55 protein-coding genes, 2 rRNA genes, 2 pseudogenes and 1 riboswitch are annotated in these 57,671 nt (G+C 42.2%); of the genes and pseudogenes, 38 read left to right on the forward strand and 21 right to left on the reverse strand.

The annotated features are described in order from the left end of the window. Together PQ511_RS15175 and rrf are read left to right on the forward strand one after the other, a co-directional pair. Positions 1 to 129 (forward strand): 23S ribosomal RNA (locus tag PQ511_RS15175); the annotation flags it as partial. Positions 130 to 304: 175 nt separating this feature from the next. Then, positions 305 to 421: ribosomal RNA gene (rrf, locus tag PQ511_RS15180) — 5S ribosomal RNA — on the forward strand. A gap of 507 nt (positions 422 to 928) precedes the next feature. On the opposite strand, the gene PQ511_RS15185 is transcribed toward rrf, so the two are convergent. Next, the gene (locus PQ511_RS15185; RefSeq protein ID WP_273852752.1) at positions 929 to 1,264 is read right to left on the reverse strand and encodes a winged helix-turn-helix transcriptional regulator; all 336 of its coding nucleotides are present in this window, start codon (positions 1,262 to 1,264) and stop codon (positions 929 to 931) included. A gap of 158 nt (positions 1,265 to 1,422) precedes the next feature. Between PQ511_RS15185 and PQ511_RS15190 the strand changes: the two genes are divergently transcribed. Both PQ511_RS15190 and PQ511_RS15195 read left to right on the forward strand, forming a co-directional pair. Next, entirely contained in the window at positions 1,423 to 2,268 is an 846-nt protein-coding gene (locus PQ511_RS15190; protein WP_273852753.1) for a VOC family protein, read from the forward strand. A 20-nt stretch (positions 2,269 to 2,288) separates the two neighbouring features. Further along, positions 2,289 to 2,942 (forward strand): nitroreductase family protein, encoded by a 654-nt coding sequence (locus PQ511_RS15195; protein WP_273852754.1) that lies wholly within the window; start codon positions 2,289 to 2,291, stop codon positions 2,940 to 2,942. 109 nt (positions 2,943 to 3,051) lie between these two features. Here the strand turns inward: PQ511_RS15195 and PQ511_RS15200 are convergent, their stop codons facing one another. Continuing rightward, entirely contained in the window at positions 3,052 to 3,495 is a 444-nt protein-coding gene (locus PQ511_RS15200) for an Hsp20/alpha crystallin family protein (RefSeq protein ID WP_224599295.1), read from the reverse strand. A 210-nt stretch (positions 3,496 to 3,705) separates the two neighbouring features. Between PQ511_RS15200 and PQ511_RS15205 the strand changes: the two genes are divergently transcribed. From PQ511_RS15205 to purD, 14 genes are all read left to right on the forward strand, one after another. Then, the gene (locus tag PQ511_RS15205) at positions 3,706 to 4,233 is read left to right on the forward strand and encodes a DUF2179 domain-containing protein (RefSeq protein WP_159780937.1); all 528 of its coding nucleotides are present in this window, start codon (positions 3,706 to 3,708) and stop codon (positions 4,231 to 4,233) included. 3 nt (positions 4,234 to 4,236) lie between these two features. Continuing rightward, on the forward strand, positions 4,237 to 4,431 hold the full coding sequence (locus tag PQ511_RS15210; RefSeq protein ID WP_273852755.1) for an NETI motif-containing protein: 195 nt from the start codon (positions 4,237 to 4,239) through the stop codon (positions 4,429 to 4,431). A gap of 79 nt (positions 4,432 to 4,510) precedes the next feature. Then, a riboswitch (purine riboswitch) is annotated at positions 4,511 to 4,612 on the forward strand. 142 nt (positions 4,613 to 4,754) lie between these two features. Continuing rightward, entirely contained in the window at positions 4,755 to 5,240 is a 486-nt protein-coding gene (gene purE / locus PQ511_RS15215; protein ID WP_273852756.1) for a 5-(carboxyamino)imidazole ribonucleotide mutase, read from the forward strand. Continuing rightward, the gene (gene purK / locus PQ511_RS15220) at positions 5,237 to 6,349 is read left to right on the forward strand and encodes a 5-(carboxyamino)imidazole ribonucleotide synthase (protein WP_273852757.1); all 1,113 of its coding nucleotides are present in this window, start codon (positions 5,237 to 5,239) and stop codon (positions 6,347 to 6,349) included. The genes purE and purK overlap by 4 nt, the downstream gene beginning before the upstream one ends. A 25-nt stretch (positions 6,350 to 6,374) precedes the next feature. Beyond that, on the forward strand, positions 6,375 to 7,667 hold the full coding sequence (purB, locus tag PQ511_RS15225) for an adenylosuccinate lyase (RefSeq protein WP_273852758.1): 1,293 nt from the start codon (positions 6,375 to 6,377) through the stop codon (positions 7,665 to 7,667). 22 nt (positions 7,668 to 7,689) lie between these two features. Continuing rightward, complete coding sequence (gene purC, locus PQ511_RS15230) at positions 7,690 to 8,415, forward strand: phosphoribosylaminoimidazolesuccinocarboxamide synthase (RefSeq protein ID WP_273852759.1); 726 nt, start codon at positions 7,690 to 7,692, stop codon at positions 8,413 to 8,415. After that, positions 8,403 to 8,654, forward strand: coding sequence for a phosphoribosylformylglycinamidine synthase subunit PurS (gene purS, locus PQ511_RS15235; RefSeq protein ID WP_273852760.1), 252 nt, complete (start codon positions 8,403 to 8,405; stop codon positions 8,652 to 8,654). The genes purC and purS overlap by 13 nt, the downstream gene beginning before the upstream one ends. After that, positions 8,651 to 9,334 carry a phosphoribosylformylglycinamidine synthase subunit PurQ gene (gene purQ, locus PQ511_RS15240; RefSeq protein ID WP_273852761.1) on the forward strand — a complete coding sequence of 228 codons (684 nt, stop codon included), beginning with the start codon at positions 8,651 to 8,653 and terminating at the stop codon, positions 9,332 to 9,334. The genes purS and purQ overlap by 4 nt, the downstream gene beginning before the upstream one ends. After that, positions 9,318 to 11,543, forward strand: a complete 2,226-nt coding sequence (purL, locus tag PQ511_RS15245; protein WP_273852762.1) for a phosphoribosylformylglycinamidine synthase subunit PurL — start codon at positions 9,318 to 9,320, stop codon at positions 11,541 to 11,543. Before purQ ends, purL begins: the two co-directional genes overlap by 17 nt. After that, entirely contained in the window at positions 11,519 to 12,931 is a 1,413-nt protein-coding gene (gene purF / locus PQ511_RS15250; RefSeq protein WP_273852763.1) for an amidophosphoribosyltransferase, read from the forward strand. The genes purL and purF overlap by 25 nt, the downstream gene beginning before the upstream one ends. Before the next feature lie 15 nt (positions 12,932 to 12,946). Then, positions 12,947 to 13,987: a phosphoribosylformylglycinamidine cyclo-ligase gene (gene purM / locus PQ511_RS15255; RefSeq protein ID WP_273852764.1), complete on the forward strand. Its 1,041-nt coding sequence runs from the start codon at positions 12,947 to 12,949 to the stop codon at positions 13,985 to 13,987. Continuing rightward, positions 13,984 to 14,556, forward strand: coding sequence for a phosphoribosylglycinamide formyltransferase (gene purN / locus PQ511_RS15260; protein ID WP_273852766.1), 573 nt, complete (start codon positions 13,984 to 13,986; stop codon positions 14,554 to 14,556). Before purM ends, purN begins: the two co-directional genes overlap by 4 nt. A 20-nt stretch (positions 14,557 to 14,576) precedes the next feature. Further along, on the forward strand, positions 14,577 to 16,115 hold the full coding sequence (purH, locus tag PQ511_RS15265; RefSeq protein WP_273852767.1) for a bifunctional phosphoribosylaminoimidazolecarboxamide formyltransferase/IMP cyclohydrolase: 1,539 nt from the start codon (positions 14,577 to 14,579) through the stop codon (positions 16,113 to 16,115). Positions 16,116 to 16,130: 15 nt separating this feature from the next. After that, complete coding sequence (gene purD / locus PQ511_RS15270; protein ID WP_273852768.1) at positions 16,131 to 17,399, forward strand: phosphoribosylamine--glycine ligase; 1,269 nt, start codon at positions 16,131 to 16,133, stop codon at positions 17,397 to 17,399. On the opposite strand, the gene PQ511_RS23680 is transcribed toward purD, so the two are convergent. Further along, positions 17,377 to 17,478: an EYxxD motif small membrane protein gene (locus tag PQ511_RS23680; protein WP_337957775.1), complete on the reverse strand. Its 102-nt coding sequence runs from the start codon at positions 17,476 to 17,478 to the stop codon at positions 17,377 to 17,379. The two genes, purD and PQ511_RS23680, sit on opposite strands and share 23 nt — an antisense overlap. A gap of 67 nt (positions 17,479 to 17,545) precedes the next feature. Next, positions 17,546 to 17,791, reverse strand: coding sequence for a YgaP family membrane protein (locus PQ511_RS15275; protein WP_224599261.1), 246 nt, complete (start codon positions 17,789 to 17,791; stop codon positions 17,546 to 17,548). Positions 17,792 to 17,884: 93 nt separating this feature from the next. Between PQ511_RS15275 and PQ511_RS15280 the strand changes: the two genes are divergently transcribed. The 6 genes from PQ511_RS15280 to PQ511_RS15305 all read left to right on the forward strand — a co-directional run bounded on the left by PQ511_RS15280 (position 17,885) and on the right by PQ511_RS15305 (position 26,837). Next, the gene (locus tag PQ511_RS15280) at positions 17,885 to 19,624 is read left to right on the forward strand and encodes an adenine deaminase C-terminal domain-containing protein (protein ID WP_273852769.1); all 1,740 of its coding nucleotides are present in this window, start codon (positions 17,885 to 17,887) and stop codon (positions 19,622 to 19,624) included. A 162-nt stretch (positions 19,625 to 19,786) separates the two neighbouring features. Continuing rightward, positions 19,787 to 20,083 (forward strand): YerC/YecD family TrpR-related protein, encoded by a 297-nt coding sequence (locus tag PQ511_RS15285; protein WP_136948324.1) that lies wholly within the window; start codon positions 19,787 to 19,789, stop codon positions 20,081 to 20,083. A gap of 491 nt (positions 20,084 to 20,574) precedes the next feature. Further along, a complete protein-coding gene (gene pcrB, locus PQ511_RS15290) occupies positions 20,575 to 21,264 on the forward strand; it encodes a heptaprenylglyceryl phosphate synthase (protein WP_273852770.1) in 690 nt (229 codons plus the stop codon). Between the two features lie 63 nt (positions 21,265 to 21,327). Continuing rightward, positions 21,328 to 23,550, forward strand: coding sequence for a DNA helicase PcrA (gene pcrA / locus PQ511_RS15295; RefSeq protein WP_273852771.1), 2,223 nt, complete (start codon positions 21,328 to 21,330; stop codon positions 23,548 to 23,550). 25 nt (positions 23,551 to 23,575) lie between these two features. Next, positions 23,576 to 25,576, forward strand: a complete 2,001-nt coding sequence (gene ligA / locus PQ511_RS15300) for an NAD-dependent DNA ligase LigA (protein WP_273852772.1) — start codon at positions 23,576 to 23,578, stop codon at positions 25,574 to 25,576. A 13-nt stretch (positions 25,577 to 25,589) separates the two neighbouring features. Then, positions 25,590 to 26,837, forward strand: coding sequence for a CamS family sex pheromone protein (locus PQ511_RS15305; RefSeq protein WP_273852773.1), 1,248 nt, complete (start codon positions 25,590 to 25,592; stop codon positions 26,835 to 26,837). A gap of 33 nt (positions 26,838 to 26,870) precedes the next feature. On the opposite strand, the gene PQ511_RS15310 is transcribed toward PQ511_RS15305, so the two are convergent. Further along, complete coding sequence (locus tag PQ511_RS15310) at positions 26,871 to 27,818, reverse strand: metal ABC transporter substrate-binding protein (RefSeq protein WP_273852774.1); 948 nt, start codon at positions 27,816 to 27,818, stop codon at positions 26,871 to 26,873. A gap of 632 nt (positions 27,819 to 28,450) precedes the next feature. Between PQ511_RS15310 and putP the strand changes: the two genes are divergently transcribed. From putP to rlmD, 6 genes are all read left to right on the forward strand, one after another. Further along, positions 28,451 to 29,914: a sodium/proline symporter PutP gene (gene putP / locus PQ511_RS15315; RefSeq protein ID WP_273852775.1), complete on the forward strand. Its 1,464-nt coding sequence runs from the start codon at positions 28,451 to 28,453 to the stop codon at positions 29,912 to 29,914. A gap of 253 nt (positions 29,915 to 30,167) precedes the next feature. Continuing rightward, positions 30,168 to 30,458, forward strand: a complete 291-nt coding sequence (gene gatC / locus PQ511_RS15320; protein ID WP_273852776.1) for an Asp-tRNA(Asn)/Glu-tRNA(Gln) amidotransferase subunit GatC — start codon at positions 30,168 to 30,170, stop codon at positions 30,456 to 30,458. A gap of 14 nt (positions 30,459 to 30,472) precedes the next feature. Further along, positions 30,473 to 31,921: an Asp-tRNA(Asn)/Glu-tRNA(Gln) amidotransferase subunit GatA gene (gene gatA / locus PQ511_RS15325; RefSeq protein WP_273852777.1), complete on the forward strand. Its 1,449-nt coding sequence runs from the start codon at positions 30,473 to 30,475 to the stop codon at positions 31,919 to 31,921. 16 nt (positions 31,922 to 31,937) lie between these two features. After that, the gene (gene gatB, locus PQ511_RS15330) at positions 31,938 to 33,371 is read left to right on the forward strand and encodes an Asp-tRNA(Asn)/Glu-tRNA(Gln) amidotransferase subunit GatB (RefSeq protein ID WP_273852778.1); all 1,434 of its coding nucleotides are present in this window, start codon (positions 31,938 to 31,940) and stop codon (positions 33,369 to 33,371) included. Positions 33,372 to 33,624: 253 nt separating this feature from the next. Then, positions 33,625 to 34,572 carry a diacylglycerol kinase gene (locus PQ511_RS15335; protein WP_273852779.1) on the forward strand — a complete coding sequence of 316 codons (948 nt, stop codon included), beginning with the start codon at positions 33,625 to 33,627 and terminating at the stop codon, positions 34,570 to 34,572. A gap of 296 nt (positions 34,573 to 34,868) precedes the next feature. Continuing rightward, positions 34,869 to 36,239, forward strand: coding sequence for a 23S rRNA (uracil(1939)-C(5))-methyltransferase RlmD (rlmD, locus tag PQ511_RS15340; RefSeq protein WP_273852780.1), 1,371 nt, complete (start codon positions 34,869 to 34,871; stop codon positions 36,237 to 36,239). A gap of 80 nt (positions 36,240 to 36,319) precedes the next feature. On the opposite strand, the gene katG is transcribed toward rlmD, so the two are convergent. Further along, positions 36,320 to 38,557 (reverse strand): catalase/peroxidase HPI, encoded by a 2,238-nt coding sequence (gene katG / locus PQ511_RS15345; protein ID WP_273852781.1) that lies wholly within the window; start codon positions 38,555 to 38,557, stop codon positions 36,320 to 36,322. 429 nt (positions 38,558 to 38,986) lie between these two features. On the opposite strand from katG, the gene PQ511_RS15350 reads away from it, so the two are divergent. Genes PQ511_RS15350 through PQ511_RS15360 form a run of 3 tightly spaced genes read left to right on the forward strand, consistent with a single transcriptional unit; the run spans position 38,987 to position 43,042 of the window. Further along, positions 38,987 to 39,460, forward strand: a complete 474-nt coding sequence (locus PQ511_RS15350) for a MarR family winged helix-turn-helix transcriptional regulator (protein WP_273852782.1) — start codon at positions 38,987 to 38,989, stop codon at positions 39,458 to 39,460. 1 nt (position 39,461) lies between these two features. Beyond that, positions 39,462 to 41,186: an ABC transporter ATP-binding protein gene (locus tag PQ511_RS15355; RefSeq protein WP_273852783.1), complete on the forward strand. Its 1,725-nt coding sequence runs from the start codon at positions 39,462 to 39,464 to the stop codon at positions 41,184 to 41,186. Then, complete coding sequence (locus PQ511_RS15360; protein ID WP_273852784.1) at positions 41,183 to 43,042, forward strand: ABC transporter ATP-binding protein; 1,860 nt, start codon at positions 41,183 to 41,185, stop codon at positions 43,040 to 43,042. The genes PQ511_RS15355 and PQ511_RS15360 overlap by 4 nt, the downstream gene beginning before the upstream one ends. A 186-nt stretch (positions 43,043 to 43,228) precedes the next feature. Here the strand turns inward: PQ511_RS15360 and PQ511_RS15365 are convergent, their stop codons facing one another. Then, on the reverse strand, positions 43,229 to 44,053 hold the full coding sequence (locus PQ511_RS15365; RefSeq protein WP_273852786.1) for a Cof-type HAD-IIB family hydrolase: 825 nt from the start codon (positions 44,051 to 44,053) through the stop codon (positions 43,229 to 43,231). A gap of 248 nt (positions 44,054 to 44,301) precedes the next feature. Between PQ511_RS15365 and PQ511_RS15370 the strand changes: the two genes are divergently transcribed. Further along, a complete protein-coding gene (locus tag PQ511_RS15370) occupies positions 44,302 to 45,606 on the forward strand; it encodes an aldehyde dehydrogenase (protein ID WP_273852787.1) in 1,305 nt (434 codons plus the stop codon). A 108-nt stretch (positions 45,607 to 45,714) separates the two neighbouring features. After that, a complete protein-coding gene (locus PQ511_RS15375; protein WP_273852788.1) occupies positions 45,715 to 46,365 on the forward strand; it encodes an SDR family oxidoreductase in 651 nt (216 codons plus the stop codon). Positions 46,366 to 46,576: 211 nt separating this feature from the next. On the opposite strand, the gene PQ511_RS15380 is transcribed toward PQ511_RS15375, so the two are convergent. The 3 genes and pseudogenes from PQ511_RS15380 to PQ511_RS15390 all read right to left on the reverse strand — a co-directional run bounded on the left by PQ511_RS15380 (position 46,577) and on the right by PQ511_RS15390 (position 48,021). Beyond that, positions 46,577 to 46,744 carry a YjcZ family sporulation protein gene (locus tag PQ511_RS15380; protein WP_224599230.1) on the reverse strand — a complete coding sequence of 56 codons (168 nt, stop codon included), beginning with the start codon at positions 46,742 to 46,744 and terminating at the stop codon, positions 46,577 to 46,579. 209 nt (positions 46,745 to 46,953) lie between these two features. Further along, positions 46,954 to 47,040 (reverse strand): annotated as a pseudogene (locus PQ511_RS23765) (YjcZ family sporulation protein); the annotation flags it as partial. Between the two features lie 231 nt (positions 47,041 to 47,271). Then, positions 47,272 to 48,021 carry an SDR family NAD(P)-dependent oxidoreductase gene (locus PQ511_RS15390; protein ID WP_273852789.1) on the reverse strand — a complete coding sequence of 250 codons (750 nt, stop codon included), beginning with the start codon at positions 48,019 to 48,021 and terminating at the stop codon, positions 47,272 to 47,274. A gap of 117 nt (positions 48,022 to 48,138) precedes the next feature. Between PQ511_RS15390 and PQ511_RS15395 the strand changes: the two genes are divergently transcribed. Beyond that, positions 48,139 to 49,029 (forward strand): LysR family transcriptional regulator, encoded by an 891-nt coding sequence (locus tag PQ511_RS15395; protein WP_273852790.1) that lies wholly within the window; start codon positions 48,139 to 48,141, stop codon positions 49,027 to 49,029. 14 nt (positions 49,030 to 49,043) lie between these two features. Here the strand turns inward: PQ511_RS15395 and PQ511_RS15400 are convergent, their stop codons facing one another. The 6 genes from PQ511_RS15400 to hxlA form a co-directional block, all read right to left on the reverse strand. Further along, positions 49,044 to 49,643, reverse strand: a complete 600-nt coding sequence (locus PQ511_RS15400) for a response regulator transcription factor (protein WP_273852791.1) — start codon at positions 49,641 to 49,643, stop codon at positions 49,044 to 49,046. Then, the gene (locus tag PQ511_RS15405) at positions 49,640 to 50,776 is read right to left on the reverse strand and encodes a sensor histidine kinase (protein WP_273852792.1); all 1,137 of its coding nucleotides are present in this window, start codon (positions 50,774 to 50,776) and stop codon (positions 49,640 to 49,642) included. The genes PQ511_RS15400 and PQ511_RS15405 overlap by 4 nt, the downstream gene beginning before the upstream one ends. A 123-nt stretch (positions 50,777 to 50,899) precedes the next feature. After that, complete coding sequence (gene desA / locus PQ511_RS15410; protein WP_273852793.1) at positions 50,900 to 51,958, reverse strand: Delta(5) desaturase DesA; 1,059 nt, start codon at positions 51,956 to 51,958, stop codon at positions 50,900 to 50,902. Positions 51,959 to 52,106: 148 nt separating this feature from the next. Continuing rightward, complete coding sequence (locus PQ511_RS15415) at positions 52,107 to 52,778, reverse strand: phosphatase PAP2 family protein (RefSeq protein WP_273852795.1); 672 nt, start codon at positions 52,776 to 52,778, stop codon at positions 52,107 to 52,109. A 111-nt stretch (positions 52,779 to 52,889) separates the two neighbouring features. Next, positions 52,890 to 53,444 (reverse strand): 6-phospho-3-hexuloisomerase, encoded by a 555-nt coding sequence (gene hxlB / locus PQ511_RS15420; protein WP_273852796.1) that lies wholly within the window; start codon positions 53,442 to 53,444, stop codon positions 52,890 to 52,892. Between the two features lie 7 nt (positions 53,445 to 53,451). Next, positions 53,452 to 54,081, reverse strand: a complete 630-nt coding sequence (gene hxlA / locus PQ511_RS15425) for a 3-hexulose-6-phosphate synthase (protein WP_159780969.1) — start codon at positions 54,079 to 54,081, stop codon at positions 53,452 to 53,454. 181 nt (positions 54,082 to 54,262) lie between these two features. Here hxlA and PQ511_RS15430 point away from each other — a divergent pair, with 181 nt between their 5' ends. Then, a complete protein-coding gene (locus PQ511_RS15430) occupies positions 54,263 to 54,625 on the forward strand; it encodes a winged helix-turn-helix transcriptional regulator (RefSeq protein WP_273852797.1) in 363 nt (120 codons plus the stop codon). Positions 54,626 to 54,690: 65 nt separating this feature from the next. On the opposite strand, the gene PQ511_RS15435 is transcribed toward PQ511_RS15430, so the two are convergent. From PQ511_RS15435 to PQ511_RS15450, 4 genes and pseudogenes are all read right to left on the reverse strand, one after another. Continuing rightward, positions 54,691 to 55,488, reverse strand: coding sequence for an alpha/beta hydrolase family protein (locus tag PQ511_RS15435; protein ID WP_273852798.1), 798 nt, complete (start codon positions 55,486 to 55,488; stop codon positions 54,691 to 54,693). Positions 55,489 to 55,615: 127 nt separating this feature from the next. Then, positions 55,616 to 55,804, reverse strand: a complete 189-nt coding sequence (locus PQ511_RS15440; RefSeq protein ID WP_273852799.1) for a spore germination protein — start codon at positions 55,802 to 55,804, stop codon at positions 55,616 to 55,618. A gap of 138 nt (positions 55,805 to 55,942) precedes the next feature. After that, positions 55,943 to 56,047, reverse strand: a pseudogene (locus PQ511_RS15445) (hypothetical protein); the annotation flags it as partial. A gap of 123 nt (positions 56,048 to 56,170) precedes the next feature. Beyond that, a complete protein-coding gene (locus tag PQ511_RS15450; RefSeq protein ID WP_226659913.1) occupies positions 56,171 to 56,413 on the reverse strand; it encodes a hypothetical protein in 243 nt (80 codons plus the stop codon). A gap of 174 nt (positions 56,414 to 56,587) precedes the next feature. Between PQ511_RS15450 and PQ511_RS15455 the strand changes: the two genes are divergently transcribed. Then, complete coding sequence (locus PQ511_RS15455; RefSeq protein ID WP_273852800.1) at positions 56,588 to 57,409, forward strand: nucleotidyltransferase domain-containing protein; 822 nt, start codon at positions 56,588 to 56,590, stop codon at positions 57,407 to 57,409. Positions 57,410 to 57,461: 52 nt separating this feature from the next. Here PQ511_RS15455 and PQ511_RS15460 read toward each other — a convergent pair whose 3' ends face one another. Beyond that, positions 57,462 to 57,611, reverse strand: a complete 150-nt coding sequence (locus tag PQ511_RS15460; RefSeq protein WP_224599203.1) for a hypothetical protein — start codon at positions 57,609 to 57,611, stop codon at positions 57,462 to 57,464. Between the last annotated feature and the right edge of the window lie 60 nt (positions 57,612 to 57,671).

Genomic DNA, 57,671 nt, shown 5'->3' on the forward strand with positions numbered 1-57,671 from the left:
CTCGAGATGAGATTTCCCACAGCATTAAGCTGGTAAGATCCCTTAGAGATGATGAGGTAGATAGGTTCGGGGTGGAAGCGTGGCAACACGTGGAGCTGACGAATACTAATCGATCGAGGGCTTAACCTAAAACGAAAAGCGAAGTAAGCCGTTTAAATCCGACAAGCGTTGGAAGCTTTTGAATCAGACGCGCTTTTTGCGTCAGAATCAAAAGGTGAAACGATCGAGGATTTGGCTTACGTAGCTGGACACATTATTGGAAAGTTGTGCGTGCTATCTAGTTTTCAGGGAACACCCTGATAAGTCTAGTGACGATGGCGAAGAGGTCACACCCGTTCCCATGCCGAACACGGAAGTTAAGCTCTTCAGCGCCGATGGTAGTTGGGGGATCTCCCCCTGCAAGAGTAGGACGTCGCTGGGCAACTGATGAAAGGCGAGAGACCAAATGGTTTCTCGCTTTTTTTGTATTCAAAAAGGGTTGTTGAAAGCTCGTAAGAGTAAAAAGCTGCAGGAAAGACAATCAAAACTTCCTAGAAAGCTTCGCCGCTTATCGCGCCCCGTATGAGAACACGGAAGTTAAGCTCTAGCGCCGATGGTAGTTGGGGGATCTCCCCCTGCAAGAGTAGGACGTCGCTGGGCAACTGAAGAAAAGCGAGAGACCTGAGTGTTTCTCGCTTTTTTGTATGGTTTTATGAAAAAGGTTTTACTAACTGAAAGCCCTCATCTATCATGATCGCGGAATTAGTCTCAAATTCGCTGAAATACCATACAAAAACGCGGAATAAAATTGAATTTCACGAATGACATATCACTTCCGGCTACATCTCCCCCACAAACCCGTTGTTTAAAATCCCACTTCTTAAAAAAAGCCGTTTTTCTCCATAAAAAAGCCGATTCCTCAAAGAGCAATCGGCTTTTTTATGCTAGGTTATTTACCACTATTACCACTATCCTGAAGTTCTATCCAATGCTCTGCCCAGTTTTCGATCTCTTGCAAAACTGGAGCAAGTGCGAGACCTTTATCGCTTAAAGAATATTCTATTCGAACAGGTGTCTCAGGATACACATTTCGGATAACAATCCCATGTTTCTCAAGGTCTTTTAACCTCTCCGAGAGGACTCGACCACTGATGGATATGGATGTTTCCACGGTACAAAATCGCTGAGGTCCCTCCAAAAGTTGATGAATAATGAGGCCAGTCCATCGCTGACTCAAAAGGGACATCGCCTTTTCAAATCTCGGACATAGAGAAGATTTATTCATACTCATTCACTCCCAAATTTATTATAACTCAGTATAAAACCAATTTAAAAGATTATGGATTAGAAGCTAGTAATTTGACGTAGGTTATTTATAATTATATAGTTACTTACATAAAGTAAGTATATAGGTTTAACCAGAAACTCTAAAGGAGATCGATCATGAAATTTCATTCTGAAACTGTTCCCCACACCAGTGAACTTCACTTGTTTGTGAGTGATTTAAATCGTTCAACCCATTTTTATAAAGAAATGATCGGATTTAAAATACTTATGAAATCGAACGATACGGTTGTATTTACAACAAATGGTAAGACGCCGCTTCTCACAATTGAAGAATCAAGCAGAATAAGATCTTACCCTTCAACTGGACTGTATCACTTTGCTCTTCTTGTTCCTGAACGAAAGCACCTTGCGAATGTACTAACCCATTTATTAAGTACAGGGTATCCGCTTCAAGGAGCTTCTGATCATGATGTCAGTGAAGCAATTTATCTAGGAGATCCCGATGGAAATGGGATTGAAATCTATGCAGATCGTCCTGCAAACGAGTGGAACTGGGAAGAAGATCAAGTAGTGATGACAACTAAGGCATTAAACGTTGAAGAGTTAATGAAGAAAGCGTCAGGAGGTATGAAAGAATTACCTGAAAATACCGTTCTTGGCCACGTTCATCTTCAAGTTTCAGATCTAAAAGAAGCTAAAGACTTCTATCAAAAAGGGTTAGGTCTTCAAATTGTAAGTCAGATCGGTCATGATGCTATATTCGCATCATATGGAGGCTACCATCATCACATTGGGTTAAATACCTGGCAAAGTGCTGGAGCTTTGCCTCCCGCAGAAAAAAGCACTGGTCTTAAGTGGTTTTCAATTGTTTTCAAAAATAATTTAGAAAGAAATAAACGGGTAGAACAAGTGAAAAAGTTCAGCAACGTATGGGAGAAGGACGAAGATTTCTATACAAACGATCCTTCAGGGAATATGATTCGTCTTAGTTTGAAAAAATAGAAAAAAAGGTGGTTAGTCACATGGGTATAATGGAAAAGATTTTTGGTTCAGCAAAGAATGAGGCGAATGGAGAGAACAAGAATTTCTTTGAGGCAGTAAAAGGAAGAAGATCGATTTATGGCATTGGAAAAGAACGCGTCATTTCCGATGAAAAACTTCAAGAGGTGATTGAGTTTGCAGTGAAACACACGCCTTCAGCATTCAATTCTCAAAGCGCAAGGGTCCTTGTTCTTTTAGATGAAAACCACACAAAACTTTGGAATAAAATTACAAAGGAGACGCTTCGATCTATTGTTCCTGCAGACCAGTTTGAGGCTACTGAAGGACGCATGGATGGATTTGCAGGTGGCTATGGGACCGTTCTTTTTTTCGAAGATCAAGATGTGATTAAAGGTCTTCAAGAGAAGCTTCCCACTTTTGCTGACAACTTCCCGAAATGGTCACAGCATTCTTCAGGTATGCTTCAGTTAGTCATCTGGACAGCTATAGAAAACGAAGGATTGGGAGCTTCTCTTCAGCATTACAACCCATTAATTGACGATCAAGTAAAAGAAGAATGGAATGTACCATCTAGTTGGGAGCTTATTGCGCAAATGCCTTTTGGAAACCCTACAGCTGCCCCAGGGGATAAAGAATTTCAACCAGTTAAAGAACGAGTGATTTTTCATAAGTAATCTCTTAAAAGGTGCTAACCTATTGAGTTGGAAAGTACATGACAGATGGAAAATTTAGCTTTCTATAGAGAGGAAAAACCAGAGGCGGTCATAGTTGCCTCTGGTTTTCTTAGGATTCATCTAATTCGACATCGGTGATCTTCAATCGTTTCTTATCTTCTTTTGATTCAATAAGTCGATGAAGGTGAATTAATAAAATGCCTCTTTTATAACTTGCATCGATCGGTTGATCACGAACGGGGAATGGTAGTTCAACAATGCGTTCAAATGGACCATGCTTATACTCTTCCTGAACGTTTCGATAGCCTTTCAGGTTCATAGATGTCTGACCTTTTACTTTAAGTGTACGATAGTGAATATACACATCAACATCATCGATTTTTTTAATCCCAGGAAGATACACTGTACAAATGAGTTCGTTGCCTGCTTCGTAAAGGTTTACTAGAGGGCCATTTGAGACGAACATATCTTGAAAATCTGTCCAGAAATCATCCCCCATAAATTTATTCATTTTGTTTTTCCAATCATACATCTGACTCCAATAGTCTCCCATTGGGTTTCCTCCTCCGGGCTTTTTCCCAGTATATGCACCTAACGGATGATTGTTAAATGAGCGATGGCTAACTTGGTTAGACAAGAAACATGGAGGAATTAGTCGAAACTTTTTAGCTAAATTCGATAAATATCGCATGCGGTTTTCTGTTTCCTCGTGTTATGCTAGGGAAAGTTCGAGTTTGAACGATAAAGGAAAAGGAGGATGGACATGCTAGATAGTGGTCTTGGCATGGTTGCGACCATTTTTGTGATTAATATCGTTTATGTATCGTTTCTTACGATGCGTACGATTCTTACACTGAAAGGTCAGCGATACCTTGCAGCAATTACTGGCACAATTGAAATTGCAATATATGTAATAGGACTTGGTCTCGTCCTCGATAATTTAGGTCAGATTCAAAACGTTATTGCTTATGCTCTTGGCTTTGGCGTAGGAATTATCGTTGGGATGAAGATCGAAGAATATCTTGCCCTCGGCTATATTACAGTGAATGCTATTACAACAAAGCTTGAAGATGATATTCCAAATAAATTAAGAGATATCGGTTACGGTGTTACGCACTATCTTGCACATGGTAGACAGGGAGAACGTCTCGTGATGCAGGTGCTAACGTCGCGGAAATCGGAAAGAAAGCTTTATAAAGCGATTGAAGACCTTGATCCGAAAGCTTTCGTTATCTCTTATGAACCCCGTACCTTCCAGGGTGGATTCTGGGTTAGAAAAATTCGGAGGTAATGTATGGAAAAGAAAGCGAAGAAAAAGAAGTTTGAGGTTCATGAAAATGAATCACTTTCTGACTGCTTAAAAAGAATGGATGAAGAAGGTTATTTGCCTGTTAGAAGACGCGAGGAGCCTATCTTTAAAGAGACCAAAGGTTCTAAAGAACCGGAGCTATGCGGTCGGAAAATTGTTTTTGATGGAAAGTTAAAGTAAAAACCGAACATTATAGTATATATAAAACACATCGTTCGATTTTTCGTTGACAGTTGAACGTCGCTCTTGTTACTATGTAAGAGGAGCAAAAAGGATACCTCATATAATCTTGGGAATAAGGCCCATAAGTTTCTACCTGACGACCTTAAATCGTCGGACTATGAGGGGGAAAGTCGTGATTTGCGTACGCGTAGATCAGGACGGATGTGTTTTCGCCCGAGGTAGAAGCTTCTTCTAAGTAAATAGAAGAATTCTATCTCGGGCTTTTCTGTTATTTTCACACTATTTCGATTAATTCGCACCTTCATTTAAGGAGGAATAGCATGGATGCAAAAGTTGGGGTCATTATGGGAAGCACTTCTGATTGGGATACGATGAAGCATACCTGTGACATACTAGAAGAACTTCAAGTACCATTTGAGAAAAAAGTAGTTTCAGCTCATAGAACACCGGAATTGATGTTTGAATATGCAGAATCAGCTAGAGGGCGTGGGTTGAATGTCATTATTGCAGGCGCTGGTGGAGCTGCCCATTTACCAGGGATGGTCGCAGCAAAAACGACTCTTCCCGTCATCGGTGTACCTGTTCAATCGCGCGCTTTAAATGGATTAGATTCACTTCTTTCGATTGTACAAATGCCAGGCGGTGTGCCTGTAGCAACTGTTGCGATTGGAAAAGCGGGAGCAAAAAATGCTGGATTATTAGCTGCGCAGATATTAAGTACGAATGATACAGCGGTCGAACAAAAGCTTAGTACCTACAGAGCGCAAATGAAAGACACTGTACTTGAAAGTAGTGATCGTTTATGAGGAAAACCATTTTACCTGGAAGTACAATTGGTATTTTAGGTGGCGGACAGCTAGGGCGAATGATGGCATTGAAAGCAAGAGAGATGGGCTATCGAATTGCCGTACTTGAACCGAAAAAAGATTCTCCCTGTGGTCAAGTGGCGGATCACGAAGTAGTTAGTGGCTATGATGATCTGGATGGCGCTCGAAAGCTAGCTGATTTAAGCGATGTAATTACTTATGAATTTGAAAACATTACGCATGATACGGCAAAGTGGTTGGAAGACAATGCGTATATGCCACAGGGTGGAGAGCTGCTTCGCGTCACGCAAGATCGCTTGGTTGAGAAAACAGCCATTCAAGATTCTGGCCTTCAAGTCGCTCCTTTTGAACCAGTCGACTCGCATCAAGAACTTATGGTGGCACTCGAGAAGATCGGTCTTCCTTCCGTCCTCAAAACACGTACAGGTGGTTATGATGGGAAAGGGCAGTGGGTGCTTAAGACGGAAAAAGATGTTGAAGCTCTTACATTCCCAGGTGTACCTTGTATTCTTGAAAGTTGGGTTCCGTTTCAAAAAGAGCTATCCGTGATTGTGACACGTAGTGTGACGGGGGAAACAACGACATTCCCTGTCGGTGAGAACGTTCATGTGAATAACATTCTTCATCAAACAATTGTTCCAGCTCAAGTGGACGAAACGGTCAAAACCAAAGCAGATGAGGTCGGAAAGAAGATTGCAAATAAGCTAAATCTTGTTGGGACACTTGCAGTTGAGCTATTTCTTAAAGATAATGAGATTTATGTAAATGAGCTAGCGCCACGTCCGCATAATTCTGGCCATTATACGATGGAGGCTTGCGAGACATCACAATTTGAGCAGCATATTCGAGCGATATGTGGATTGCCGCTCGGAAGCACAGAGCTTCTAAAGCCTGTTGTGATGGGTAACTTGCTCGGACAGCATATCACTCCGCTAATGGACAGTATTTCAGAGCTTGGAGAGGCAAAGCTCCATTTATATGGAAAAGACGAAGCAAAGCCTAATCGGAAAATGGGACATATCAACTTTCTTGCGCCTTCAACGGAAGAAGCGCTGAAGCGAATGAACTCATGGAAGTTATGGCAGTAAAGACAAGAGACCAGGAGGACTTACAATGATTGAACGTTATACTCGCCCTGAAATGGGAGCGATTTGGACAGAGGAAAACCGCTACAATGCGTGGCTAGAGGTAGAAATTTTAGCATGTGAAGCTTGGGCTGAACTTGGCATCATTCCGAAAGAAGATGTTCAAAAAATCCGTGAAAACGCTGGTTTCAACGTTGATCGCATTCATGAGATTGAAGAAGAAACGCGCCATGATGTGGTGGCTTTCACAAGAGCGGTATCTGAAACGCTTGGAGAAGAACGGAAATGGGTGCACTACGGCCTAACATCCACAGATGTCGTTGATACTGCACTTTCTTATCAGCTGAATCAAGCGAACGACATTTTGATTAAAGACATCGAGAAATTCATTGACGTTCTAAAAGCAAAAGCACAGGAACATAAGTATACCGTCATGATGGGAAGAACCCATGGTGTGCATGCAGAACCAACGACATTCGGTCTCAAGATGGCGCTATGGTATGAGGAAATGAAGCGTAACCTGGAGCGATTTAAAACAGCGGCGGATAATGTTCGTTTCGGAAAACTATCAGGAGCAGTTGGAACATATGCCAACATCGATCCATTTATCGAGCAGTATGTTTGTGAAAAGCTTGGCTTACAACCAGCGCCGATTTCAACACAAACACTTCAGCGTGATCGTCATGCACATTACATGTCGGCTCTAGCACTTGTGGCAACATCGATTGAAAAGTTTGCTGTTGAGATTCGTGGTCTTCAAAAGAGTGAAACGCGTGAAGTAGAGGAGTTTTTCGCAAAAGGACAAAAAGGGTCATCCGCAATGCCGCATAAGCGTAACCCGATTGGTTCTGAAAACATGACTGGCATGGCGCGTGTCATTCGTGGCTATATGACGACAGCTTACGAGAACGTTCCTCTCTGGCATGAGCGTGATATCTCTCATTCTTCAGCAGAGCGCGTCATTCTTCCGGATGCAACAATTGCACTTAACTATATGCTGAATCGTTTTGCAGGAATTGTTTCGAAACTAACGGTCTTCCCTGAGAACATGAAGCGCAACATGACAAGAACATATGGCTTGATTTATAGCCAGCGCGTTCTTTTGTCTCTTATTGATAAAGGCATGGCACGTGAAGCAGCTTATGATCTTGTTCAACCAAAAGCAATGGATGCTTGGGAACGAGGCATTCAATTTAGAGAGCTTGTTGAAGCAGACCCTAAGATTACAGATCAGCTAAGTGAAGCAGAAATTGAAGATTGCTTTGACTACAATTACCACATAAAGCCGGTGGATATGATTTTTGAACGTCTCGGACTTTAATTAAGCATCGGAGGGGATCACCATGGAAAAGCAAGCATTGTTGTACGAAGGAAAAGCGAAAAGAATTTACGCAACGAATGAAGCAGAGGTTGTCTGGGTCGAGTATAAAGACTCAGCAACCGCTTATAACGGAGAGAAGAAAGCAACAATTACAGGCAAAGGTCGCCTGAACAATGAAATTACAAGTCTGCTCTTTGATTATTTAAAGAGTGCTGGCATTGAAAGTCATTTTATTGAAAAGCTTTCTTCTACTGAACAGCTTGTGAAACGCGTCTCGATCATTCCACTCGAAGTGGTTGTTCGAAACATCGCAGCTGGGAGCTTTTCCAAACGCACGGGTGTGGAAGAAGGAAAGTTACTAAAACAGCCGATCGTTGAGTTTTATTACAAGAATGATGACCTTGGTGATCCTCTTCTTACGCTTGATCATGTGTTAGAACTTGAACTTGCAACAGAAGAAACCGTTCAAGAATTGAAAGAACACGCATTAAAGATCAATACATTATTACGCGAATACTTCCTTGAGCGTGACGTAAAGCTCATTGATTTCAAATTGGAATTCGGTGTAACGCCGGAAGGCACGATTCTGTTGGCGGATGAAATTTCTCCAGACACTTGCCGATTATGGGATAGGAAAACGAATGAGAAGTTAGATAAAGACGTGTTTCGAAGAGATATTGGAAATTTAACAGAAGCGTACGAACAAATTTTAACTCGCCTGGGGGGCTCCGAATCATGTACAAAGTAAAAGTCTATGTAACGTTAAAAGAAAGTGTTCTAGATCCGCAAGGAAGTGCTGTGAAAAATTCACTACACAGCCTTTCGTATCAGGAAGTGGAAGACGTACGGATCGGGAAATACATGGAACTCACAGTGAAAGATACGGAGAATCTGGATCAGCGAATTAAAGAAATTTGCGAGAAGCTTCTTGCGAATACGGTTATTGAAGACTACACCTATGAAATCGAGGAGGGAGTCGCACAGTGAAATTTGCGGTGATTGTGTTCCCGGGTTCTAACTGCGATGTGGATATGTATCACGCCATCAAAGATGAGCTTGGAGAAGAAGCGGTTTATGTCCGGTACGATGAGCAAAATCTAGCAAACTATGATGCGATTCTTCTACCAGGCGGTTTCTCTTACGGAGATTACCTTCGAAGTGGTGCCATTGCTCGCTTTGCGCCGATTATGGCTGAGGTCGTGAAGGCAGCTGAAGCAGGGAAACCGATTCTAGGTGTTTGTAATGGATTCCAAATTCTCTTGGAAGCAGGTCTATTACCAGGAGCGATGAAGCGAAATAAAAACCTGAAGTTTATGTGTCGTCCAGTGACACTACGCGTTCAAAACAATGAAACGATGTTTACTTCAGCTTATGAGATAGATGAAGAAATCACGATTCCAATCGCACATGGAGAAGGAAACTACTATTGCGATGAGGCGACACTTGCGACATTGAAGCAGGAAAATCGTATTGCGTTTACCTATGCGGATAATCCGAACGGATCGGTTGAAGATATTGCTGGTATCGTAAACGAAAAGGGCAACGTCCTCGGGATGATGCCTCACCCTGAACGAGCGGTAGATAAGCTGTTAGGAAGTGCAGATGGACTAAATCTATTTAAATCGATACTACGCAACTGGAGGGAATCCCATGTCACACATGCATGAACCAACACCTGAGATGATTAAAGACCAGAAGCTCTACAGTCAGATGGGCCTAACAGATGAAGAGTTCGGCATGGTGGAAGAGATTCTCGGCCGTACACCGAATTACACGGAAACCGGGCTTTTTTCCGTAATGTGGTCAGAGCACTGTAGCTATAAAAATTCAAAACCAGTGTTAAAAAAATTCCCCATCACTGGTGAGCGCGTTCTTCAAGGCCCTGGGGAAGGGGCTGGAATCGTTGATATCGGCGACGAGCAGGCAGTCGTATTCAAGATAGAAAGCCATAATCATCCATCTGCGATTGAGCCGTATCAAGGTGCGGCAACAGGGGTTGGTGGCATTATCCGTGACGTTTTCTCGATGGGAGCTCGTCCGATTGCTCTTCTTAACTCCCTTCGTTTCGGAGAGTTGAGCAATCCGAAAGTGAAGTATCTTTTTGAAGAAGTTGTGGCTGGTATTGCGGGCTACGGAAACTGTATTGGAATCCCAACGGTAGGTGGAGAAGTACAGTTCGATTCTTCTTACGATGGTAATCCTCTTGTGAACGCGATGTGTGTTGGCTTAATTGATCATAAAGACATTCAAAAAGGGATTGCATCCGGAGCTGGTAATACAGTGATGTATGTTGGTGCAAGCACTGGACGTGACGGCATCCACGGCGCAACCTTCGCATCTGAAGAATTGACAGATGCTTCTGACGAAAAGCGCCCTGCTGTTCAAGTAGGTGATCCGTTCATGGAAAAGCTTCTGCTTGAAGCATGTCTTGAACTTGTGCATTGTGATGCGCTTGTTGGCATTCAGGATATGGGGGCAGCGGGTCTAACATCTTCTGCTTCAGAAATGGCGAGTAAGGCAGGAATGGGACTTGAAATGAACCTTGATGAAGTGCCACAGCGCGAAAAAGGAATGACGCCATACGAAATGATGCTATCTGAATCTCAGGAGCGTATGCTCGTTGTGGTGAAAAAGGGACATGAAGCTGAGATCAAAACGATTACAGATCGCTGGGGTCTTTTAGCGAAAGAAGTTGGCGTTGTCACAGAAGATAAGCAGTTCCGACTTCTTCATAAAGGGGAAGTGGTTGCAGACGTACCGGTTGATGCACTGGCAGAGGAAGCGCCGGTTTACCATAAGCCTTCTCGTATTCCTGAGTATTATATTGAAAATCAACAGCTTCATAAGCCAATTCCCGAGGTGGAAGATGCGAAGGACATGCTTTATACGCTTCTAGGTCAGCCGACAATTTCAAGCAAGGAATGGGTTTTTGATCAGTATGACTATATGGTACGTACAAACACCGTTGTTGCCCCAGGATCAGATGCTGCTGTCGTTCGCGTGCGTGGAACCAACAAAGGGCTAGCGATGACGACGGATTGTAATTCACGTTATTTATACCTCGATCCTGAAGTTGGTGGTCAAATCGCAGTTGCAGAAGCGGCACGTAACATTGTCTGCTCAGGTGGAGAGCCGCTAGCGATTACAGATTGCTTGAATTTTGGTAACCCTGAGAAACCAGAAATTTTCTGGCAAATTGAAAAAGCAACAGATGGCATGAGTGAAGCGTGTCGCATGCTAAATGCCCCTGTTATTGGTGGGAACGTATCCCTTTATAATGAAACAAATGGTATTGCCGTCTATCCGACACCGGTTGTTGGTATGGTCGGTCTGGTTCATGATCTCAGTCATGTCACAACGCAGCATTTTAAAGAAGAAGGAAACTTGATTTATATGCTTGGAGAAACGGGAGAAGACTTCGGTGGAAGTGAGCTTCAAAAGTACCTGGATGGAAAGATTTCAGGTCAAGCTCCTACACTAAATCTTGAAGTTGAAAAAGAACGGCAAAATCAACTTCTAACAGCCATTCAAGATGGTCTTGTGGAATCTGCTCACGATCTCGCAGAAGGCGGTCTTAGCGTGGCACTTGCTGAATCGCTCATTGGCACAGAACTTGGCGCAAATGTAAGAATTGACGGTGATATCACCACAGATCTTTTCAGTGAAACTCAATCTCGTTTCCTCGTAAGCATTAAGGGGGAACACCAGCAGGCATTTGAGCAGCAAACAGGAGCAACGCTAATTGGTGAGGTAACCGGTACGGGCGTGCTGACGATCATGCATGAAGATGAAACACATATCTTCGATGCTCCAGTTCAAGAGCTTGAAGCAGCCTGGAAAGGAGCTATTCCATGTTTGGTGAAATCAAAGGTTTAAATGAAGAGTGTGGCGTATTTGGTATCTGGGGCCACCCCGATGCCGCGTCACTAACATATTACGGACTTCATAGTTTGCAGCATCGCGGACAAGAAGGCGCGGGTATTGTTACGACTGACGGTGATCGTCTCTATAACCATAAAGGTCTTGGACTTGTGAATGATGTTTTTGGCCCAGGTGACCTTGATAAGCTTGAAGGAAATGGTGCGATCGGTCATGTGAGGTATTCCACTGCTGGGGGCGGAGGATATGAGAATGTTCAGCCTCTTGTGTTCCGCTCACAAAATGGTGGCCTTGCTCTTGCGCATAATGGAAACTTAGTAAATGCCAATGCGCTTAAGCACCAGCTTGAAGGTCAAGGGAGCATTTTTCAAACAACGTCTGATACGGAAGTGCTGGCCCACCTTATAAAACGAAGCGGCTACTTAAGTCAGCGTGAAAAAGTAAAAAATGCCCTCACAATGGTGAAAGGTGCTTATGCTTTCATTATGATGACGGAGAAAGAAATGATGGTTGCGCTTGATCCTCACGGATTGAGACCCCTTTCCTTAGGCGTTCTTGAAGGTGCCTATGTCGTGGCATCGGAAACGTGTGCATTTGATTTAATTGGAGCGGAATATATACGAGATGTGCAACCGGGGGAGCTTTTAATTATTAGCGAGAATGGATTAGAATCTGAGCGCTTTTCTTCTTCCATCTCACGTGCCATTTGTTCGATGGAGTATATCTACTTCTCAAGACCAGATAGTAACATCGAGAACATTAATGTGCATACGGCTCGTAAACAGCTTGGTAAACAGCTTGCAAAAGAAGCACCAATTGAAGCGGATATTGTAACGGGCGTTCCAGATTCAAGTATTTCAGCTGCTATTGGGTACGCAGAAGAATCAGGTATTCCATATGAAATGGGCTTAATCAAGAACCGCTATGTGGGTAGAACGTTCATTCAACCATCTCAGGAGCTACGTGAGCGTGGTGTGAAGATGAAGCTTTCCCCAGTTCGAGGCGTGGTCGAGGGGAAGCGTGTCGTCATTGTCGACGACTCAATTGTAAGAGGTACAACAAGTAGACGAATCGTTACGATGCTTCGTGAAGCGGGAGCGAAAGAAGTTCACGTTCGCATTAGTGCGCCTCCGATTATCAGCCCTTGCTATTACGGAATTGATACATCGAACTCAGGTGAATTGATTGCCGCGAAGATGAGCGTTGATGAGATGTGTGAAGAGATTGGTGCAGATTCGCTAACTTTCCTTACAACAGATGGCATGACAACAGCAATTGGCAGAGAGGATAAAGATTCATCGTGTGGTCAGTGTCTTGGTTGTTTTACAGGCAATTACCCGACGGAAATTTATCCTGATACCGTTCATCCTTACGAAAAAGTTTAACCGAAGGAGGCCATTATGGCACAAGCATATAGGCAGGCAGGCGTTAACATAGAAGCAGGTTATGAAGCAGTGGATCGTATTAAGCCTCACGTAAAGAATACAATGCGCAAAGGTGTCATGGGCGGACTTGGTGGTTTTGGTGGCATGTTCGATCTGTCTGAACTAAACTACGAGAAACCAGTTCTCGTATCAGGAACGGACGGTGTTGGCACAAAGCTCATGCTTGCGATTCAACTCGATCAGCATAATACGATTGGCATTGATTGCGTGGCCATGTGCGTAAATGATGTTGTTGCACAGGGGGCAGAGCCTCTCTATTTTCTTGATTACATTGCAACAGGAAAGCTTGCTCCAGAGCGAATCGAGGAAATTGTGAAAGGTGTGGCAGAAGGCTGTTCACAGGCAGGCTGTGCCTTAATTGGTGGAGAAACAGCAGAAATGCCTGATATGTATCAAGAGAACGACTATGACCTTGCTGGATTTACGGTGGGAGCTGTTGAAAAATCGAAGCTGATTACGACAGAGAATGTGAAAGAAGGAAATGTCCTCATCGGTCTTGCTTCAAATGGCATTCACAGTAACGGTTTTTCCCTTGTACGTAAAGTGTTGCTGAAAGATCATAAGATGGATCTTTCAGCCTCTTATGAGGAGCTTGATTCAACGCTTGGAGAAGCGTTACTTGCTCCAACGCGTATTTATGTTAAACCGGTTTTAAATGTGCTTAAATCTTACACTGTGAATGGCATAGCTCATATTACAGGCGGTGGTTTTGAAGAGAATATTCCGCGGATGCTTCCTGAAGGACTGGCAGGCCAAATTGATTATGGCTCATGGCCAATTCCTCCAATCTTTGATTTGATTGAAAAGAAAGGAAGCCTGGCACGCAAAGAAATGTTTACCACATTTAACATGGGGATCGGTATGGTCCTTTCAGTGCCTGAAGATGAGGCGGTGACTGTCATTAGATCACTTGAGCAGGATGGCGAACGTGCTTATATGATTGGTCGCGTAATCAAAGGCGAAGGAATTGAATTTGGAGGCGGTGACTTGTCGTGAAGAAGCTAGCCGTATTCGCATCTGGGAGCGGCTCGAACTTCGAAGCGATTGCCGCTGCGATTGAAAAGGGCCAGCTCGAAGCAGAAATCGCGCTTGTTGTCTGCGATCGCCCAGGAGCAAAAGTTGAAAAAAGGGCAGAACGCTTTGGCATTCCTGTCCTTTCCTTTTATCCTAAATCGTATGAATCCAAAGCTGATTTTGAAAACTTCATTCTTCAACAGTTGAACGAAGCGGATGTTGAGTGGATTGTTCTCGCTGGCTATATGAGGTTAATTGGTCCAACGCTCCTTCAAGGTTTTGAAGGAAGGATCGTTAATATCCATCCCTCTCTACTGCCTTCTTTCCCTGGAAAAGACGCGATCGGGCAAGCATTTGAAGCGGGGGTTAAAATCACAGGGGTTACCGTTCATTTCGTGGACGAGGGAATGGATACAGGTAAAATTATTGATCAAGACAGCGTTCGAATTGATGAGGAAGATACAAAGGAAGACCTGGCAAACAAAATCCAGGCTGTCGAACACCTTTTGTATCCTGCTGTCATTCGTTCCCTTCTTCAGGAAAAAAACTAGAGTTAGTAGGAGGAATTCACATGACGATTAAACGCGCACTCATTAGCGTTTCGGATAAAACAGATATTACTGCATTTGCAAAAGGACTTGCGGAAAAAGGGGTAGAGGTGATCTCTACAGGGGGAACGAAGCGTGCCCTTGAAGAAGCGGGTGTGGATGTAATGGGGATTTCAGACGTTACTGGTTTCCCGGAAATTCTTGATGGCCGAGTAAAAACGCTTCATCCAAACGTACATAGTGGTCTTCTTGCTATGCGTGACAATGAAGCTCATCAGGAACAGTTGAACGAGCTCAATATTAAACCGATTGATCTTGTTGTTGTGAATTTGTACCCTTTCCAGGAAACCATCGCAAAACCAGACGTAACGTATGAAGAAGCCATTGAAAATATTGATATTGGTGGACCGACAATGCTTCGTTCTGCTGCTAAAAACCATCGCGATGTAACGGTTGTGGTTGATCCTTCTGACTATCACCGCGTCTTACGTCAAGTCGAAGAAAATGGAGAGACTACAGGAATTCTTCGTCGTGAACTTGCAGCAAAAGTATTCCGTCATACAGCTTCCTATGATGCTGTAATCTCTGAATACCTCACAGCTCAATCAGGAGAAGAAGAGCCTGAATCATTAACGGTAACTTTTGAGCGTAAACAAACGCTTCGCTATGGAGAAAACCCACATCAAAAAGCTGTTTTTTATAAGAAACCTCTCTATAAAGGGGCTTCTCTAGCTTCAGCTGAGCAGTTAAATGGGAAGGAGCTTTCTTACAACAACATTAATGATGCGAACGCAGCCCTTAATATTGTGAAAGAATTTAGCCAGCCAGCAGTTGTAGCTGTGAAACATATGAACCCTTGTGGCGTTGGTACGGGGGAAACAATTGTTGATGCCTATCAGAAAGCTTACGAAGCAGATTCCACATCTATTTTTGGTGGTATTGTTGCAATCAATCGGGAAGTGGATGAAGCCACGGCGCTTAAACTAAAAGAGATTTTCCTTGAAATTATTATGGCGCCTTCTTTTACGGAAGAAGCGTTAGCTGTTTTAACAAAGAAAAAGAACCTTCGTTTATTGAAGCTTGATGTCGCGGCTTCGCCTGCTGTAGAGCATCAGCTTACTTCCGTTAATGGCGGTCTATTACTTCAAGAGCGTGACCGTTATGGATTTGATGAAGCGGATATTTCCGTTCCAACTGATCGTGAACCAACGGAAGAAGAGTGGGAAGCATTAAAGCTGGCATGGAAAGTGGTGAAGCACGTCAAGTCAAACGCGATTGTTCTCACAAAGAATGATCAAACAATCGGAATTGGTGCTGGTCAGATGAATCGCGTTGGGGCGGCGAATATTGCGATTGAGCAAGCGGGTGAGAAAAGCAAAGGATCAGTGATGGGCTCGGACGCTTTCTTCCCGATGGATGATACAGTGGAAGCGGCAGGGCGCGCTGGCGTGACAGCAATTATTCAACCTGGTGGGTCGATTCGCGATGAGGATTCGATTAAAAAAGCGAATGAATACGGCATTACCATGGTCTTTACTGGCATTCGTCATTTCAAACATTAAGAGGAGGTTTTTCGAGTGAAGGTATTGGTAATTGGTCGCGGTGGCCGCGAGCATGTAATGGCATGGAAAGCGGCAGAAAGTAGCCTTGTCGATCAAGTCTACGTCGCTCCGGGTAACGCAGGAATGGCGGACGTTAGTCATCTTGTGGCGATTGAAGAAAGTGATCATGAGGGACTCGTTGCCTTCGCAAAAAAGGAAAACATCGATTTAACACTTGTTGGCCCTGAACAACCTCTTCTTGATGGGATTGTGAATCGTTTTGAGGAGGAAGGACTCCGCGTCTTTGGACCAAGACAGGAAGCAGCCTTGATTGAAGGAAGTAAAACATTTGCTAAAGAATTAATGGTTGCGAACAACATTCCTACCGCATTTTCTAAGTCCTTTACTGACTATAACGAAGCGAAAGCCTATGTTGAAGAAGTCGGGGCTCCGATCGTTCTCAAAGCAGATGGTCTTGCTGCAGGTAAAGGTGTAGTCGTGGCAATGTCACTAGGGGAAGCTCTCGACAGTCTTCATGATATGATGGAGAACAATCAATTTGGTGCGGCTAGTAAACGAGTGGTTGTCGAGGAATTTCTTGAAGGAGAGGAATTTTCGTTGATGGCTCTTGTTGAAGGAGAGCGAGTATATCCGCTCGTGATTTCACAGGATCATAAACGTGCTTTCAATGGTGATCAAGGACCGAACACTGGTGGGATGGGAGCCTATTCTCCTGTACCACAAATCTCTCAAGAAATTGTTGATCATGCAGTAGAGACAATACTGAAGCCAGCGGCTAAAGGAATGAAGGCGGAAGAACGCTCATTCACTGGCATTCTTTATGCGGGACTTATGTTAACAGCGGATGGTCCGAAAGTAATTGAATTTAATGCGCGTTTTGGAGACCCAGAAACGCAAGTTGTTTTACCAAGAATGACGTCGGATTTCGTTCAGGCGATTCTTGATCTTCTGGATAATCAAGAACCTAAGCTTGAGTGGAGTGAACAAGCCGTTATCGGTGTTGTTGTCGCTTCTGGTGGCTATCCAGGTAGCTATGAAAAAGGAAAGCATATTACAGGACTGGAGGAAGTTGGTTCGGATGCACTAGTTTTCCACGCTGGAACGAAAAAAAGTGGCGATCATGTTGTTACTGACGGTGGTCGTGTTCTTCTGGTAGCTTCGTCAGGTGATGATTTAAAAGCGGCAAGTGAGGCTGTTTACAACGAGCTTGAGAAAGTTCATGTAACAGATGGCTTTTATCGAACGGACATTGGGCATCGTGCTACTTCACACGTTTCTTCCTGATATAGGCAAACGCAATGGCAACAATACTTCCGATAATCATGGTGTAAATTAACCACGTATCAGTTATATACTCGAGCATATAGAAACCTCCTTTTGATAAGGTAGAGAAAACTTCCCTGAACCCAGGGAAGTTTTTTTATAAAATTTTAAGAAGGGTTGATCACTCTTTCAAGCGCCGTTTCATCTGGATCGCGTGTTTCATCCTGTGTCATAAGATCAACAACAGGACAATAGCGTGTATGACCTTCAGCTACCTTCATGGCGCCGATAGCAGCGATTACCCAGGCTGATGTTGATTCTTCTTTAGATAACTTTGCCGTTGAGTAAGCAAGTAGAGTGAAACCGGCAGTAAGGCGAATAAAGGCATTCATCATGCTAATATTTGGCTTCATTTGAAAATCTCCTTTCTTCATTCACAAATCAAAAGTAGCAACGTTTCAAAATTATGTTAAAATAAAGAAAACTTCTCGAAGCGGGTGATGGTCATGGCGAAACGAAAAAATTTATGGACGAAGCAGCAATTACGTCAGCACGTTCAAGTTGTGTCTGGAGAACTGCCTCCATCGATCGTTTTCTACAATGCAACGTATTTAAACCACGGAATAAAAAAATGGGTGACATCAAATATATGGGTGTATGAAGACCGTATTGTGTACGTAGGCGATGATCTTCCTGAAAAGCATCCTTCAACTGAATGGGTTGATTGCGAAGGACGATGCCTTGTGCCAGGTTACATTGAACCACATGCACATCCATTTCAACTATATAATCCCCTTACACTTGCGCGATATGCATCTCAGCGGGGAACAACAACCATGATGAATGATAACCTTCTTTTACTTCTAGGTTTGCCAAAAGAGAAAGCGCTTACATTAATCGAATCCCTAGATCAATTCCCTGTATCCATGTATTGGTGGGCACGTTATGATTCGCAAACCAAGCTGTTAGATGAAGAGATGATCACGAATAAAGTCGTTAAAGAATGGCTCGCACATCCCTTAGTTATCCAGGGAGGAGAGCTTACGGCATGGCCTGACGTACTCGGAGGCGATGACGAAATTTTAGAATGGATGCAAGAGACGAGAAGGCTGGGTAAGCCTGTAGAAGGTCATTTGCCTGGTGCTTCTCTGGCAACCTTAACGAAAATGGGTCTTCTAGGAGTTTCATGTGATCATGAAGCGATGACTGGTGAAGAGGCGCTGCGACGACTGGAGATGGGAATGATGACATCCTTACGTTATTCTTCAATAAGACCAGACTTACCTGTCATTCTCGAATCGTTACTTAAAAAAGGCATCACTTCCTTTGACCGTGTCATGATGAATACGGATGGGTCAACGCCTTCTTTCTTAGAAAATGGCACAACAGACAAATTAATTGAAATAGCACTTGAGAAAGGAGTGCCTTCAGAAGATGCGTATTCTATGGTGTCATATAATGTCGCAAATCATTACGGTATAAGCGATACGCATGGTATGATTGCACCGGGTAGAGTTGCTCATATTAACATTCTTGAATCAAAAGATAAGCCTCTTCCTGTTTCTGTACTTGCACGTGGAAAATGGCTAAAGCGTGAGGGGAAAGAAACGGATCAGGATTGGTCTTTTGAGTGGGAAAAACATGGACTTACTCCGTTAAACAATCAGTGGGAAATTCAATCTAATGATTTAACGTTCTCGGGTCCAGCAGGAATGGAAATGATCAATGCCGTGATTACAAAGCCATATAACTTATCTGTTGAAACGTCCGTAGACAAGCTTCCTGAAGAATCAGATGAAAGTTTTATCATGCTTCTCAGTCGCGAAGGGGAATGGCGAGTAAACACCATTATTAAAGGCTTCGCGAATCGCGTGCAAGGTTTTGCAAGTAGCTTTTCGAATACGGGTGATTTTATTCTAATTGGGAAAAATAAAGCAGATATGATGACAGCATTTAACCGAATAAATGAAATTGGTGGAGGGATTTCCCTTGTAGAAAATGGGGAAGTCATTTCTGAAATCCAATTACCTCTCATGGGGAAAATGTCTGATCTTCCACTTGAAGAACTCATTACCAAGGAAAAACGAATGATCCAAGAACTGGAGGATAGAGGCTATTTATACAAAGATCCAGTATATAGCCTGCTGTTTTTCTCTTCGACGCATTTACCTTTTATTCGATTGACGCAGCAAGGAATTTATGATGTAAAGAGGAAAATGGTACTTTTTCCTTCGATAATGCGTTAAACTATAACCAAGTAAATCCTTAACGAAGTAAAGTGCATGAATTTGCTAGCTTGAATTGTTAAAATGGATGTAAAGTGGAATACTGGCGCATCTTGATGAGTGGAGAATAAAGAACACAGAACATAGACCGATACAGAATGAAGTAAGGAGAGTGGATTGATCATGCAAATTGATAAACTTAGAGGTAAAACACTAGACCAATTGTTTGAGGCGATTCTTTCATTGAAAGATCTAGAAGAATGTTATTTATTCTTTGATGATTTAGCCACAGTGAATGAAATACAATCTCTTGCTCAGCGATTGGAAGTAGCAAGAATGCTTCGTGAAGGATTTACGTATCACAAAATTGAAACAGAAACAGGTGCAAGTACAGCGACGATTTCAAGAGTGAAGCGTAGTTTAAACTATGGAAACGATGGTTATCAAATGACGCTAGATCGTGTTCATAATAAGGAGTAAATGAAATGAGCCGGGTTACGGCTCATTTTTGTTTTGGGTGGAAAAGTAATGACTGCAATTTAGCAATTTCGCGGAATTATTTAAGTAATCGCGGAAAAAAGGTTCGATTTCGCGGAAAAAATCAGATTATCGCGGAATTAATAAGAATTTCGCGGAAATATGGGGATAGGTTAAACTGGGGCTTCTGCTTTTCATTGATCCAGCTACAGCGTCCAGCCTCTCGATCGCTTCACCCCATCAAATGAACACAAAGACCGTGTTCTTTTGATAGGGCTCCAGCGCTTGTCGAGGCTAAACGGACGCTTCCGCTTTTCGGTGATCCAGCTGCAGTGGGCCAAATCTTCCGGCTGTTTCGCCCAATCGAATGAGACAAAAAGCGTCTCAGTCTCATGGGCTCCAACATCCTGCAGATTTAAACGGGCCCACTTCCGCTTTTCATGTATTCTTTGATATAATCCAATTTATGAGGAAAAGTGGGAGGAAGGGTTAGGATGTTTGATTTTCGAGAGTGGAAGCATGTGTTTAAGCTGGATCCGAATAAGGAGATTGAGGATTATGATCTTGAGGCGATTTGTGAGTCTGGGACGGATGCAGTGATTGTTGGTGGTAGTGATGGAGTGACGCTAGATCGGACATTAGATTTACTTGCTAGAATCCGTCGTTACGCGGTACCATGTGCTCTTGAGGTATCGACTGTGGAAGCAGTGACACCTGGATTTGATTTTTATTTTATCCCAACCGTCCTGAACACCGAAGATAGTCGTTGGGTGACAGGTTTGCATCATGAAGCTGTAAAAGATTTTGGTGAGATTATGAATTGGGATGAAATTGTTATGGAAGGGTATTGTATTCTCAATCAAGATTCAAAGGTTGCTGAGTTAACTTCTGCTCATACTAATCTTGATGAAGAAGATGTCCTTGCCTATGCTCGGATGGCAGAGAAGATGTTCAAGCTGCCGATTTTTTATGTGGAATATAGCGGAACCTATGGAAACAAAGAGCTTGTGCGGAAGGTAAGTCAGGTTCTAAACGATACGAAACTATTCTATGGTGGAGGAATTGATTCTCCTGAGAAAGCCAAGGAAATGAAAGCTTTTGCTGATACTGTTATTGTTGGAAATATTATTTACGATAATATAAAACAAGCGCTTAAAACAGTTGCTGCTGTGAAAGAAAATTGATTCTCTCCGATCGATCAGGTAAAATAAGATATAAGAACATATGTTTGCGAGGAGTGCGAAAACATGCAACGAATAGTTGATAAGTTACTAAACGGGTTAAACCCCGAACAACAAGAAGCGGTCAAGCACACGGATGGACCGCTTTTAATTATGGCTGGAGCAGGCAGTGGAAAAACAAGAGTGCTCACGCATCGAATTGCGTACCTTCTTGTTGAAAAACAAGTGTCTCCCTGGAACATTTTAGCGATTACCTTTACTAATAAAGCAGCACGTGAAATGAGAGAGCGAGTGAATTCCATCACCGGCCCGGTAGCCGAAGATATTTGGATTTCCACGTTCCACTCGATGTGTGTTCGTATATTAAGAAGAGACGGGGATCGCATCGGGATTAACCGCAACTTTACAATTCTCGATTCTGGTGACCAGCTAACGGTGATTAAGAAAATATTGAAGGAACAAAACGTTGATCCTAAGAAATTTGAACCGCGAGGAATTCTCGGTAGTATTAGCTCTGCTAAGAATGAGCTTGAGACGCCGGAAGACTATAAAGCGAACGCAAAAGGACCATATGAAAGTGTTGTAGCGGATGCCTATGAGCAATATCAGAAACAACTCCGTAAAAATCAGGCATTGGACTTCGACGATTTGATTATGCGAACCATTACATTATTTAAAAAAGTGCCAGAAGTTCTTGAATTTTATCAGCGTAAATTCCAATATATTCACGTGGATGAGTATCAGGATACGAACAAAGCACAGTATGTCTTAGTAAAACTGATGGCTGAAAAATATCAGAACCTTTGCGTAGTAGGCGATTCTGATCAGTCGATCTATCGCTGGCGCGGTGCAGACATTCAGAATATCCTTTCTTTTGAAAAAGACTATCCGAGTGCACGAGCGATTTTCCTGGAGCAAAACTATCGTTCCACAAAGAAAATTCTTCAGGCGGCAAATGTTGTGATTGAGAACAATATGAATCGTAAGCCTAAGAAGCTATGGACTGATAACGATGATGGCCCGCACATTACGTATTATCAGGCAAATGATGAACACGATGAGAGTCGCTTTGTAACTGGGAAAATTCTTGATATGGTCAATAGCGGAAAGCGGACAAACTCACAAATTGCGATTCTTTATCGGACGAATGCCCAGTCCCGAGTGATTGAGGAAATTTTAAATAAGTCGAACATTCATTACAACATTGTCGGCGGTACAAAGTTCTATGACCGTAAAGAAATTAAAGACGTTCTCGCTTATCTGCGTTTAATTGCAAATCCGGATGATGACATTAGCTTATTAAGAATAGTGAATGTGCCAAAGCGTGGGGTAGGGGCCTCAACAATGGATAAAGTAGCGCAATATGCAGCTAATCAAGATATTTCTATCTTTACAGCTCTTCAAGAGGTTGAACAGATTGGCTTAAGTGCCCGTTTTACGAAGTCTCTTAAAACGTTTGGTAATCAAATGGCAAACTGGTCGCAAATGCAGGAATATTTAGCGGTTTCTGAACTTGTTGAAGAAGTGATTGATAAATCAGGCTATCGTGATGCTTTGCGAAATGAGAACACGATTGAATCACAAACGCGCCTCGAAAATATTGATGAATTTCTATCTGTTACGCAAGAGTTTGAGAAAGCAAGTGAAGACAAAAGCCTGATCGCTTTTCTAACGGACCTTGCCCTCGTTGCAGACATTGATAAGCTGGATGAGGATGAAAACGAGCAGAAGGAAGCTGTTACATTGATGACCCTTCACTCTGCGAAAGGTCTAGAATTTCCTGTCGTTTTCCTTATCGGGATGGAAGAAGGGGTATTTCCGCATAGTCGCTCACTCTTTGAGGAAGAAGAAATGGAAGAGGAGCGTCGACTTGCTTACGTAGGGATTACGAGGGCAGAAGAAGAGTTATTTTTAACAAACTCTCGTCTTCGAACGCTATACGGGAAAACAAATGCCAATCCTGTTTCTCGCTTTATTGGTGAGATTCCAGAAGAATTGCTTGAAAAGCAAGGACAGGAAAAGCCTGCAACACCTTTTGGAGGAGTGAGTTCTCGACCTTCTTCAAGGCCTGCTACTCCGAAAACACCTCGACGTCCTCAGCTCACTTCAACAGGAGGAGATTCTCTCGATTGGAAGGTTGGAGACAAAGCGAGCCATCGAAAGTGGGGAGTTGGAACGGTTGTTAGCGTGAAAGGTGAAGGCGATTCGACCGAGCTTGATATTGCGTTCCCAAATCCAGTTGGTATCAAGCGTTTGTTAGCAAAGTTTGCGCCAATTGAAAAGGAATAGCCATTTTAGAAGGTGAGGTTTGGCGATGGAAGAAAAGCAAAAGCGCATCGAAGAGCTTCGTCAGCTCTTAAATCAGTATAACTACGAGTATCATGTTCTGGATCAGCCTAGCGTTCCGGACGCGGAATACGATCGCATGATGAATGAATTAATTAACCTAGAGGAAGAGAACCCAGAACTGAAAACAGAGGATTCACCAACACAGCGCGTCGGGGGCCCTCCGCTCGAAGGCTTTCAAAAAGTCGAACACCGAGTGCCGATGCTAAGTCTTGGAAATGCTTTTGGTGAAGATGACTTGAAGGATTTCGACCGACGTGTACGTGAACGAATTGGCGAAAACTTTTCATATGTATGCGAATTAAAAATAGACGGTCTTGCAGTCTCGCTGATTTATGAAGATGGCGTTTTCGTTCGAGGGGCAACGCGTGGAGATGGTACTGTAGGAGAAGACATCACTCAGAACCTGAAGACCATTCCCGCTATTCCTTTACGACTAAAAGAAAATGTGAGCATGGAGGTTCGTGGTGAGGCCTATATGCCAAAGCCATCCTTTATGAAGCTAAATGAAGCACGTGAGAAGAATGAGCAGGACCTTTTTGCTAATCCTCGGAATGCAGCGGCAGGTTCTTTACGTCAACTTGATCCTAAGATTGCCGCTAGCCGTAACCTCTCTATTTTTGTATACGGTGTAGGGACGGTGGAAGGAAAAGAAATTAGCGCACATTCGAGTGGCCTTGATTTTCTAAAGGATCTTGGCTTTAAAACCAATCCAGAATGGAAACGATGTGACACAATTGATGATGTCATTGATTACATAGGTGGCTGGTCAGAAAAGCGACCTGACCTTTCCTATGAAATAGACGGCATTGTTGTAAAAGTAGACGCGCTCAGCCAACAGGAAGAGCTCGGGTTTACAGCAAAGAGTCCTCGTTGGGCAATTGCCTATAAGTTTCCTGCTGAAGAGGTTGTGACGAAACTTCTGGATATTCAACTGAATGTAGGAAGAACAGGTGTTGTAACGCCAACAGCTTTGTTAGAGCCAGTTCTCGTAGCAGGAACTACGGTACAACGTGCATCTCTTCATAATGAGGATCTGATTCGTGAAAAAGATATTAAAATTGGCGACTATGTCGTTGTTAAAAAAGCAGGAGATATCATTCCTGAAGTTGTATCTGTTCTTGAAGAGCGTCGGACAGGAGATGAGAGGGATTTCTCTATGCCTGAACAATGTCCTGAATGTAAAAGCGATCTTGTTCGGCTAGAAGAAGAAGTTGCGCTTCGATGCATTAATCCAAAATGTCCAGCTCAGCTCCGAGAAGGTTTGATTCATTTTGTTTCTCGCAATGCGATGAATATTGATGGATTAGGCGAGAGTGTGATAACTCAGCTCTTTCGTGAGGAATTAATTCATGATGTAGCTGATATTTATCAGCTCACACATGACCAACTTATTGAACTTGAACGCATGGGAGAAAAGTCGGTCTCAAATCTTCTTGAAGCGATTCGAGTGTCAAAGGATAATTCTTTAGAAAAGCTTTTGTTTGGTCTCGGTATTCGCCATGTAGGTGCGAAAGCAGCAAGAACACTCGCCCAACAATTTGGTTCGATGGATAGCCTCGTTCAAGCAAGTATTGAAGATCTTGAAGCGATCAATGAAGTTGGTCAGAAAATGGCTGATTCCGTCGTTCGTTATTTTCAAAACGAAGAGGTCCATGAGTTAATTGATGAATTAAAAGATGCGGGTGTGAACATGGTTTACAAAGGCCCTAAACCAGTTGCTGTTGAAGAAATCGACTCTGTTTTTGCAGGAAAAACGGTCGTTTTAACTGGGAAACTTGAACAGTTAAGTCGTGGGGAAGCGAAGAAAAAGCTAGAAGAACAGGGTGCAAAGGTAACGGGCAGTGTTAGCAAAAGCACGGACCTTGTGATTGCTGGAGAAGATGCTGGATCGAAGCTTGAGAAGGCAGAGTCCCTGGGTATCGACGTATGGAGTGAGAACAGGTTCCTTGAAGAGTTAAACGAATGAGGAGAGGAAAGTAATGCCAAAGAAGCAAACGTTCATCGTTAGTATCATGGCCCTTTCGCTCGTATTATCCGGTTGTGTTCCAAGCTTCATGAAGGGCGAGCAGGACGATACAGTAAAGGTGAATGATTCAGAAGGCAAAGAAAGTGAAGAAATGATTGTAAGTGATGATATTAAAACCTCGGAGACTTATTATCGTTCCGTGTTAGAGAAAAGTGGGGAGAAAAATTCTCTTGATACATCCCAAGTAAGAGGATTAATCACAGCGGGTGTTGATAATCGTCTTGACGTTGATGCACTTGAAATGGGATTAATGCGTCTTTCTCAAGAAAAGTTTGATCCTGAAAAATATTTCTTTAAAGAAGGGCAGCTGTTTGACACAGAGCAAATTCATGGCTGGCTGTATCGTGATAACGGTGTAACAAAAGAAGAAGCGGAGAAAGACAAAGATAAGGAAGTCAACGAAGGGTTGAACCCACAGCTTGGAGTGGAAGAAGATCCTGCTAAGTATGAGCAAGTCATTGAAGCGGAGAAGAAGAACCCTAAATTCCTTTCCTATATCCATGAACAGGATTACTATGTGCAGAACAAAGACGATGAATTACAACTGGGCGGCATCTCAATCGCTCTGTCACTTTATTCAGAGTATCCATATTCTGTTCTTGATGAGAATGGTTTAAAATACACGGGATCTGTAAAGTTAGACAAAAAAGAAGTAGTGGCAAAGGCTAAAGAGTCCATTAAACCAATCATTCAGAAAATTAGAGCCGAGCATGATGTTCCCATCGTGTTCACTCTTTTCTTAGAACAACCTAGACAATCGGTTGTTCCTGGAAATTTTGTGGCAAGCACCACTGTAGAAAAAGGGAAATCGAGTCCTGATTCATGGAAAGATTTAAATGAAAAGTATATTGCCTTTCCATCATCAGCCGCTGACGAGGAATATCCTGCTGAAGCTGAGAAGTTTGATGACTTCACGCGAGAAATACAGGATTTCTTTCCAAACTTTGTCGGTGTGATTGGAACGGGCTTTTACAAACAGGATGAACTCTCCCAATTAAAAGTGGAGATTCCGATTCAGTTCTATAGCAAAGCGGAAGTGATTTCATTTACGCAATTTGTTAATGGCCTTGTCAAGAAACGAAACGATACTTTTCCACAAGATTTACCTGTTTCGATTTATATTACAAACAACGGAGAAACAGAAAGTATGATTGTGAAGGATCCTAACGAAGAAGAACCTTTTGTGCATATTTATCAATAACGAAAGCCCTCCCGAATGTCGGGAGGGCTTTTATTAGTTGGACAGAGCTTTTTCTAGTGTTTGGATATTCTGTTTCATTAATGTGAAATACGTTTCATCGTTTTCGATATCTTCTTCAGTCAAGACTGAGAGATTGTGAATACGAAGCGTTTCAAGACCAAGTTCTTGTTGAACAGCCTTTGCTGGCTTAGGAGTGGCGTTTTGTTCAAAAAGCATGTACTTTAAGTCATAACTTTTTGCTGTTTCAATGATTTCTTCTAATTGTTTTTGTGTTGGTTCTTGAGAGGGTGAAAGGCCAGACACGCTTACTTGCTTAAGTCCATATCGGCTTTCCCAGTAGCTATAAGCATCGTGTGAAATGAGGAACTCTTTCTTTGGCGCCCGATCAGCCATTTCTTGAAATTCTTTATCTAGTGCTAAAAGTTCTTCTTTTAATGCGACAAAATTAGATTCAAATGTTTCCTGCTTGTCAGGATCAATTTTAATAAGAGCATTTTTGATGTTTTCAGCCTGCTGAATAGCAAGGGTTGGATCAATCCATATGTGAGGATTGATATTCCCGTGATCATGATCCGAGTGCGCATCATCTTCACTGTGTTCTTCATGTTCTTCTTTTGTTTCATCAACGTGGATTCCTTCGGCCGATTCAAGAATCATCACATCTTCATTTGTTAGCGTATCTTTAGCGGCATCAGCAAAGCCTTCCATACCGGCACCATTATAAATAAACAAATCAGCTTCAGCTAGTTCGGTCATTGTTCTAGTTGTTGGTTCAAAACTATGGGCATCGCTACCAGGAGGAATAATTGATTCAGCGGTAACGTTATCTCCGCCTATACGTTCAGCAAAATATTCGAGTGGATAAAGTGTTGTATAAATCGTTAGCTTGTCATTTGTGCCTGATTCTTCTTGACCACAAGCAACTAGGACAAACGTAGATAATGATAATAAGAGTGCAAACGGTAAAAAGCGACTTTTCATAAGCGATTTTCCCTTCTTTAATTTTCTCTGCCACCTATTATATCGTAATCATTTCGTTTTGCAAACAGTAATCTTTACGATTTATCGTATTTTAAAGATGGTGGAGGAAGAGAGTTCTAAGAAAGAAGAGGAGAAAAATAGTTATGATTTTTTCCCTTTAAGACAGTATGAAAAGGAGTAAAACGCGGCAATCTATAAAAAATATTTCAATTTGAAGGTTAACATTACAAAAAGGTGGGTAATTGTTACTAAAGTGTGTCGAAGCTTCACATAATCAGGAATTTATTTAAATAAATTTTCTTGAATACTTATGATATAAAGGTTGCTAAAAGAAGGAAATAAACTCCTTTTGTGAATTTTTATTCATGAAAAAGTTTATTATACAATTTTTTCATTGTTCTGAAAAATGTTTTGTGATATAGTAATCATTGGTTTGCAAAGGACTAATGGTCTACATCAATAATTTGAGTTCACAGGTAAAATGCATAGCTGTGAATATTGACTTTGGAGGGGGTGAAAGTGTGGAATATACCTTAACTACCGCAACATGGTTCTGGTTACTTATACCAATGCCTTTATTAGTCGTATTATCAATAATAACTTTTTTTACCGAAAGGAGAGAATAGTACTCGATGAGTATTGAGACGCCAACGTTAGTCACGTTTATAGTGTACCTGGTCGGTATGCTTGCAATTGGATTGATTGCTTACAAAATGACAAGTAACTTATCTGATTATGTTCTTGGAGGAAGAAGATTAGGTGGATCTGTTGCCGCACTAAGTGCAGGGGCATCAGATATGAGTAGCTGGCTCTTACTAGGCCTACCAGGTGCTATGTATGCAGGTGGTATGAGTCAAATTTGGATTGGGATTGGGCTCGCAATCGGAGCTTACCTGAACTGGCAGTTTGTTGCATCACGTCTTCGCCGATATACTGAAGTGGCGAATGATTCCATAACGGTTCCTGACTACCTTGAGAATCGTTTCCGTGATGGATCGAAAGCACTTCGCGTGATTTCTGCAATTGTCATTCTTGTATTCTTTACGTTCTATACGTCTTCAGGTCTTGTTGGGGGCGCAATCCTGTTTGAAAGCTCGTTTGGCATGAGCTATGAAAGCGCCTTGTGGATCGGTGCACTAGTTATTATTTCTTATACGTTCCTCGGTGGTTTCTTAGCGGTAAGCTGGACAGATTTCTTCCAGGGAATCCTTATGTTCCTTGCACTTGTTATCGTACCAATCGTTGCTTTAAATGAAATGGGCGGTTGGAATGAAACGGTAAATCAAGTTGGTGCAGCAGATACAACGTATCTTGATATCTTTACAGGTATGAGTTTTATGGGAATCATTTCCCTGCTTGGTTGGGGACTTGGTTACTTTGGTCAGCCTCACATTATCACTCGTTTTATGGCTGTTAAATCGTCCAAAGAAATTCCAAAAGCACGTCTTGTTGGTATGACGTGGATGGTTCTTTCCCTATTTGGTGCCATCTTTACTGGTTTTATTGGTATTGCGTACTTTAATGCGGGACTTGAGAACTCTGAGACAGTCTTTATCGAATTTACACAAGTTCTCTTTAATCCATGGGTATCCGGTTTCTTGCTTGCTGCGATCCTCTCTGCGATTATGAGTACAATTGACTCTCAACTTCTTGTTTCATCAAGTGCTGTTGCGGAGGACTTTTATAAAGCGATTCTTCGTAAAAACGCAAGTCAAACTGAGCTTGTATGGGTTGGTCGTATTGCGGTATTAGCGATTGCTCTACTTGCCATCCTACTTGCTTATAATCCTGATAGCAGTGTTCTCGATCTTGTAAGTTATGCGTGGGCCGGGTTTGGTGCCGCATTTGGACCTGTTATTATACTGAGTCTGTTCTGGAAACGAATGACGCGTAATGGTGCCCTGGCTGGTATCATTACAGGTGCAGTAATCGTTATTTTATGGGCTCAACTTTCAGGCGGACTGTTTGATCTTTACGAACTTATTCCAGGCTTTATCTTTGCATGGATTGCTGTTATGGTATTTAGCTTTGTTGGTAAAGAACCAGGCGAAGAAATTGAAGCTGAATTTGAAGAAGCAAGAACATCTAAACTATAATCAGTTTTTCAAAGACTCATCCCACCACGGGGTGAGTCTTTTTTCACGTAGGAATAGAAACAGAGGGATTGCAGCGGATCTTATATTAATGATGTCTATCCGTAACAAATCATTTAAATAAACGTTTAATTAACGAAGATTAATCAAACGTTTGTTTAAAATTGGATTGAACGGCGTTCTGTTGCTTAATGAAGCCTGTTTTTGGTATCATCTATATATTGCAGGTTGTTCGAAATTTGTGGAGGTGAAAGAAATGTCCAGAATTACCAAAGAAGAGGTTAAGCACGTAGCAAACCTCGCAAGACTTGAAATGGATGAGGCAGAGGTCGAAAAATTTACTACTCAGCTTGATGACATTATCTCGATGGCTGAGCAGCTGAATGAATTAGATACAGAGAACATTGAGCCTACAACACACGTTCTTGATTTGAAAAATGTCCTTCGTGAAGACAAAGTGCAGCCGTGGTTATCTCGTGAAGAAGCATTGAAAAATGCACCAGATCAAGAGAACGGTCAAGTGAAAGTACCATCAATATTTGAGTAAAGGAGGCAACGTCCTTGTTTGATAAAAGCATAAGTGAGCTTCACAGCTTGCTTCATAAGAAAGAGTTATCCGTCAGTGAACTTGTTCAAACATCGTTCGATCGCATTCATACGGTCGACGAAAAAGTGAAAGCATTCATGACGTTAAATGAAGAAGGAGCCATGCAAGCTGCCAAAGCACTTGATGGAAAGCTTGGTACAGAAGAGGCAAGAGGACTTCTCTTTGGTCTACCTGTCGGTGTGAAAGACAATATCGTCACAAAAGGTCTTCGCACAACGGCATCAAGTCAACTTCTTAGTAACTTCGAACCATTACATAATGCAACGGTAGTTGAGCGCTTAAATGCAGCTGAAACCATTACTGTAGGCAAATTGAATATGGACGAGTTCGCAATGGGTTCTTCGAATGAGAACTCTGGTTATTTCGGCACGCGTAACCCTTGGAATACAGATTATGTACCGGGCGGATCAAGCGGTGGCTCAGCTGCCTCTGTTGCGGCTGGAGAGGTATTCTTCTCTCTTGGATCTGATACAGGTGGTTCGATCCGTCAACCAGCTGCCTTTTGCGGTGTCGTTGGACTAAAGCCTACGTACGGTCTTGTATCACGTTTTGGCCTCATTGCGTTTGCTTCATCTCTTGATCAAATCGGAGCAATTACAAACACTGTAGAAGATAATGCCTATCTCCTTCAATCGATTGCTGGACATGACAAGATGGATTCAACTTCAGCGAACGTTGATGTTCCGGATTATCTTTCAAGCCTGACAGGAGATGTGAAAGGCCTTCGTATAGCTGTACCGAAAGAATACCTTGCTGAAGGTGTAGATGAAGACGTAAAGAACAGCGTCCTTCAATCCCTTAAAAAGCTTGAAGAGCTTGGTGCGACTTGGGATGAGGTTTCCCTTCCGCATTCAAAATATGCCGTAGCAACTTACTACCTTCTTTCTTCTTCAGAAGCATCTGCTAACTTGGCCCGTTTTGACGGCGTACGCTATGGCGTTCGTGCTGAAGCTGAAAACCTTCTTGATCTTTATAAGAAAACAAGAAGTGAAGGCTTTGGGGACGAAGTAAAACGACGCATCATGCTTGGTACATTTGCTCTTAGCTCTGGTTATTACGATGCTTATTATAAGAAAGCACAAAAAGTTCGTACGCTCATTAAGAATGACTTTGAAAAAGTGTTCGAAGACTACGATGTGATTATCGGACCGACAACGCCGACACCTGCCTTTAAAGTAGGCGAGAAAATTGATAACCCGCTAACCATGTATGCGAATGATATTCTCACAATTCCGGTTAACCTTGCAGGCGTTCCTGCGATTTCTGTACCTTGTGGTTTATCAAATGGTCTACCTGTTGGACTTCAAATAATCGGAAAGCACTTTGATGAAAAGACCGTTTACCGCGTAGCTCATGCATTTGAGCAAGCAACGGATCATCATAAGGCTAAACCAGAGCTGTAAGGGGTGACGACTGAAAATGAATTTTGAAACTATTATTGGTCTGGAAGTTCACTCAGAACTGAAGACAAACACAAAGATTTTCTGTAATTGTTCAACGAATTTCGGTGCGCCGCCTAACACGAACGTTTGCCCGATCTGTCTTGGCCATCCTGGTGTTCTTCCAGTGATGAACGAACAGGCCGTTGATTTTGCGATGCGTGCGGCAATGGCATTGAACTGTGAAATCGCAGAAGACACAAAGTTTGACCGTAAAAACTATTTCTACCCAGATAACCCGAAAGCTTATCAGATCTCTCAATATGACAAGCCAATCGGTGAAAACGGCTGGATTGATATTGAAGTGAACGGCAAAACAAAGCGTATTGGGATTACACGTCTTCACCTTGAAGAAGATGCTGGTAAACTCACGCACGTTGAAGGCGAGAATCACTCTCTCGTGGACTTCAACCGTCAGGGTACACCGCTTGTTGAGATTGTATCTGAGCCGGATATCCGTACACCAGAAGAAGCGTATGCCTACCTTGAGAAGCTGAAAGCGATTCTTCAATATACGGAAGTGTCTGACTGTAAAATGGAAGAAGGATCTCTTCGCTGTGATGCGAACCTTTCTCTTCGTCCGTATGGTCAAGAAGAGTTTGGCACGAAAACTGAGCTTAAGAACTTGAACTCGTTTGCTAACGTACAAAAAGGTCTTCAATATGAAGAAGTACGTCAGGAGAAAGAACTTCTTGCAGGAAACGTCATCGGTCAGGAAACACGTCGTTATGACGAAGCTGGCAAGAAAACGATTCTCATGCGTGTGAAAGAAGGGTCTGACGACTACCGTTACTTCCCAGAACCAGATCTTGTTCGTCTAGCGATCAATAAAGAATGGATGGACCGCGTTCGTGCGGATATTCCGGAGCTTCCAGATGCTCGTCGCGAGCGTTATGTGAAGGAGTATGACCTTCCAGAGTACGATGCAATGGTTCTCACTCAGTCTAAGAAAATGTCTGATTTCTTCGAAGTAGCGATTGGCCAGGGAGCTGATCCGAAGCAGACATCCAACTGGCTAATGGGTGAAGTATCGGCTTACTTGAATGCAAACTACAAAGAAATTGATGAAGTAGCTCTAACGCCAGAAGGCTTAGGTAAACTGATCTCCCTTATTGAAAAGGGAACAATTTCTTCTAAGATTGCAAAGAAAGTCTTTAAAGATCTTATTGAAAAAGGCGGCGATCCTGAACAGATCGTTAAAGACAAAGGCCTCGTTCAGATTTCTGATGAAGGCGAGCTTCGTTCCATCGTTTCAGGTATTCTTGATGAGAACGAGCAGTCCATCGAAGACTACAAAAACGGGAAAGACCGTGCCCTCGGCTTCCTCGTTGGTCAGGTAATGAAAGCAACTAAAGGAAAAGCAAATCCTCCTATGGTTAACAAACTGATCGTAGAAGAAATGGATAAGCGATAATGGATGAAACCCTCCCAATGTGGAGGGTTTTTTTATGTCTAATATGGAGTATTAGCATGTTCATTTTATTCCCTTATTTTCGCTTTGCTTTTTTTTAGGGAAAAGCCTATAATCAGAACAGAAGGTTAATCGGTAGAAAACGGTCACGAGATTGTGGGCGTTTTTTGTTTGCGACTATCATATAAATAATGACGACACTTAATGCCAGTACAATAACTAATGAATCAAGATAGAGAAGATAGGATGATGAAGGATGAAACGTGCGAGACTTATTTATAATCCAACGTCCGGAAGAGAACAAGTGAAGAGGTCACTACCATATATTCTCGAACGCCTTGAAAAAAATGGGTACGAGACATCTGCTCATGCTACCACTTGTGAAGGGGATGCAACAGAAGCGGCACGCATTGCCGTGGACCGACGCTTTGATCTTGTGATCGCAGCAGGTGGAGATGGAACGATTTATGAAGTAATCAATGGAATTGCCGAGCAGCCATATCGTCCAAAGATGGGGATAATTCCAGTTGGAACAACCAATGACTTTGCGCGAGCGATTGGCGTTCCACGTACGATTGAAGGGGCGATGGATGTTCTGTGCAACGGTCTTGAAATGCCCATTGATATCGGTCGAGTGAACGAACATTACTTTATCAACATTGCAGGTGGCGGACGCCTGACTGAATTAACATATGAAGTGCCTAGTAAGCTTAAAACAATGCTTGGCCAGCTAGCTTACTATATGAAAGGCATTGAGATGCTTCCATCAATTCGCCCTGCAAGAACCAGAATTGAATACGACGGTAAGCTTTTTGAAGGTGAAATTATGCTTTTCCTCGTTTCAAACTCAAACTCCATCGGCGGATTTGAGAAGCTAGCGCCACATGCGTCGTTAAATGATGGTCTGTTCGATCTTATGATTTTAAAGAAGACGAACATCGCAGAATTCATTCGCATCGCAAGCAGTGCATTACGCGGGGATCATATCAATGATCCAAATGTTGTGTATAAGAAAGCAAGTCACATTAAAGTCGAATCCGTTGATAAAATGCAGCTCAACCTGGACGGCGAGTACGGCGGCCCGCTTCCAGCTGAGTTTACGAACTTATACCGTCATATTACGATGATCGTGCCGAAAGAAACGAGTGAAAAACATACAAATGAAGAAGAAGCCGCGCACAAGCGCGCCATTTCGGGTAAGTAGAAATGAAGGAGAGAAGTCAGAGACGATGAGCTCTGGCTTTTTCTGTTGTTCTATGTGGATGAAGGGAAGCAGGTTGTAAATTCGGTTTTGGCCAATAAAAATGGATTTTGGCCAATATATTTCAGATTTGGCCAATATATCGTGAGTTCAGCCAATATCATTCGATTTTGGCCAATAAACCGTGAAATCGAGCTCACCTCACATGCAAAAAGTACCGCGCTGTTACATTTCGCGATCCATTCACACTGTGGTACAATTTTCGTACATGAAATCGAACGGAAAAGGACGGAAACCAAATGAGTAATCAAGAAGTACCGGTAAAAAAGAATGACGTTGTTGAAGTAGAATTCAGAGACCTTTCCCATGACGGGGCAGGCGTCGCGAAAATAGATGGCTACACGCTTTTCGTCCCGTATGGCATTCCGGGAGAAACCGCGAACGTAAAAGTGATCAAAACGAAGAAAGGCTACGGCTTCGGAAAGCTTCTTGATGTGAAAGTTGAGAGTGAAGATCACAATACACCGCCATGCCCAATTTTCTATCAATGCGGCGGCTGTCAGACACAGCATATTACGTATGATAGTCAGCTAAAATTCAAGCACAAGCAGGTTCAAGACGTGATGGAGCGCATCGCTAAGATCGACGTACCCGTTCATCCAGTGCTTGGCATGGAAGACCCATGGCGCTACCGCAACAAAGCGCAGGTGCCAGTAGGCGAACAGAACGGGAAAATCGTTGCAGGCTTCTACCAGCAGCGCAGTCACCAGATTATCGACATGGACCAGTGCCTCATTCAAGAGCAGGAAAACGATGACGTTCTTCGCGTTGTGAAAGAGATCGCTGAAAAGTACGGCATTCGTGCTTACGACGAACGCTCACATCGCGGAACGCTCAGACACGTTGTGGCAAAATACGGGAAGCAAACGGACGACATCATGGTCGTCATCGTGACGAAAAATAAAGATTTACCAAATCGTAAGAACATTATTAAAGACATCACAGAGCAACTTCCGAAAGTGAAATCAATTGTTCAAAACGTGAATCCAAAGCGCACGAACGTGATCTTCGGTGATGAAACCCGCGTTCTATGGGGATCGCCATACATTTACGATACAATCGGCGACATTAAATTCGCCATTTCAGCTCGCTCGTTTTACCAGGTAAATCCGGATCAAACGAAGGTGCTTTACGATCAGGCACTTGAATACGCTGGACTGACTGGGAATGAAACAGTCATTGACGCTTATTGTGGTATTGGAACGATCTCTCTTTTCCTCGCGCAAAAAGCGAAACAAGTATACGGCGTGGAAATCGTACCAGAAGCGATTGAAGATGCGAAGCGAAATGCTGAGCTAAACGGCATCACAAACGCAGAATTTGCCGTTGGCGAAGCCGAGAACGTCATCCCAGCCTGGAAAGAGCAGGGTATCAAGCCTGACGTGATCGTCGTTGATCCACCACGTAAAGGTTGTGACGAAGCGCTTCTTCAAACGATTATTGATATGAAACCTGAGAAAGTAGTGTACGTATCTTGTAACCCGGCTACGCTCGCTCGTGATCTACGCATCTTAGAAGATGGTGGATTTGAAACGAAAGAAGTTCAGCCGGTTGATATGTTCCCGCATACGACGCACGTGGAGTGCGTAACCTGGCTAGAAAAGAAATAAATCATCCCATGCAACCATATAAAAAAGCCGCTCCCCCAATTGCTTACAAAAGCGAAGGGGAGGGGCTTTTTTCATTATACTTAAGCGTTAGACGCCATCTTATTTTTACTCATTTTAAGATCAAAACGATCCGCATTCATAATCTTCACCCATGCCGACACAAAGTCGCGCACGAATTTTTCTTTGTTGTCTTCTTGTGCATAGACTTCTGCATAAGAACGGAGGATGGAGTTTGAACCGAAGACGAGGTCAACGCGTGAAGCAGTGCGTACGAGTTCGCCTGTTTTGCGGTCGCGTCCTTCGTATTCATTGAAGTTAGCTGGCTTCCATTCAATGCCCATGTCGAGTAGGTTCACAAAGAAGTCATTCGTAAGTGTACCGACACGGTCAGTGAAGACCCCATGCTTTGTTCCCTTATAGTTTGTGCCAAGGACACGCATACCACCAACTAAAACGGTCATTTCAGGTGCAGTCAGACCAAGTAGCTGAGATTTGTCGACGAGAAGCTCTTCTGGGCTTAACGTGTATTCCTTTTTCTGATAGTTACGGAATCCGTCAGCCATTGGCTCTAATACATCAAAGCTTTCGACATCTGTTTGTTCTTCCGTTGCATCACCGCGTCCTGGTGCGAATGGAACAGTGATGTCCACACCAGCGTCTTTTGCCGCTTTCTCTACAGCTGCACTACCTCCAAGAACAATCAAGTCAGCAAGGCTAACCTTTTTCTCAAGTTTGCTTTGGATTTTCTCATATACGGATAGTACTTTTGATAATTGTTCTGGTTCATTTACTTCCCAGCTCTTTTGTGGTTCTAAGCGAATGCGCGCACCATTTGCGCCACCGCGATAATCAGAACCGCGATACGTACTTGCAGAAGCCCAAGCTGTTGTCACGAGCTCACTAATGCTTAATCCGGAGTCGAGAATTTTAGCTTTCAAGTTTTCAACTTCAACAGCAGTCAATTCATAATCGACATTTGGGATTGGATCTTGCCAGATCAAATCTTCCTGTGGTACTTCAGGGCCGAGGTATCTTTCTTTTGGTCCCATGTCACGGTGAAGTAACTTGAACCATGCTCGAGCAAATGTATCAGCGAAATATTCAATATCCTCGTGGAAACGACGTGAAATCTTTTCGTAAATTTCATCTTCGCGAAGCGCCATATCTGCAGTTGTCATCATTGTATTTACTTTGATGGAAGGATCTTCAGCATCAGGTGCAAGGTGCTCTGGTTTAGGATTCACAGGTTTCCATTGGTGGGCACCTGCTGGGCTTTTTGTTAATTCCCACTCATAACCGAAGAGTAAATCATAGTAGCCGTTATCCCATTTTGTTGGATTAGCGGTCCATGCGCCGTCTACGCCACTTGTAATGGTGTCGCGCCCTTTCCCGCTTCCGTAAGAGTTTTTCCAACCGAGTCCTTGTTCTTCAATATCGGAGGCTTCCGGAGAGGCTCCAACGTTAGCTTCAGCGTCTCCTGCTCCGTGCCCTTTACCAAACGTATGACCTCCGGCGATAAGGGCAACTGTTTCTTCATCATTCATTCCCATTCGAGCAAACGTTTCACGAATGTCGCGTGCACTACCTAGTGGATCTGGTTCGCCATTTGGTCCTTCTGGGTTCACATAAATAAGACCCATCTGAACGGCAGCTAGCGGACTTTCAAGCTCGCGGTCGCCTGAATAGCGGTTGTCACCGAGCCACTCTTTCTCTGTACCCCAATAAACATCTTCTTCTGGATGCCACACGTCTTCGCGTCCTCCGGCAAAACCAAATGTGTTCAAGCCCATTGATTCAAGGGCAACGTTACCAGTGATGACGAGGAGGTCAGCCCAAGAAATCTTATTTCCGTACTTTTGCTTAATTGGCCAAAGGAGACGGCGTGCTTTATCAAGGCTCGCGTTATCTGGCCAGCTGTTCAATGGTGCAAACCGCTGTGATCCAGTAGCGCCGCCGCCACGTCCGTCACCCGTACGATATGTACCAGCTGCGTGCCATGACATACGGATAAAGAGAGGGCCATAATGCCCGTAATCAGCTGGCCACCAGTCCTGGCTGTCGGTCATTAAGTCACGAAGATCCTGCTTCAATGCGTAATAGTCCAGCTTTTTAAATTCTTCCGCATAGTCAAAGTCTTCCCCCATTGGGTTACTCTTTCGATCGTGCTGTTGAAGAAGGTGCAAGTTTAACTGGTTTGGCCACCAGTCTTTATTCGTTGTTCCGACTTTTGTCGTTGTAATCGCGCTGTCTTCCTTCGTTTGACCATGAGAGACAGGACACTTCCCAGCTTGACTGTTGTTCATTTCGTTATGATCCATATTTCCATCTCCTTTCGAATGTAAGAAAATTAATTATAACTCCTATTAGATTATAATTATAATAAATTAATAATCATTTTGGAAGAGATATGAACTAATTTTCACAAAATAATTTCAAAACTAGTGGAAAGAGTATTTTAAACAGCTTACTATAATACTTTCGATTCTTTTACGAGTTTACCTCTTTCAAAAAAACAGTTAAGAGTAGATCGTTGCACAGAAGGATTCAACAAAGAACAAAGAAAAAATAATAACTGTCTTTCATTCGGGCGGTGACAGGCACTTGTCGAACAGAAGGACTCTTCAAATTAGTCCATTGAATTGTGGTTTATTAAATTGACTATTCCATCAAAAAGGACTAAAATCAAATAGTTCCAAAATGAACAGTTCGTAAATGGAATATATAGAATAATAGTAAGGGAGAGCCATATGGATAAGGAAAAGACACCCATTACACCTGGGATAAAGCTGTTACGATCCTTTGCAAGGGTAAATAAAACGATGACAAAATTTGTTCAACAAACAGCTATTGCAAATGGATTATCAGTACCACAGTACACAGTATTGTTAACTGTTGCATCTGAGAAAAAGATAACGCAAAAAACAGTAGGCGAGAGAACCTTTCTCCCCAAAAGTACGTTAAGCCAGGCGGTAGAGGTACTTGTTCAAGAAGGCTTACTTAAACGTCAGCAGGTTGAAGATAATCGGAGAGAAATGCAGCTCATACTGAGTGACAAGGGTTTGACGTTGCTGAAGGCTATTCACCAACAAGAAGGCGGTGTTCACCAGCTCTCAGAAAAAGCTGTCGGTCTACTAACCGATCAGCAATTTGAAGAACTTTTAGAAACTCATCGAACGATTGCCTCCTACTTTGAGACGCAAAACGAACAGGGAGAGAGTTGACATGCTTAAATTATTAAAACACTTATCTGTTTATAAATGGATGGTTATCGGAGTGTTTGGTCTAATTTTCATTCAATCAATGGCCACACTTTATTTACCGACACTGATGGCTGACATCATAGATAAAGGGGTAGTAGTCGGAGATATCCCGTATATATGGAAAATTGGTGGGTTCATGCTGCTCGTATCGGCTTTTGGTGCCATCGCATCCATTATTGCAAGCTACTACTCGTCAAAAGCTGCAATGGGATTAGGACGTGATGTAAGGCGAAAACTCTTTTACCATATCGAGAAATTTTCACTACAAGAATTCGATGAGGTCGGCACGGCATCGCTCATTACACGAACAACAAATGATATCACGCAAGTTCAGCAGGTGGTGATCATGATGCTACGAATGATTATTAGTGCTCCCATCATGCTAGTAGGGGGGATTATTATGGCAGTTTTGAAGGACGCCAAACTCTCCCTCGTTATTGTACTCACCATGCCTATCTTGATTGGCTCAATTCTCCTCATCCTTTATAAAGGTGTGCCGCTTTTTCAGGCAGTTCAAAAGAAGTTGGATCGGCTAAATCTCGTCCTACGAGAAAATTTAACAGGAATTCGTGTGATTCGGGCATTCAACCGTGAGCCTGAAGAAAAGGAGCGTTTAAAGCACACAAATAAGGAGTTAACCGATGTTTCAATTAAGGTTAATCGGATTATGGCATTCATGATGCCTGTTATGATGCTTGTCATGAACTTAACAGTTGTTGCTGTTATTTGGTTTGGTGGCATTCGAATTGACAATGGTGGCATGCAAATTGGTGATTTGATGGCGTTTATTCAATATGTCATGCAAATTATGTTTGCGCTCGTTATGGCATCGATGATGTTTGTTATGGTACCGCGGGCAGATGTTTCTGCGAAACGAATTAATCGCGTTCTTGCTATGAAACCGTCTTTCGGTGATGAAGGAAAAGAAGATGCGAATCGTTCAAAAGGAACGCTTGAATTTGATCATGTTACCTTTCATTATCCTGGTGCAGAAGAACCAGCATTGTCTGATATTAGTTTTTCTGCGAAGCCTGGTGAAGTAACCGCCATTATCGGTGGGACTGGATCCGGGAAATCAACGCTCGTTCAATTGATCCCTCGTTTTTATGAGGTTGCAAGTGGATCGATTCGTGTCAATGGGGTTAATATCAAGGATGCCTCTCAGGAGGAAATTCGATCAAAAATTGGTCTGGTCCCGCAAACAGCGACGCTTTTTACAGGGACGATTACAGACAATATTCGCTTCGGGAAAGAAGATGCAACGCTAGAAGAAGTAAAGCAAGCGGCACGAACCGCGCAAGCTGAAGAGTTTATTAACAAAATGGAGAATGGGTATGATTCAACGATTGAACAAGGCGGATCGAACCTCTCAGGGGGACAAAAACAGCGTCTCTCCATCGCCAGAGCACTTATACGTAAGCCAGATGTTTATCTTTTTGATGATAGTTTTTCTGCGCTCGATTATAAGACTGATGCTCGGCTCCGAGCAGCGCTTGAAACTGAAACGAAAAATGCAACTGTCTTGCTCGTTGCTCAGCGAGTTGTAACCGTCCTACATGCTGATCGTATTATCGTGTTGGATAAAGGGCGTATCGCTGGCACAGGGACTCACGACGAACTTCTGAAAACAAGTGCAGTTTACCGCGAAATTGTCGAGTCACAGCTCTCGGAGGAGGAAACAGCATGAGTAAAGAAAAGAAACCTCAGCGGGGCGGTCAAATGGGCTTTGGTCCAGGTGGCGGTAATATGATGATGATGGGGCAGAAGCCGAAGAATTTTAAATCTACTTTAAAAAGGTTGATCCACTACTTAAAGCCTCAGCGGAAGAAATTAATTGCCGTATTCGTCGCAGCCATTTTGAGCACTATTTTTACAATCTTAGCTCCCAAAATTATGGGAACAGCCATTACAGAGTTATTTGAAGGAGCTTATGGGAAGTTTCAGGGGGTTCCAGGTGCTGGTATTGATTTTGAAAAAATTGCTGAGATTCTCTTGTTACTTGCTGGGCTCTACGTTCTCAGCAGTGTGTTTAACTTTATTCAGCAGTATATGATGTCCAGTGTTGCCCAAGTCACAGCCTATGATTTACGAGAAGACGTGAATCAGAAACTAGAAAAACTTCCGCTTCGTTATTTCGATAGCCGGCCGAATGGGGAAACGTTAAGTCGAATGACGAATGATATCGACACAATCAGCAGTACATTACAGCAAAGCCTGACTCAGTTTATCACGTCCATCGTCACAATCGTTGGAATTATTGTTATGATGCTTTCCATCAGTCCACTTCTCACCTTGATTTCCATCGTCAGCTTACCAATTTCGATGTTTGTTATTCGCCCGATACTGAAAAGGTCACAAAAGCATTTCGCTGATCAACAGCGTACGCTTGGTCAGTTGAACGGCCATATTGAAGAAATGTTTACTGGGCATCAAGTGGTAAAGGCATTTGGATATGAAAAGAAAGCCGGAGCAGAATTTGATGAGGTAAATGAAGTGCTTTATAACGCTGGAAGTAAAGCACAGTTTATTTCAGGCATTATCATGCCAATTATGATGTTTATTGGGAATATCAGCTATGTCTTAATAAGCATTGTCGGAGGAATTCTCGTTACGAATCGTGCCATTTCGATTGGGGACATTCAAGCTTTTATTACCTATACTCGGCAGTTCACACAGCCGATCACGCAAACGGCTAACATTGCGAATATTATTCAATCCACCGTTGCCGCGGCAGAACGCGTTTTTGAACTACTTGATGCCGAAGAAGAGCAAAAGGAAGAGTCGGTCGTTCAATTAACACAAACGGAAGGTAATGTAACCTTTGAGCATGTTGACTTCGGGTATGGAGAAGAGCTGTTAATCCGAAATATGAACATCGACGTTAAGGCAGGGCAAACGGTCGCGATCGTTGGTCCGACTGGCGCTGGGAAAACGACTCTGATTAATCTTTTAATGCGATTTTATGAGTTGAACGACGGAGCAATTAAAATCGATGGGGAGGATTCAAGAGAGATGAGTCGAAGCGCTCTCCGCAAAAATTTCGGGATGGTTCTTCAAGATACGTGGCTTTTCAATGGGACGATTAAAGAAAATATTAAGTACGGAAAAAGCGACGCAACTGAGTCTGACATCATGAAAGCTGCGCAAATGGCCCATGCCGATCATTTCATTCGCACCTTACCAGATGGGTATGAAACGATTCTGAATGAAGAGGCATCTAATATTTCGCAGGGACAAAAGCAACTGCTGACAATTGCGCGAGCGATCCTAGCTGATCCCCCGATTATGATATTAGACGAAGCGACTTCAAGTGTAGATACTCGAACAGAACTTTTGATCCAGCAGGCAATGAATCGGTTGATGGAAGATCGCACAAGCTTCGTGATAGCCCACCGTCTTTCTACCATTCGAGATGCTGACTTGATTCTGGTTATGGACCAGGGAGCGGTCATAGAACAGGGAACACATGATGAATTGTTAAGACAAAATGGATTTTATGCTGACTTGTATAACAGCCAATATTCGAAGGATGTAGCTGGTTAAGAGAAGTAGGAATGCTGTTAAAAAATACAGCTAAAAAAGAGCAATGAATCGTAAACCGATTCATTGCTCTTTCTTTAAAATCAGATCAAATAGTTGCTTGAGGAAGTGTGCCGTTATATCCACAGGCGAACCAACTAGGCCATGTTTATTTTCTCTGGCTCCATTTCTCTCCAACGCTTTTACGACCTATTTCATTAAAAGCTGATCCTTCAAAAGAAACTTTTCAACTACTTTCGCGACACCGTCATTCTCGTTTGTATCCGCGATATAATCAGAAACCTTTTTAATGTCATCTGGGGCGTTACCCATCGCCACACCAAGTCCTGCAAATTCAATCATTTCTTGATCGTTGTAGCTGTCTCCAACGGCAATCACTTCTTCCCGTTCAATGCCGAGTTCATTTATCAGTTTCTCAATGCTTGTGCCTTTCGTGATCCCTTTATCGGTAAACTCGAGAAAATAAGGCTTAGAGCGCATCACGCTAAATTCTTTTCCTAACTCCTCTTGAAGTTTCGTTTCCACTTTCTTAAGGTGTTCTGGTTCACCAACCATCAGAACTTTAACGACTGGTTCCGTTACACGATTGATAAACGAATCAACAACAGTGATTGGAAGACCTGTGAGGTTTGACTCAATCGTTGTATAAGGATTCTCTTCTGAAGTTATAATTTCATCCCCAATGTACGTGTGAATGTAGACATTCTCTCGAAGGCTGATTTCATAAAGACGTTGAACAGCTTCGACAGATAATGTCTGACTAAAGAAATCCTTATTGGAATGGCAATTAATAATCTTTCCCCCGTTAAAAGAAAGAATATAACTCTCATAGTCTGCGAGAAGGAGTTCCTCCGCATACGGAACCATTCCGAATGTTGGTCTTCCAGAAGCAAGCACAACTTTTTTCCCTTCTTGCTGTGCTTCCATAAGAGCTTTTTTATTCCGAGTAGAAATCATTTGATCAGCGTTGAGCAGTGTATCGTCTAAATCTAATACAATCATTTTATAAGTCATAGGTGAATTTCCTCTCTTAGCTAGTTTCCTTACCATTCTACTAGAATTCAGGTGAAAAGGGGGAAGTGTTGATGAAATGGAAAAAAGTAATGAATTCGGTGTTCAGTTTATCGTGCGGGTGGAAACCTTTTACAATGCAAATCAATTGATTAACTTTGGTTAGAGGCGTATCTTTGAACTCATCATTCCGATTTAAAAGCAATGACTTATATTTTGAAACGTTTAAACAAATCAAAGGAGTATACACAATGGAAAACTACCAAGAACTTACACTAAAGCAAAAATCATTTTTCCGAAGTGGAAAAACAAAAGATGTAGCCTTTCGAATCGATGCGTTAACAAGATTAAGAGAGCTCATGTCATCTCATGAACAAGACATTATTGCCGCTCTTAAAGCAGATTTAAATAAACCTGAACCAGAAACAAAGCGCGCGGAGATTGGTCTTGTCTTAGGGGAAATTAATTTCATGATTGAGAATTTATCTTCGTGGTCAACACCAAATAAAGTGGAAACACCATCTACTCATGCAGGCGCAACTAGCTTCATTGTTCCTGAACCATACGGCTCAGCACTTGTCATCGCTCCGTGGAACTATCCGGTTCAGCTAGCTGTTGCACCTCTAGCTGGAGCGATTGCGGCTGGGAACTGTGCTGTCTTAAAACCTTCAGAATTAACACCTCATACTTCTCATCTTTTAGCTAAGATGATTAACGAGAATTTCCCTGAAGAATTCTTGCGCGTTGTTGAAGGAGAAGTGGAAACAAGCACAGCTCTTCTCAAAGAAAAATTTGATTATATCTTTTTTACTGGTAGTACCGGCGTTGGAAAAATTGTGGCAGAGGCAGCAGCGAAGCATTTAACCCCAATGACACTTGAGTTAGGTGGGAAAAGCCCGGTAATTGTGCACGAAGATGCGGACATTGATGAAGCCGCAGCGCGCATTGCACGAGGTAAATTTGCGAATGCAGGGCAAACGTGCGTAGCCCCGGATTATCTTTTTGTCCATCGAAAAGTAAAAGATGGGTTGATTCGAAAGATGAAAGAAGTCATCACCAACACATACGGAGAGAATGTTTCAGAAAATCATGATTTTCCACACGTGGTGAGTGAACGTCATTTTGATCGTTTGAATGAATTCTTAAGTAATGGTGAAGTAGTTGCTGGAGGTCATTCTGACAAATCACGTTTATTCATCGAACCAACCATTTTAGATCAAATTTCTTGGGAAGATCCTGTGATGCAAGATGAGATCTTTGGACCTATTCTACCCGTTCTTGTCTATGACGAAATTTCAGAAGCGATTGATGCCGTAGTAGAACGCCCAAAACCATTAGCACTCTATCTTTTCTCTGATAATGAAGACGTGCAAGAGAATGTGTTAACTACCATTTCATTTGGTGGTGGAGCAATCAACGATACGATCAATCATATGACTTCACACTACCTTCCGTTTGGCGGCGTAGGCAATAGCGGTATGGGGGCTTATCATGGAAAAGCTAGTTTTGATACGTTCTCACACTTTAAGAGCATATTGAAACGCTCGAATAAATAAAAAGGCATACTCTCATGCTTTATGATCCTTCATAAAGGGTATATGACGTAAGTAGACAATATTAAAACTTAGGTTAATAGGTTACTATACGTAGAAAGGGTGTCTAGAATGAAAGTACTTATTGTTGGAGCAAATGGTCAGATTGGGAAGCATTTGACTTCTTTAATTAAAGAGCATAACGATTTGGAAGCGAAAGTAATGATTCGTAAAGAAGAGCAGGCCTCTTACTTTAAAGATTTAGGGGCAGAAACCGCTGTAGTTGATTTAGAAGAAGACGTTAACGCTATTGCGAAAGCGGCTGAAGGCGTGGATGCGATCGTCTTTACAGCAGGTTCTGGTCCAAATACTGGTGCTGATAAAACGATGTTAGTTGATCTAGATGGAGCTGTAAAAACAATTGAGGCAGCGAAAGAAGCTGGGGTAAAACGTTTTGTGATGATCAGTTCTTATGACACAACGCGAGAAGCGATTCAGTCTGCTCCATCTTCATTTTCACCTTATGTAGCAGCGAAGCATTATGCAGATGAATGGTTGCGAGCAACGGATTTAGACTATACGATCATCCACCCGGGTGCCCTAACGAATGATCAGGGAATAGGCAAGGTCAATGCCGCTACTCGAGTCGAAAGAAATGAAATTCCTCGGGAAGATGTTGCGAGAGTGATCGTAACGACCTTAGAAAACAATGCGACGATTGGTAAGGAATTTCAAGTCGTGACAGGAAATGACCCAATTAAAGAAAGCATCAATTCACTATAATGATAATGTGATCTTTAAAAAAAAAGTTGCATTAAACAAAGCCCCTTGCGTACACGCAAGGGGCTTTGTTTTGAATGGTTCATTATAACTTCATTTTCACGCCCAATACTCTCCAACGCTATAAAAAAAGTTCTTAAATAAGGATGTTTACCAAATATTTCTTCGTGAATAAAAAACCACCAGGGACTCTTCCTGATGGTTTTTATGATTATTAGCAATCTTTACCGTTAACGAAAGCAGCGCCAATGATAATAAGAAGAATGAACAATACAACGATTAACGCAAAGCCATTCCCGTAACGAGCGCCACCAACCTGGTTTCCGCAACCGCCGTATCCAGCGCCACCAACCTGGTTTCCACATCCGTAACCATAACTCATGAAATCAACTCCTTTATTGGTTCTTCTGTAGTGTATGAAGGAAGAGCAGTTCCTGTTTAGGTATTGGACTAGTTTCCTACAAGTTAGGTAAATAATAGAGCAAACTTCCACTACCGACTGGCATTGAAGTTCCTCTTGTTAACGCAACAAGAATTTACTCTATAAAGAAAAAACCACCAGGGAGTTTCCCCGATGGTTTTAATAAGGTATTAGCAATCCTTTCCATTAACAAAAGCAGCGCCAACGATGATAAGAAGAATGAACAATACAACGATTAGCGCAAAGCCATTCCCGTAACGAGCACCACCAACCTGGTTTCCGCAACCGCCGTATCCAGCGCCACCAACCTGGTTTCCACATCCGTAACCATAACTCATGAAATCATCTCCTTTCATTGGTTCTTCTGTAGTGTATGAAGGAGAACGAGAAGGTGCGTAGGTGTTGGACTAGTTAAAGAAAAGATAGGTGAACTGCTGGAACGATTTAAGAAATAAAAACCCCTGCTTGATCGCAGGGGTTTCTTAACACTATTTAAATGAAGCGTATCCTTCATCAGCCATGACGACACTACCGTTAATTGCGCTAGCTTCTTCTAATGAAAGAAGGTAGACAGCGTCAGCTAGCTGTTCAGGATCAGTTAGTTTATTGCCAATTACTTTTGCTTTCATGCCATCAATCAAGCCTTTATCACGATATCCTTGAACAATCGGAGTATCGACAACGCCTGGCGCGATACCAACGACGCGAATACCGTAGGGTGCTAAATCAAGTGCGGCCGATTTCGTCATCATATTGACCGCTCCTTTTGTTGCATGGTAAGCAAACGTAGCAGGGGAGGCGAGGACACCAAAAACAGATGTCGTATTAATAATGACGCCTTTGATATTTAGTTCCTTCATTTTTTTAGCGGCAGCCATGATGCCGTAAGCGACGCCGTGCTGGTTAATGTCGATTACTTTATGATAATCATTTAGATCAAAATCTGGAAGTGGAGTGGGACGCCCGATTCCAGCGTTATTAAACATCACGTCAATAGTACCAAACTGATCAACGGTTTTTTCGATAAGGGCTTCTACATCTTCATAGCTAGAAACGTCGGTTTTAACGAAGAGTGCAACTCCACCGTCTGCTTCGATTAACTCCACAGTTTCTTTCCCTTTTGTTTCATCATAATCAGCAACAACAACCTTGTCACCTTTTCGAGCAAATTTTAAACATGTTTGTCTTCCAATTCCGCTTGCTCCACCAGTGATTACTACTACTCTAGTTGTAGCCATATCTAACGACCCCTTTTTAGAAGTATGATTTCTTATCTTTAGTTTAACACTGCTTGTATTTAAACAATATTTAAATATCGTTATACTTAGTTAAGTAATGCTTAAGGATGTGAGAGAATGAATGTCGAACAAATGGAATATATGGTAACGGTTGCAAATTTGGGTTCACTATCAAATGCTGCGAAGGAGCTACATATCAGTTTATCAGCAATAAGTCAGTCAATTAGTAAAGTGGAGAGTGAGATAGGGTTAAAAATATTTGTTCGTAATCGATCAGGTGCAACGTTAACTTCTCAAGGGGAGCACATTGTAGCGAAAGCGAGAGAAGTATTAATAAAGGTAGGAGAACTTAAAGAAGAAGTGAACCGTCAATTAGATATGCTGAGCGGGGAGTTAAAAATCGCAACGATCCCTGGGCCGATCCATTTGCTAGTTGACGTGGTTTCACGGTTTAAACGAACCTATCCTAACGTGAAGCTTGAAATTTACGAAAATGGTCCCGTGAAAATAATCGAAGAAGTTTATCAAAAACAGCTTGATTTAGGTCTTATCTTAATCTCGAATCGACTCATTGAAAAACATCATAAGCTTTCTTTTGAAAAAATAAAAGAAGGAAAAATGGTTGTAGGAGTAAGAAAGGAATCCTCCTTAGCTAGAAAAGAGACCATTAAGCCAGAAGATCTTATCCATGAAACGCTAGTCCTATATAATGATGAGTACATTCATCAATATGTCACAGAAACGTTATCTAACTATGGAGTTCCTGATATTTTGTTCACCACTAACAACACTGATGCAATAAAAAATGCGGTGAAGCGAGGACTAGCTGTAACCCTTGGGATTGATTATTCCTTTGACAATAGGGAATTAAGAGAGCGGGAAATTGTCATGGTAGACATTGAGGAGGGGGAGCATGAAAGCGTGTTTCTTGCTCTTGTTAGCCATCGTGAAGGAAAAGCAAATCGCGTTGGGAAAGAATTTGTATCAAGTATAAAAAAGCATTTCTAAAAAAGAGCCGGTTCTTATTTGAACCAGCCCTTTTCCTTAAAGCGTGAGATCGCTTCGATTCGGTTTGTGACTTCTAATTTATCGAGAATGACTGAAATATAATTACGAACCGTTCCTGGAGTGATGTAAAGTTCACTTGAGATATCTTTCGTATTTTTACCATCAGCCATCAGTTGAATGACCTGCTTTTCCCGTTCGGTTAAGGGATTTTCATTGCTAAAAGCAAGATCAACCAGTTCAGGAGCGAAAATTCGCTGTCCTTCCATAATCTTTCTAATGGAGCTAGCCAGTTCATCACTAGGGCTGTCTTTTAGAAGGTAACCACTAACGCCAGCTTTCCGCGCTCGCTCAAAATAACCAGCGCGTGCAAAAGTGGTAAGAATGATAATTTTGCATGATTCATTGCTTAGTTCTTCAGCAGCATCCAGTCCGCTTTTAAGAGGCATTTCAATATCCATAATACAAATATCAGGTTTCAATTCTTTCACTAGAGAGATTGCTTCTTCCCCATTTGTCGCCTGACCAACAACTTCCATTCCTTCTTCTAGATCGAGTAGAGAGCCAAGCGCTCCAAGGAGCATACGTTGATCTTCCGCAAGTACGATGCGTATCACACCGATCCCTCCTGTTCTTTTTGTTGAATCACATTGGGTACGCGAATGTTTAAAATAGTGCCATTGGAGGATTCAATTTCAAGCGATCCGTTAACAAATTCAAGCCGTTCTCTCATGCCCTGTAGCCCATGACCTCTATACGATGTCGTGCCGTTCTGAAGCCCGGTACCGTTGTCTTCTACTTTAATGAGTACATCGGTTGGAGATTGTTCGATCAGAATGCGACACCTTGATGCATTACTGTGTTTCACGATATTTGTCACGGCTTCTTTCAGGCACATACTTAAGACATTTTCAACGAGTAACGGGGTGTTTTCAAGCTGATGGTTGCCCTCGAGTCGAAACTCCATTTCAGCTGCTTGCAAAATTTGTTGTACGCGTAGTAATTCATCTTCAAGTCTCGCTCCGCGCATATTTGAAACCATTTCGCGAACTTCCTTTAAAGCGGTTCTTGCTGTTTGTCTAATATCATGAATTTCATTAATAGCTGCATCTGGTTTTACTGGAATGAGCTTTCTGGCTAAATCACTTTTTAAACCGATCATGGATAACTTTTGGCCCAGTGTATCATGTAAATCTCGGGCGATTCGTTCTCTTTCTTCTATGACCATTAACTGTGAAATTTTCTCGTTTGCGCTTTGCAATTGTTGTTCAAGCCGGTGCTGTTTATTACGATAGCGAATCGTAAAGGGGAGAAGAGCCACACCTAGCACACAGATGAAGATAAATGGAAGCTGTGGAAGCAAAGAATCATCATGAGTGAAGAAAATAATGATCGTGGCTGCAATCGTTGTTGTTAAATGAACGATGTAGAGTGAGAGAAAGCCTGCTTTGTTCTCAATACTCCCAATGAAAAACGCTAAAAATAGAGCGAAGTATACGTACCCAAATAAGATTGTCATCACGATACTAATCGCCATTTCAATGCTGACCCATAAATAGACTAATTTGCTATTCGATATGAATGACAAACGATAAGATAAGAAAAACAGTAGGATAACAAAGATGCCGATTGTAATTTCAATTGCCGATGATGATCGGAAAATAAAAAAGAATGGAAGTAGACAAAAAATAATCCATACATAAGAACTGATCCCAGTGTTCTTAGGAATGATATGATACCAACTTTGCATAGGGATCTCCTTTCGATGCGCTATGGTTACAGGATATACCATCTGAATGTGCCTGTCACTTTTAGTACAATTTCTTTAGAGATATTGAAAAACCCATCCAAGCTGAATGGGTTTTCAATAAGGCTATTTTTCCTGGAAGCTCGGTCTTTTCGTAGTCATCATCGCAAGCTTTGAAGGATTCTTAAGAAGAGGTTTTACTTCTTTAAAGGTAACAAACGTTTTATTCTTCGTGTCATAGAGACGGAATCGAATCGATTCAAGACTTGATCCTAACGTAATTGTTGTTGCCTTATGCAATGGTGGCGTTGATTCATGCGCCTTCTCTAAATGATAGTTAGGCACTCTCGGGCTTAGATGGTGGACATGGTGATAACCGATACTACCAGAAACCCATTGAAGAAGTTTAGGTAGCTTATAGTAAGAGCTACCATCAACAGCTGCTTTTACAAAGTCCCACTCGGTTTCATCTTCATAGTAAGAGTCCTCAAATTGATGCTGAACATAGAACAGCCAGATTCCAAGTGACCCTGCAACATAAAGAATTGGAAGTTGAATGATAAGAAACGCTTCCCAACCAATCGCAAGAATTAATAAAGAATAAATCGCTACGACTGATGCATTGGTAATGTATGTGCTCATACGCTCTTTACGTTTTGCGTCTTTACGATTAAAACGGTTAGCAATAAGGAACAGATAGATTGGTCCAAGACCAAACATAACGATCGGATTACGATAGAGACGGTAAGCGAGTCTTCCCCAGAAAGAAGCAGCTGCATACTCTTCAACCGTCATGACCCAGATATCACCGGTGCCGCGCTTATCTAAGTTTCCACTCGTCGCGTGATGGATGTTATGCTCACGTTTCCATTTTTCAAAAGGAAATAGTGTAATGATTCCTGAAATCGTCCCAACAATTCGGTTTGCTTTTTGACTTTTGAAAAACGAGCCATGGGTACAATCGTGAAAAATGATGAAGATTCGAACAACAAATCCTCCTGCAATCATCGCAAGTGGAACGGCTAACCAGGCAGAAATGCTTAAGCTTTGATAGGCTAGAAACCATAGCAATAAGAATGGAAGAAGGGTGTTCAAGAGCTGTCGTACCCCTACGACCGTGTCGGGCTTTGCGAAAGTTGATACACTTTTTTTCAATTCTTTTTGTTTTTGTTTTTGTTCATTCATATGGTTACCCCTTTGTTAGGCATAGTTAATATAACGTTAACCCTAATGATAGAGGATAGAATGTCATGGTGTAAGACACAAACGTCAGGACATCACCATGATAAATGTCATAGGTTTGTTGGGGATAAAAGGAAAAAGTGCATGCGGTTTAAAAACCAGTGTGCACTTCTTGTTTTGCATGTGTAACTTGTTCTATGTATTGATGTGTTTTTATCGCCATGATTAGAATGACGCCGCCGAAGGCATAACCTGCGAGAACGTCGGTTGTATAGTGTTCTCCAGTTGTAATACGACTAACGCCAACGATCAGAAGTAATAAGGTGACGATGATGAAGCAAACGGTTTTTAATAATGTATGGGAAGAGTGACGATCAATCAAATAAACGATGAGTCCATACATAATTAAACCAACCATTACATGCCCGCTTGGGAAGCTATACCCATCTTCAAACACATTCACTGCTGGTCTCTCCCTTTGGGTCCAAATCTTGATAGCCTTGTTCAAGACGTTACCGCCCATGACAAAAACTACCATTGTGATCATACCGGCATAATCTTTTTTTAATAACCACAAGAATAAGATCGTCATAAGAGAAATAGCAATAATTGCTGGTTTAGATGCAAAAAAGGAGGCGAGTTCAAATAAATGTAACCATTCCGTCGATACCGCACTTGTTACATACTGATAAAAGGCGAGGTCGATTGGAAATGAGTTGCTTTGTAAGACGTTGCCTGTAAAAAACGTGATTGTGCCGAGACAAACTAAAAACAATGTGAGGAGTAGAGGGGTTTGGGTTTTGCTAGTTCTTATTGTTTTCACCTCCCTAAAAAATGACTTTCTCATTATAAGCATTTTCTTTTAAAAAGGATAGGTAAATAACAAAAGTCCCCCGAACCTTCTTTACAGAGGTTTCGAGGGATGTGAAAAAAACTATTCTAAATTCGCATGCTTCCCATACATCTTATTCGTATCCAATCCTTTCTTCTCCATAAAGCGTAAGATAATTGCATCATAGAAAAGTAAAAGAGTCTGTTCAAATAAGGAGCCCATAGGCTGAATCGTCTCATAATCACCAGACTGATCCTTTGGTGAACCAGGTAGTGTTACGATGATGTCTGCTAGTTGGCCAATTGTTGAGTCGGGATTAATGGTAACAGCAGCGATCTTTCCGCCGATCTTGGAGGCCTTATTCGCAATGGAAACAAGTTGTTTTGTTTCACCAGAACCTGATCCGATGATGATCAGATCACCTTCTTCAAAGTTTGGTGTGACGGTTTCGCCCACGACATATGCATCAATTCCCATATGCATCATGCGCATGGCAAAGGACTTTGCCATAAAGCCAGATCGGCCACCACCAGCAACGAAAACCTTGTTCGCTTCGAGAATTTCATTCGCAAGCTGTTCCGCTTCTTCGTCAGCAATGAGATCTACTGAACGATTTAGCTCATCGATAATTTTAGCTAAATAGTGAGTAGTCTGCATAGTTGTTCTATCCTTTAATAAGCTCTTGCATTTTTGATGCAACGGCTTTTTTATCGTCTTCACCTGTAATACCGCCACCTACGATAACAAGGTCTGGTTGTACTTTGACAACTTCTTCAAGAGAATCAAGCTTAATGCCACCAGCGATTGCGGTTTTCGCATTTTTTACCACGCCTTTGATGGTTTCAAGGTCTTCGAAAGAATTCTGACCTTTTGCTTGAAGGTCGTATCCAGTGTGGACACAAATATAGTCAACGCCAAGTGCGTCTACTTCTTTCGCACGAGTAGCGAGATCTTTCACTGCCATCATATCAACGAGAATTTCTTTTCCTTGTTTCTTCGCTTCTTCAACAGCACCTTTAATGGATTCATCTTCAGCGGCACCAAGGATCGTGATGATGTCTGCATTTGATTCAGAGGCTTTCATCACTTCATAACCTGCAGCATCCATAATTTTAAGGTCTGCAAGAACTTCAAGGTTAGGAAATGCGGCTTTCATTTCTTTAACAGCACGAAGACCTTCATTGATGACGATCGGCGTACCGATTTCAACGATATCAATATGCTCCTGCACTTCTTTCACTAGTTCAATACCTTCTTCTGTGTTTACCAAATCTAATGCTAGCTGTAATTTCATGATGCGTTCACTCCCAATCCAAATTTTTTATTTCTCTCTTATCCGACACCAATATAATCGATTATTTGGTGTAGTAGCAAGTATACTGCTTATTGTCGAATCATGTAAGTACGCACATTAAACTTACATAGTGTCAAAAAGTATACTATGAGTTATAATGGGCATAGACGGAGGTGATGTTGTGTCACGCACCCAGGATAAAACATTTTACTGTGAAAAAGAATTGACGCTTGCGGTTATCGGAGGCAAGTGGAAAATGCTGATATTATGGCATTTAGGCAAGCAGGGTACGAAACGATTTGGTGAATTAAAATCTCTTATGCCGGGAATCACACAGCGAATGCTAGTGAATCAGCTAAGAGAATTAGAAGATGATCACATTGTTCACCGAGAAGTGTATCCTGTTGTCCCTCCGAAAGTAGAGTATTCCCTAACCGAACAAGGTGAAACATTAATGCCTATACTCGACTCCATGTACGAGTGGGGAAAAAACTACAATCAGAACGTCCTTGGCCAACCCATTGAAACGAAAGAGTCTGTCTAAATTAAATGAAAAGCCGCCGCTCTCTATCAGGTTTGATAGAGAGCGGCGGCTTTTCGCTTATTTTACTATTCGACTAATAGTAAAAGTTCTTCTTTAATCGTTTCCCATGCGAATGAGGTCGTATCGGTCAACACAAAGTGCTCTGCTGAAGGAAGCTCAATCAGTTTAACAAAGTCACCTTCACCTTCAGCTTCACGCTGGTAGTAATCACTAATACCGATGGGGACATTGATATCTAGTGCACCATGAACGAGAATTTGTTGGACACCAAGCGGAAGAAGTTCCACTGGGGAAGCATTTTTGTAGCGCTCTGGGTATTCTTTAGGGGAACCACCTAGTAGTTCTGCAGTAGGATTATTTGGTTCAAGAGAGAGGACTTGATCTCTGTACTCATGAACACCATGCATCATTTCAAGATCATTCACCCCTGCAAGGCTAACCACTCCGTGAATAGGAAGAGGGTTGTCCGTAATAAATAATTCACTATTCTTATCCATGCGGTGACGAGCAGCAATCCATGTAGCAAGATGGCCCCCGGCTGAATGTCCGATTGTAACCACTTTATTCAGATTGAGGGGATAGGTTTCTGCAAGTTTCCTTATGTAGTCAGTTGCTTCTGCAACATCTACTAGCGTTCCGGGATAACCCCCGCCTTCTTGTCCCGTGCGACGGTATTCAATATTCCATGTGGCGCATCCACTCTCAGTTAGATCTTCCGCTACACCTCTCATGATCTCGAGTGTAAACGGCTTTCTCCAAAAACCTCCATGAATCACGATTGCAACAGGAAAAGGGCCATCTCCTTCTGGAAGGCGTAACTCACCAAATTGATTTTCGTTTTCACCATAGAAAAATTTCTCCACGTTCGTAACCACCTTTCTGATCCGTTCCAAACTATTATCGCACATCTAGTAAAACTTTTATCAAATAGAAAACTGAAAAAGCCAATCGGTAAACGATTGGCTCGACTGCATATAATGAATAATGATGCTAATCACCGAGCTTTATTCCTTTTGCAATGCTGTAAAAATTGTTTATGAGAATGAAAGATCCTGTATTTCCACCGCCTGACCCCGATACCGTGTTACTCACGGAAATAGGAGAGATCGTGTGAGCACATTGAACGACTGTACCACTATTATTTGTAATCACGACCGGTCCTCGAAAAAAACAACCCATTTGCTTCCCTCCTTGTTAACCAACTACTCATAACAGTATATGGACAACTAGATTTTTCTGTTTGGACATGTTGGAAAAAGAATGTCCAAATGTTTTATCACAAAAAAGGAGCCAGTTTTCTGACTCCTACCTAAATAATTAGCTAATAATAATCGCTTGTGAGAAAGTGATAACTCCAGTGATGAGTAAGAAAACAAAACTATATTTCAATGTAAACCGGAATAAATCGCCTTCCCTTCCAACAAGACCAACGGCTTATATGTGACAAAGATCACATGAAAAGGTTTACATTTAAAATAAATTTGAAAAGGTGGAGTAAATGGGATAGGTATGTAAAAAAACGCTCAATTTATGAGCGTTCTTTTTTTACCAGAAGAAGAATGGTGACCAACTATAGGCGGCAATTGAAGCTAAGCCAACAGCAATAAGAGCGGCTCCAAAGAAGAAGTAGCTTCCAAAGCCAGGACCATCATTACCGCCTTCCATTGGGCGAAGATAGACATTGTCACGATCACAGTGATCAATGTAACCATAATGCGTCGTACCGTCATGACAACGAATCGCCACGCATCTGCCAATGTTGTTATTAAACTCGTTGTGATAAGACATTTGATTCCTCATTTCTAAATTAGTGTTAGAGTTATAGAACTCTCAGAACTCTCTGTACACTATTACTCTATGAAACAAATGTAGAAGAGGTTTGGACAGGAATGGAATTGTCATAAACTCTTTCATAAAAATAACAAAGTAGCTATGATAGAGATAAAAAAGTGGAGGTGGCGGATGAACGCAATTAAACCAATAGGGTCTTTTTATGCAGTGAGTGAAGAAGGGTATTTGGTTAATGATACGTCATGGGATAAGGTGGGTAACTATCGAGATGCAATCAATCGTGCAGTCGAGATTCTAACCCTGAAACTGCCTTTACAAAGCATTTACTTACGAGGTTCAGTCCCAAAAGGTAAGGGGATAGAAGGTATATCTGATCTCGACCTCATTGTTTTAACGGAGCACGAAAATGAGCAAACACCTGAGTTCCTCAATCAAATCATGACCGAAGAATTTCCGTGGGTGAATGGTTGTGAGGTCCATTTCTTTTCACCACAAGAGCTGGAACAAGTAACACGCTTTTCAATCATTCCATTTATGATCAAAACGTCTAGTCTGTGTGTATATGGAAGTGATGTGGCAACAGCGATTCCAAATTATAAACCAGACCGCGCTCTTGCAAATGATCATCTGATTCAGCTAGAAAACCACATCGTTCAGGCAAAAAGCGAGCTTGTTGGAAATGAAGATAGTGGAGATATAGCGGATTGCTGCGGATGGATTATGAAAATCATTGTCCGGAGCGGTCTCGCGCTTGTGATGGAGAAAGATCCAATGTATACAAGAGACCTTTATCCAGCTTATAAGCTGTTTAGTAATTTTTATCCACATAAAGAGTCAAGTATGAAGCAAGCATTAATTTATGCGGTATTCCCAATAAAATCGGGAAATGAGATTACTCACTTTCTAGATCAGTTCGGGGGATGGCTTATTCAAGAAGCGAATGATTGGCTAAATGAGTATAATCCTGCAAGAGTTCATCATCTTTCGATTTAGTAGTAAAAAGGGAGCGAGATCATGGAATTGATCTCCCTCCCTTTTATACATTTCATAAATAGGTGATTAGCGCTATTCCACAAAGAAATAAAACGCTAAGAATCACTTTTCCAAAGAGAGGGAGCTGCTCTTTTCCCTTCTCGTTAATTCGTTCTTCCTCTTCCTCAAGAGTCGTTTTGGCTTTCGAATGGCAGCAGCCCATGTCATCACACCTTTTCGGTTACATTCACGATCCGGCAAAGTGGATCTCTGTTCAACATAT

Origin of the sequence: Guptibacillus spartinae, from assembly GCF_028610625.1 — a bacterium.
Taxonomy (GTDB): domain Bacteria; phylum Bacillota; class Bacilli; order Bacillales; family Guptibacillaceae; genus Guptibacillus; species Guptibacillus spartinae.

Coding starts and splice junctions, on each gene's coding strand:
- purC (WP_273852759.1), top strand. CDS start 7,690: ATGGAAAAGCAAGCATTGTTGTACGAAGGAAAAGCGAAAAGAATTTAC.
- PQ511_RS15275 (WP_224599261.1), bottom strand. CDS start 17,791: ATGAAGCCAAATATTAGCATGATGAATGCCTTTATTCGCCTTACTGCC.
- PQ511_RS23680 (WP_337957775.1), bottom strand. CDS start 17,478: ATGCTCGAGTATATAACTGATACGTGGTTAATTTACACCATGATTATC.
- PQ511_RS15405 (WP_273852792.1), bottom strand. CDS start 50,776: ATGCAAAGTTGGTATCATATCATTCCTAAGAACACTGGGATCAGTTCT.
- hxlB (WP_273852796.1), bottom strand. CDS start 53,444: ATGCAGACTACTCACTATTTAGCTAAAATTATCGATGAGCTAAATCGT.
- PQ511_RS15375 (WP_273852788.1), top strand. CDS start 45,715: ATGAAAGTACTTATTGTTGGAGCAAATGGTCAGATTGGGAAGCATTTG.
- PQ511_RS15195 (WP_273852754.1), top strand. CDS start 2,289: ATGGGTATAATGGAAAAGATTTTTGGTTCAGCAAAGAATGAGGCGAAT.
- PQ511_RS15305 (WP_273852773.1), top strand. CDS start 25,590: ATGCCAAAGAAGCAAACGTTCATCGTTAGTATCATGGCCCTTTCGCTC.
- PQ511_RS15335 (WP_273852779.1), top strand. CDS start 33,625: ATGAAACGTGCGAGACTTATTTATAATCCAACGTCCGGAAGAGAACAA.
- PQ511_RS15455 (WP_273852800.1), top strand. CDS start 56,588: ATGAACGCAATTAAACCAATAGGGTCTTTTTATGCAGTGAGTGAAGAA.
- PQ511_RS15360 (WP_273852784.1), top strand. CDS start 41,183: ATGAGTAAAGAAAAGAAACCTCAGCGGGGCGGTCAAATGGGCTTTGGT.
- putP (WP_273852775.1), top strand. CDS start 28,451: ATGAGTATTGAGACGCCAACGTTAGTCACGTTTATAGTGTACCTGGTC.
- PQ511_RS15190 (WP_273852753.1), top strand. CDS start 1,423: ATGAAATTTCATTCTGAAACTGTTCCCCACACCAGTGAACTTCACTTG.
- pcrB (WP_273852770.1), top strand. CDS start 20,575: ATGTTTGATTTTCGAGAGTGGAAGCATGTGTTTAAGCTGGATCCGAAT.
- PQ511_RS15365 (WP_273852786.1), bottom strand. CDS start 44,053: ATGACTTATAAAATGATTGTATTAGATTTAGACGATACACTGCTCAAC.
- PQ511_RS15205 (WP_159780937.1), top strand. CDS start 3,706: ATGCTAGATAGTGGTCTTGGCATGGTTGCGACCATTTTTGTGATTAAT.
- PQ511_RS15460 (WP_224599203.1), bottom strand. CDS start 57,611: ATGGGCTGCTGCCATTCGAAAGCCAAAACGACTCTTGAGGAAGAGGAA.
- desA (WP_273852793.1), bottom strand. CDS start 51,958: ATGAATGAACAAAAACAAAAACAAAAAGAATTGAAAAAAAGTGTATCA.
- purH (WP_273852767.1), top strand. CDS start 14,577: ATGACGATTAAACGCGCACTCATTAGCGTTTCGGATAAAACAGATATT.
- PQ511_RS15285 (WP_136948324.1), top strand. CDS start 19,787: ATGCAAATTGATAAACTTAGAGGTAAAACACTAGACCAATTGTTTGAG.
- purM (WP_273852764.1), top strand. CDS start 12,947: ATGGCACAAGCATATAGGCAGGCAGGCGTTAACATAGAAGCAGGTTAT.
- ligA (WP_273852772.1), top strand. CDS start 23,576: ATGGAAGAAAAGCAAAAGCGCATCGAAGAGCTTCGTCAGCTCTTAAAT.
- pcrA (WP_273852771.1), top strand. CDS start 21,328: ATGCAACGAATAGTTGATAAGTTACTAAACGGGTTAAACCCCGAACAA.
- purK (WP_273852757.1), top strand. CDS start 5,237: ATGAGGAAAACCATTTTACCTGGAAGTACAATTGGTATTTTAGGTGGC.
- katG (WP_273852781.1), bottom strand. CDS start 38,557: ATGGATCATAACGAAATGAACAACAGTCAAGCTGGGAAGTGTCCTGTC.
- purE (WP_273852756.1), top strand. CDS start 4,755: ATGGATGCAAAAGTTGGGGTCATTATGGGAAGCACTTCTGATTGGGAT.
- PQ511_RS15395 (WP_273852790.1), top strand. CDS start 48,139: ATGAATGTCGAACAAATGGAATATATGGTAACGGTTGCAAATTTGGGT.
- PQ511_RS15450 (WP_226659913.1), bottom strand. CDS start 56,413: ATGTCTTATCACAACGAGTTTAATAACAACATTGGCAGATGCGTGGCG.
- PQ511_RS15370 (WP_273852787.1), top strand. CDS start 44,302: ATGGAAAACTACCAAGAACTTACACTAAAGCAAAAATCATTTTTCCGA.
- PQ511_RS15310 (WP_273852774.1), bottom strand. CDS start 27,818: ATGAAAAGTCGCTTTTTACCGTTTGCACTCTTATTATCATTATCTACG.
- rlmD (WP_273852780.1), top strand. CDS start 34,869: ATGAGTAATCAAGAAGTACCGGTAAAAAAGAATGACGTTGTTGAAGTA.
- purL (WP_273852762.1), top strand. CDS start 9,318: ATGTCACACATGCATGAACCAACACCTGAGATGATTAAAGACCAGAAG.
- PQ511_RS15280 (WP_273852769.1), top strand. CDS start 17,885: ATGGCGAAACGAAAAAATTTATGGACGAAGCAGCAATTACGTCAGCAC.
- PQ511_RS15200 (WP_224599295.1), bottom strand. CDS start 3,495: ATGGGAGACTATTGGAGTCAGATGTATGATTGGAAAAACAAAATGAAT.
- PQ511_RS15390 (WP_273852789.1), bottom strand. CDS start 48,021: ATGGCTACAACTAGAGTAGTAGTAATCACTGGTGGAGCAAGCGGAATT.
- purS (WP_273852760.1), top strand. CDS start 8,403: ATGTACAAAGTAAAAGTCTATGTAACGTTAAAAGAAAGTGTTCTAGAT.
- gatC (WP_273852776.1), top strand. CDS start 30,168: ATGTCCAGAATTACCAAAGAAGAGGTTAAGCACGTAGCAAACCTCGCA.
- purF (WP_273852763.1), top strand. CDS start 11,519: ATGTTTGGTGAAATCAAAGGTTTAAATGAAGAGTGTGGCGTATTTGGT.
- PQ511_RS15440 (WP_273852799.1), bottom strand. CDS start 55,804: ATGGGTTGTTTTTTTCGAGGACCGGTCGTGATTACAAATAATAGTGGT.
- PQ511_RS15355 (WP_273852783.1), top strand. CDS start 39,462: ATGCTTAAATTATTAAAACACTTATCTGTTTATAAATGGATGGTTATC.
- hxlA (WP_159780969.1), bottom strand. CDS start 54,081: ATGAAATTACAGCTAGCATTAGATTTGGTAAACACAGAAGAAGGTATT.
- PQ511_RS15350 (WP_273852782.1), top strand. CDS start 38,987: ATGGATAAGGAAAAGACACCCATTACACCTGGGATAAAGCTGTTACGA.
- purB (WP_273852758.1), top strand. CDS start 6,375: ATGATTGAACGTTATACTCGCCCTGAAATGGGAGCGATTTGGACAGAG.
- PQ511_RS15210 (WP_273852755.1), top strand. CDS start 4,237: ATGGAAAAGAAAGCGAAGAAAAAGAAGTTTGAGGTTCATGAAAATGAA.
- PQ511_RS15380 (WP_224599230.1), bottom strand. CDS start 46,744: ATGAGTTATGGTTACGGATGTGGAAACCAGGTTGGTGGCGCTGGATAC.
- PQ511_RS15185 (WP_273852752.1), bottom strand. CDS start 1,264: ATGAATAAATCTTCTCTATGTCCGAGATTTGAAAAGGCGATGTCCCTT.
- gatB (WP_273852778.1), top strand. CDS start 31,938: ATGAATTTTGAAACTATTATTGGTCTGGAAGTTCACTCAGAACTGAAG.